This is a genomic window from Paraburkholderia humisilvae (assembly GCF_902859855.1).
GTDB lineage: Bacteria > Pseudomonadota > Gammaproteobacteria > Burkholderiales > Burkholderiaceae > Paraburkholderia > Paraburkholderia humisilvae.
Genome location: NZ_CADIKH010000008.1, coordinates 172,111 through 229,781, shown reverse-complemented (window position 1 = coordinate 229,781; position 57,671 = coordinate 172,111). Strand labels below are relative to the sequence as shown.

At 64.4% G+C, this 57,671-nt stretch carries 46 protein-coding genes (1 of these 46 running past the window's edge); 25 read left to right on the top strand and 21 right to left on the bottom strand.

What is annotated here, in order from left to right:
- Window positions 1-136: 136 nt before the first annotated feature.
- The 3 genes from HV796_RS10705 (at window position 137) to HV796_RS10700 (ending at window position 1,026) form a co-directional block, all read left to right on the top strand.
- On the top strand, window positions 137-334 hold the full coding sequence (locus HV796_RS10705; protein WP_175226433.1) for a hypothetical protein: 198 nt from the start codon (window positions 137-139) through the stop codon (window positions 332-334).
- Between the two features lie 151 nt (window positions 335-485).
- Complete coding sequence (locus HV796_RS43370) at window positions 486-644, top strand: hypothetical protein (protein ID WP_217477881.1); 159 nt, start codon at window positions 486-488, stop codon at window positions 642-644.
- A 70-nt stretch (window positions 645-714) separates the two neighbouring features.
- A complete protein-coding gene (locus HV796_RS10700; RefSeq protein WP_175226432.1) occupies window positions 715-1,026 on the top strand; it encodes a hypothetical protein in 312 nt (103 codons plus the stop codon).
- Between the two features lie 34 nt (window positions 1,027-1,060).
- Here the strand turns inward: HV796_RS10700 and HV796_RS10695 are convergent, their stop codons facing one another.
- The 5 genes from HV796_RS10695 to msbA form a co-directional block, all read right to left on the bottom strand.
- Entirely contained in the window at window positions 1,061-2,353 is a 1,293-nt protein-coding gene (locus HV796_RS10695; protein WP_175226431.1) for a glycosyltransferase, read from the bottom strand.
- Between the two features lie 70 nt (window positions 2,354-2,423).
- Window positions 2,424-3,743 carry an O-antigen ligase family protein gene (locus tag HV796_RS10690; protein WP_175226430.1) on the bottom strand — a complete coding sequence of 440 codons (1,320 nt, stop codon included), beginning with the start codon at window positions 3,741-3,743 and terminating at the stop codon, window positions 2,424-2,426.
- Window positions 3,740-4,870, bottom strand: coding sequence for a glycosyltransferase family 9 protein (locus HV796_RS10685; RefSeq protein WP_175226429.1), 1,131 nt, complete (start codon window positions 4,868-4,870; stop codon window positions 3,740-3,742). The genes HV796_RS10690 and HV796_RS10685 overlap by 4 nt, the downstream gene beginning before the upstream one ends.
- Window positions 4,871-5,290: 420 nt before the next feature.
- Window positions 5,291-6,373 (bottom strand): glycosyltransferase family 4 protein, encoded by a 1,083-nt coding sequence (locus tag HV796_RS10680; protein WP_175226428.1) that lies wholly within the window; start codon window positions 6,371-6,373, stop codon window positions 5,291-5,293.
- 66 nt (window positions 6,374-6,439) lie between these two features.
- Entirely contained in the window at window positions 6,440-8,233 is a 1,794-nt protein-coding gene (gene msbA, locus HV796_RS10675; RefSeq protein ID WP_175226427.1) for a lipid A export permease/ATP-binding protein MsbA, read from the bottom strand.
- 258 nt (window positions 8,234-8,491) lie between these two features.
- Between msbA and HV796_RS10670 the strand changes: the two genes are divergently transcribed.
- Complete coding sequence (locus HV796_RS10670) at window positions 8,492-9,256, top strand: glycosyltransferase family 2 protein (protein ID WP_175226426.1); 765 nt, start codon at window positions 8,492-8,494, stop codon at window positions 9,254-9,256.
- Window positions 9,257-9,370: 114 nt separating this feature from the next.
- Here HV796_RS10670 and dnaE read toward each other — a convergent pair whose 3' ends face one another.
- The gene (gene dnaE / locus HV796_RS10665; protein ID WP_175226470.1) at window positions 9,371-12,961 is read right to left on the bottom strand and encodes a DNA polymerase III subunit alpha; all 3,591 of its coding nucleotides are present in this window, start codon (window positions 12,959-12,961) and stop codon (window positions 9,371-9,373) included.
- A 195-nt stretch (window positions 12,962-13,156) separates the two neighbouring features.
- On the opposite strand from dnaE, the gene HV796_RS10660 reads away from it, so the two are divergent.
- Together HV796_RS10660 and gluQRS are read left to right on the top strand one after the other, a co-directional pair.
- Window positions 13,157-14,020: a sulfurtransferase gene (locus tag HV796_RS10660; RefSeq protein ID WP_175226425.1), complete on the top strand. Its 864-nt coding sequence runs from the start codon at window positions 13,157-13,159 to the stop codon at window positions 14,018-14,020.
- 1 nt (window position 14,021) lies between these two features.
- On the top strand, window positions 14,022-14,954 hold the full coding sequence (gluQRS, locus tag HV796_RS10655) for a tRNA glutamyl-Q(34) synthetase GluQRS (protein ID WP_175226424.1): 933 nt from the start codon (window positions 14,022-14,024) through the stop codon (window positions 14,952-14,954).
- Window positions 14,955-14,976: 22 nt separating this feature from the next.
- On the opposite strand, the gene HV796_RS10650 is transcribed toward gluQRS, so the two are convergent.
- Together HV796_RS10650 and HV796_RS10645 are read right to left on the bottom strand one after the other, a co-directional pair.
- The gene (locus HV796_RS10650; protein ID WP_175226423.1) at window positions 14,977-15,732 is read right to left on the bottom strand and encodes an SDR family NAD(P)-dependent oxidoreductase; all 756 of its coding nucleotides are present in this window, start codon (window positions 15,730-15,732) and stop codon (window positions 14,977-14,979) included.
- Between the two features lie 248 nt (window positions 15,733-15,980).
- Window positions 15,981-17,675 (bottom strand): methyl-accepting chemotaxis protein, encoded by a 1,695-nt coding sequence (locus HV796_RS10645; protein WP_246355792.1) that lies wholly within the window; start codon window positions 17,673-17,675, stop codon window positions 15,981-15,983.
- Window positions 17,676-18,081: 406 nt separating this feature from the next.
- Between HV796_RS10645 and HV796_RS10640 the strand changes: the two genes are divergently transcribed.
- From HV796_RS10640 to HV796_RS10625, 4 genes are all read left to right on the top strand, one after another.
- Complete coding sequence (locus HV796_RS10640) at window positions 18,082-19,314, top strand: MFS transporter (RefSeq protein ID WP_175226421.1); 1,233 nt, start codon at window positions 18,082-18,084, stop codon at window positions 19,312-19,314.
- 226 nt (window positions 19,315-19,540) lie between these two features.
- Window positions 19,541-19,816, top strand: a complete 276-nt coding sequence (locus HV796_RS10635; protein WP_175226420.1) for a helix-turn-helix domain-containing protein — start codon at window positions 19,541-19,543, stop codon at window positions 19,814-19,816.
- Window positions 19,803-21,086 carry a type II toxin-antitoxin system HipA family toxin gene (locus HV796_RS10630; RefSeq protein WP_175226419.1) on the top strand — a complete coding sequence of 428 codons (1,284 nt, stop codon included), beginning with the start codon at window positions 19,803-19,805 and terminating at the stop codon, window positions 21,084-21,086. The genes HV796_RS10635 and HV796_RS10630 overlap by 14 nt, the downstream gene beginning before the upstream one ends.
- 190 nt (window positions 21,087-21,276) lie before the next feature.
- Window positions 21,277-23,181 carry a propionate--CoA ligase gene (locus HV796_RS10625; protein WP_175226418.1) on the top strand — a complete coding sequence of 635 codons (1,905 nt, stop codon included), beginning with the start codon at window positions 21,277-21,279 and terminating at the stop codon, window positions 23,179-23,181.
- A gap of 41 nt (window positions 23,182-23,222) precedes the next feature.
- On the opposite strand, the gene HV796_RS10620 is transcribed toward HV796_RS10625, so the two are convergent.
- Together HV796_RS10620 and HV796_RS10615 are read right to left on the bottom strand one after the other, a co-directional pair.
- Window positions 23,223-23,957: a 5'-methylthioadenosine/adenosylhomocysteine nucleosidase gene (locus tag HV796_RS10620; protein WP_246355800.1), complete on the bottom strand. Its 735-nt coding sequence runs from the start codon at window positions 23,955-23,957 to the stop codon at window positions 23,223-23,225.
- Window positions 23,958-24,046: 89 nt separating this feature from the next.
- Complete coding sequence (locus HV796_RS10615; RefSeq protein ID WP_175226416.1) at window positions 24,047-26,413, bottom strand: UvrD-helicase domain-containing protein; 2,367 nt, start codon at window positions 26,411-26,413, stop codon at window positions 24,047-24,049.
- 317 nt (window positions 26,414-26,730) lie between these two features.
- Here HV796_RS10615 and HV796_RS10610 point away from each other — a divergent pair, with 317 nt between their 5' ends.
- Together HV796_RS10610 and galU are read left to right on the top strand one after the other, a co-directional pair.
- Window positions 26,731-29,598, top strand: coding sequence for a valine--tRNA ligase (locus HV796_RS10610; protein ID WP_175226415.1), 2,868 nt, complete (start codon window positions 26,731-26,733; stop codon window positions 29,596-29,598).
- Between the two features lie 97 nt (window positions 29,599-29,695).
- Complete coding sequence (gene galU / locus HV796_RS10605; protein ID WP_175226414.1) at window positions 29,696-30,577, top strand: UTP--glucose-1-phosphate uridylyltransferase GalU; 882 nt, start codon at window positions 29,696-29,698, stop codon at window positions 30,575-30,577.
- A gap of 206 nt (window positions 30,578-30,783) precedes the next feature.
- Here galU and HV796_RS10600 read toward each other — a convergent pair whose 3' ends face one another.
- A complete protein-coding gene (locus HV796_RS10600; protein WP_175226469.1) occupies window positions 30,784-31,011 on the bottom strand; it encodes a sulfurtransferase TusA family protein in 228 nt (75 codons plus the stop codon).
- Between the two features lie 394 nt (window positions 31,012-31,405).
- On the opposite strand from HV796_RS10600, the gene HV796_RS10595 reads away from it, so the two are divergent.
- The 3 genes from HV796_RS10595 to HV796_RS10585 are packed head-to-tail and all read left to right on the top strand — an operon-like array spanning window position 31,406 to window position 32,760.
- Window positions 31,406-32,014, top strand: a complete 609-nt coding sequence (locus tag HV796_RS10595) for a hypothetical protein (RefSeq protein WP_175226413.1) — start codon at window positions 31,406-31,408, stop codon at window positions 32,012-32,014.
- Between the two features lies 1 nt (window position 32,015).
- Window positions 32,016-32,576 (top strand): hypothetical protein, encoded by a 561-nt coding sequence (locus HV796_RS10590; protein ID WP_175226412.1) that lies wholly within the window; start codon window positions 32,016-32,018, stop codon window positions 32,574-32,576.
- A complete protein-coding gene (locus HV796_RS10585; protein WP_175226411.1) occupies window positions 32,539-32,760 on the top strand; it encodes a hypothetical protein in 222 nt (73 codons plus the stop codon). The genes HV796_RS10590 and HV796_RS10585 overlap by 38 nt, the downstream gene beginning before the upstream one ends.
- 243 nt (window positions 32,761-33,003) lie before the next feature.
- On the opposite strand, the gene HV796_RS10580 is transcribed toward HV796_RS10585, so the two are convergent.
- The 3 genes from HV796_RS10580 to HV796_RS10570 are packed head-to-tail and all read right to left on the bottom strand — an operon-like array spanning window position 33,004 to window position 35,940.
- Window positions 33,004-34,044, bottom strand: a complete 1,041-nt coding sequence (locus HV796_RS10580) for a Gfo/Idh/MocA family oxidoreductase (protein WP_175226468.1) — start codon at window positions 34,042-34,044, stop codon at window positions 33,004-33,006.
- A complete protein-coding gene (gene iolG, locus HV796_RS10575; RefSeq protein WP_175226410.1) occupies window positions 34,044-35,066 on the bottom strand; it encodes an inositol 2-dehydrogenase in 1,023 nt (340 codons plus the stop codon). The genes HV796_RS10580 and iolG overlap by 1 nt, the downstream gene beginning before the upstream one ends.
- Window positions 35,059-35,940, bottom strand: coding sequence for a MurR/RpiR family transcriptional regulator (locus tag HV796_RS10570; RefSeq protein ID WP_175226409.1), 882 nt, complete (start codon window positions 35,938-35,940; stop codon window positions 35,059-35,061). The genes iolG and HV796_RS10570 overlap by 8 nt, the downstream gene beginning before the upstream one ends.
- Window positions 35,941-36,211: 271 nt before the next feature.
- Between HV796_RS10570 and HV796_RS10565 the strand changes: the two genes are divergently transcribed.
- From HV796_RS10565 to HV796_RS10530, 8 genes are all read left to right on the top strand, one after another.
- Window positions 36,212-37,258, top strand: coding sequence for a sugar ABC transporter substrate-binding protein (locus HV796_RS10565; RefSeq protein ID WP_175226408.1), 1,047 nt, complete (start codon window positions 36,212-36,214; stop codon window positions 37,256-37,258).
- A gap of 264 nt (window positions 37,259-37,522) precedes the next feature.
- The gene (locus tag HV796_RS10560; protein ID WP_175226407.1) at window positions 37,523-38,722 is read left to right on the top strand and encodes an ABC transporter permease; all 1,200 of its coding nucleotides are present in this window, start codon (window positions 37,523-37,525) and stop codon (window positions 38,720-38,722) included.
- A gap of 42 nt (window positions 38,723-38,764) precedes the next feature.
- Window positions 38,765-39,604, top strand: coding sequence for an ATP-binding cassette domain-containing protein (locus tag HV796_RS10555; RefSeq protein WP_246355791.1), 840 nt, complete (start codon window positions 38,765-38,767; stop codon window positions 39,602-39,604).
- 71 nt (window positions 39,605-39,675) lie between these two features.
- A complete protein-coding gene (locus HV796_RS10550; protein WP_175226406.1) occupies window positions 39,676-41,700 on the top strand; it encodes a bifunctional 5-dehydro-2-deoxygluconokinase/5-dehydro-2-deoxyphosphogluconate aldolase in 2,025 nt (674 codons plus the stop codon).
- Window positions 41,697-43,685, top strand: a complete 1,989-nt coding sequence (gene iolD, locus HV796_RS10545) for a 3D-(3,5/4)-trihydroxycyclohexane-1,2-dione acylhydrolase (decyclizing) (RefSeq protein ID WP_175226405.1) — start codon at window positions 41,697-41,699, stop codon at window positions 43,683-43,685. The genes HV796_RS10550 and iolD overlap by 4 nt, the downstream gene beginning before the upstream one ends.
- A 10-nt stretch (window positions 43,686-43,695) precedes the next feature.
- Entirely contained in the window at window positions 43,696-44,610 is a 915-nt protein-coding gene (gene iolE / locus HV796_RS10540) for a myo-inosose-2 dehydratase (RefSeq protein ID WP_175226404.1), read from the top strand.
- Window positions 44,607-45,413, top strand: coding sequence for a 5-deoxy-glucuronate isomerase (gene iolB / locus HV796_RS10535; protein ID WP_175226403.1), 807 nt, complete (start codon window positions 44,607-44,609; stop codon window positions 45,411-45,413). Before iolE ends, iolB begins: the two co-directional genes overlap by 4 nt.
- 543 nt (window positions 45,414-45,956) lie before the next feature.
- Window positions 45,957-46,934 (top strand): hypothetical protein, encoded by a 978-nt coding sequence (locus tag HV796_RS10530; protein ID WP_175226402.1) that lies wholly within the window; start codon window positions 45,957-45,959, stop codon window positions 46,932-46,934.
- A gap of 57 nt (window positions 46,935-46,991) precedes the next feature.
- Here the strand turns inward: HV796_RS10530 and HV796_RS10525 are convergent, their stop codons facing one another.
- From HV796_RS10525 to HV796_RS10500, 6 genes are all read right to left on the bottom strand, one after another.
- On the bottom strand, window positions 46,992-47,867 hold the full coding sequence (locus HV796_RS10525) for an NmrA family NAD(P)-binding protein (protein WP_175226401.1): 876 nt from the start codon (window positions 47,865-47,867) through the stop codon (window positions 46,992-46,994).
- Between the two features lie 160 nt (window positions 47,868-48,027).
- The gene (locus HV796_RS10520) at window positions 48,028-48,810 is read right to left on the bottom strand and encodes an inositol monophosphatase family protein (protein ID WP_175226400.1); all 783 of its coding nucleotides are present in this window, start codon (window positions 48,808-48,810) and stop codon (window positions 48,028-48,030) included.
- 158 nt (window positions 48,811-48,968) lie between these two features.
- A complete protein-coding gene (locus HV796_RS10515) occupies window positions 48,969-50,117 on the bottom strand; it encodes an iron-containing alcohol dehydrogenase (protein WP_175226399.1) in 1,149 nt (382 codons plus the stop codon).
- Between the two features lie 146 nt (window positions 50,118-50,263).
- On the bottom strand, window positions 50,264-50,794 hold the full coding sequence (locus HV796_RS10510) for an NUDIX domain-containing protein (RefSeq protein WP_175226398.1): 531 nt from the start codon (window positions 50,792-50,794) through the stop codon (window positions 50,264-50,266).
- Between the two features lie 90 nt (window positions 50,795-50,884).
- Complete coding sequence (locus tag HV796_RS10505) at window positions 50,885-51,919, bottom strand: threonine aldolase family protein (protein WP_175226397.1); 1,035 nt, start codon at window positions 51,917-51,919, stop codon at window positions 50,885-50,887.
- A 266-nt stretch (window positions 51,920-52,185) separates the two neighbouring features.
- Window positions 52,186-53,532: a YbfB/YjiJ family MFS transporter gene (locus HV796_RS10500; protein WP_175226396.1), complete on the bottom strand. Its 1,347-nt coding sequence runs from the start codon at window positions 53,530-53,532 to the stop codon at window positions 52,186-52,188.
- Window positions 53,533-53,685: 153 nt separating this feature from the next.
- On the opposite strand from HV796_RS10500, the gene HV796_RS10495 reads away from it, so the two are divergent.
- Both HV796_RS10495 and HV796_RS10490 read left to right on the top strand, forming a co-directional pair.
- A complete protein-coding gene (locus HV796_RS10495; protein ID WP_175226395.1) occupies window positions 53,686-54,615 on the top strand; it encodes a LysR family transcriptional regulator in 930 nt (309 codons plus the stop codon).
- 89 nt (window positions 54,616-54,704) lie between these two features.
- A complete protein-coding gene (locus tag HV796_RS10490; protein ID WP_175226394.1) occupies window positions 54,705-56,042 on the top strand; it encodes a Fic family protein in 1,338 nt (445 codons plus the stop codon).
- Between the two features lie 70 nt (window positions 56,043-56,112).
- Here HV796_RS10490 and alaS read toward each other — a convergent pair whose 3' ends face one another.
- Window positions 56,113-57,671, bottom strand: partial view of an alanine--tRNA ligase gene (gene alaS / locus HV796_RS10485; RefSeq protein ID WP_175226393.1) — the 3' portion only. 1,078 nt of this gene lie beyond the right edge of the window; 1,559 of the gene's 2,637 nt are visible here — the last part of the coding sequence; the start codon falls outside the window, past its right edge; it ends in the stop codon at window positions 56,113-56,115.

The following is a 57,671-nucleotide window of genomic DNA, read 5'->3' as shown; positions in this document are numbered from 1 at the left end:
TGATGTAGGCCGGCGTGCGGCCGGGATCGCGCGGGCCCATGCGCATCGTTACCGCGTAACCGGGCGAGGCAAGGATTTCACGCATGGCATGGGGTTTGCATTACCGGCTTACCACACACTACGCCGGATCAACACCATGCATGCCGACCGCATCGAAATTGCCAATGATTCCACGACCGAAACGCCGGGTTTTGGCCCGCGTTTCGCGTCGCACACGGCGCCCGTGGGCCGTGCAGAAGCCGCGCCCGAGCCGACGCCCGTTGGCTTTTTCACGCTCGGCATCGCCTGGCTCTTCGGACTCGAAGCGCTGCTCGCGGACGAGCCGCGCCGGTGATCGCACCGACTCGGAAAATTCGTTACGTTCTTGTAGACGTTACAACACGTTACAAAAAAACTACCCGGTCCCGAAAGCCGCCACCGCGCGCGCATACCGTGCGAATCACCTAGACTTTTCAGTATGTGATCGAAACGAAACGGAGGCTGCCATGGCTGAATCAATGGTAAGCGTCGTGATAGCCGTAGCGCTGATCGCTTTCGCGGCCATTCTTCTCACTCATCAGTTCAAGCGCGACGCCCGTCGCGGCAGAACGTCAGCGCACGGCGAGCGCCGCCATGTGTGGGAACGCATGCGGCATCGGCACTAGCCGCGCGTCCGGCGCGATACGCGACAGACATGAACGCGCGCGCACGACTTCAGCAAAAAACGAGGCCACCATGTCCGACGATAACGTCTGCTGGCAATCGGTCGACTACGAAGGGTTCGAGATTCACGTGTCGACGCGGCCAAAGGAACCGGTGCGGCCGGGCGAAGTGAAGCCCGCCCGTTACACCTATATAGGCTACGTGTGTCATCCCGGCGCGAATGCCGCGCTGCCCGGCCATACGGTGCCGTTTCACGCGGACGGCGAAGACGTGTTCGCGACGCCGCCCGACGCGCACGACGAGGCCGTTCAGGTCGGACGCAGCATCATCGACGGCACGCACCCGGATCTCTCGGTGTTGTCGCTGGTGACAAGCGGCGTGTGAACGAACGAACGACGACGCGTCGTCAGGCGCCCGGTCAGCTCGCCGGGTCGATTTTCGCGGAAAGCATCCGCGCAAGCGTCAGCATCCGGCGGTTCGCATGCATCGGCGCAAAGGTGTCCGCTTTCGCCAGCCCGTTGGTAATCAGGCTCTTGCGCAATGCACGGTCAGTCAGAAGGCGCTGCATTTCGTGTGCGAGCGCTTGTGCGTCGCCCGGCGGCGCCAGCAAACCGGCGCGGCCGCCGTCGAGCAGATCGCGCGGGCCGGTCGGACAATCGGAGGACAGCACCGGCGTGCCGATCGCCATCGCTTCGCGCAACACCATCGGCAAGCCTTCGTAGCGGCTGCTCAGCACCAGCATTTCCGCTTGCCGGATATACGGGAACGGATTCGAACGAAACCCCATGAAATGCACGTGCTCGGCAACATCGAGTTCTTTCGCGAGCCGTTCGAGCATGCCGCGATCGGGGCCTTCGCCGATCAGCACGAGATCCGTCGCGACATGTCCACGCTCGCGCAGCAGCGCATACGCACGCAGCAGCGTTGCGTGGTCTTTCTGCCCTTCGTCGAGGCGCGCGACCGACGCGATATACGGCCCGGGCGGCCGGTCGTCGATCGGCGCGCGCGCGTCACGGCGAATCGCATCGACGTCGATCACGTTGGGCAGTTCCATGATCCGCAACGGGCAAGCGCCAAATAGCTGATGGGCTTCGCGCTCCATATCGGGCGTCAGCACCGCGATCGCCGAATACCGACGAAATTGACTGACGCGCCGCTCGACATAGCGCGCGCTCTTCTTGCCCAGGCGTGTCGCGAGACTGAAATGGCTGACGCCGAACCACGGTACGCCACCGTGTCCCGCAAGGTGGCGCAAAGAGAAATCGAAATCGCAGATCACATCGTGTTCGCGCACCAGTTCGCGAAAGCGGCGCGCCGCGAGTGGCCGGATCGCGCCGTATTTGAGCGCCTTGAGCACGAGCTTCTCGGCGGCGCCCATCTTGCGCCGCCGTGCGGTGTTATGCAGCGTATGCATCCATTTGGACGGCGCCAGCACGTGAACCTGCACATCATGAGGAATCGATTTGGCGAGCCAGTATGCGAGATCGTCGGTCGGGTAGCCGACCGATACGCTCGGCGTGAAGAACCGGCGGTCGAGCACATTGAGCCATGACAACAGCGACGTCTCCGTGCCGCCTTTGCCGAAATCGTTGATGTGGAAAAGGATACGCAGCGGTCGCGCGGGCACGTCCGCCGCGATATCGGCGTCATCATCACCCTGCGGCCCGAGCGGTGCGCCGTAACGCGCACCGTGTGTATTGTCGTCGGTCATCTTGTATCCCACCCATCCCCGTGCATGCGGTGCGGCATCCGTGCGGCCGTGCGGCCGTGCGATGAACCGGTCAGCCGATGGCGCGCCATGCCTGCGGTGTGGACGCCCTTGTGTCGCGCTGTCGTTCGCCACTGCCGAGCATCAGGCCTGCGAACGACCAGAACGCGAGCATGGTCGTTTGCCACATGAAATCGTCCGTTATATTTTTTGTAATCATACCAATGACGAGTGCGATACCGGCCGTGCATAGCCACAGGTTGACCCGGCGCAAATGCCAGAAGCGCACGACGAGCGCCGCGAACAGCACGATCTGCAGCGCGAGCCCGATCACGCCGGTTTGCAGCCATGTGTTGAGGAACAGGTTGTGCGCGTGGGTCAGCGCGACCGGTTCGAACTTCAGCAGCGCGTCCGGCATTACGCTGTGGTACGCGAGACCCGGCAGCGGCTTGCCGAAACCGATGCCGAACCACGCATGCGACTCCGCCGCCGACGCATAGAACGCCCACAGCCGCGGCCGCGTATCGCCGGCCATCGTGTCGTCGATGCCGGATAGCGCGTGCGGCAGATAGATCGGGTGGCCGTCGATCTGCATCGCGCTGCGCGGCGCCTGCAACACCGCGTCGCCCATCTTCATGCGTGAACTGAGCTCGAGCGTGCCGAGCCCTGCGACCGCGATGACCGCGATCGAAACAGCAGCCAGCACGAGGTGCCGGCGGTAGACCGGATAGAACGCGACGAGCAACGTCACGGCAGCCGCGGGCCAGAAAAAACGGTTGAGCGTCGCGAGACCGATAAACAGGCACATCGCGATACCGGCCGCGCCCGCCAGCCGCCAGCGCGGCCGCGCCAGCAGCATGCCGGTGAAGAGCGTGAGCGCGAAGATCGCGAGTGTGCTCGTGTGGCCAACGCGAGCGTAGTAGTGCAGCGGAAAGCTATCGGCGGTCGGCGGCTGCAGATGCCCCCAGTTGATCAAGCTTGTCACCACGAGTGCCGCGCAGGCAAACCACGTGATCAACACCAGACGCTCGGGACGTGCGCTCTTCGTGCCGAGCAGCCAGAACGCCCAGAACGCCACGAGCGGATAGAACACTTCGTCGAGCCACGCATGCAGCGTCACGGACGGTGCGAACGACCAGCCGGTCGACGCGAGCGTCCAGATGGCCCACGCGGCGATCGGCACCGCCATCGGCCAGTTCAGGCGCGCCGCTTCACGCGCACTGTGAGCACCACGCGCCCACCAGGCGGACCACGCGGCCGCGAACGTGCCGATCGCGAGCAGTCCAAGCGCGATGTACACGATGGCCGTCATGTGCGCGAACATCACGACGAACAGAAGAACCGGACATGCGATCCAGAGTGCGCGCTCGAGGCGCGCCGCAGCAAAACTCATTGCACCTTCACCAGAACATTGTGTAGCGCGTCGCATACCGCGGCGACGGAAAGCTGGCCCATGCAGTCGGCGTGATCTCCACGCCATGCGACGCAGGTCGTCGAATCGCGATCGCAACGGCGTACCCACTCGACCCTGCGGCGGAAAATGTAAGGCTGGTCGCGGCACGGCATATCGGCGATCGTCACCGCGACAAACGGCGCATTGCGCCAGTATCGGCCTGCGCCGTGAATCGACGCATTGCCGGGACCGAACAGCGCGATAGTCGGCACGCCGATCAGACGGCCGAGATGCGCCACCCCGGTGTCAGGGCAGACGACCGCTTTCGCGCCGGCGAACAGATGCCACAGTTCGCCAAGGCCCAGCCGGCCGGCGAGGTTCGGATGGCGTGGATCAGGGTCGATCGTGCGAATCAGATCAACCTCGCCTGGCCCGCCGCTCCACACCGGCACGTAACCGCGCGCTTCGACGAAGCGCGCGACCTCCAGCCAGCGCGCATCGGGCCAACGCTTGACCGCCGTGCTCGCGCCCGGGTGCAGCACGACGTAAGGCTGCGTCAGCAGATGCGCATCGGGCAACCCACCATGAGCCGGCGCGGGCCAATCGTCAGGATGATAGGCACGGGGCGACGCGCCCGGCACCAGATCCGCCGCCAGATCGGCCCAGGCGGCTGGCGCGGCCGGATACGGCACCCCTTCGTCGACCGGCCAGTTCTTCCATGCGCGCACATCATGCGCATGCGCGATGATCCAGCGGCAACCGGCGGCGAGCGCAAGCCAGCTATGCCGGTTATCGCCCGCCACGATGCCCAGATCGTACGGCCCCGAACGCAGCACGTTGCGCACCGTCGCGAGATCGCGCGGATCGAACGCCAATGCGTTCACGCCAAACGGCCGTCCCGCATACAGCGGCACGATCGCTTTCGGACACGCCAGCACGATATCCGCCTGAGGATACTGCGCGCGCAGTTTCGCAAGCAGCGGTGTAAGCAGCAGCGTATCGCCCAGCAACAGATGATGTGCAATCAGAATCCGTTGCGGATGCAACGGCTTGCGGCGCAGCGGCTTCGCGAGGAGCCGCGGCAGCGCACGAGCGAAAATTCGAATACGTCCAGCTAGTCGACTCATCGGGTCATCGGCGAGTTCAGCCCGCCTGTCATCTTGCTGTGCGCCGTTATCCGGCAAGAAGCCGCATTCCCCTGCTCAACTTCTCCAGCGGTTTCATTCTTAACGATCGCCTCACGCGCCTCGCGACCGGGGTATATCCCAAAAAGTCGGCACACTTTTACAGTGAGCTTCGACGCCCCGGCTTGCCCATCGGCTCTGGAAGCGAAGCGAAATCGCAACATCGAATCGCAACATCGAATCGCAACGTGAATACCGCCGTAATCTGATCGCCGACATTCACCGGACGACAGACTGGAACTCGGACCGAAACTCGAACGGCCGATCATAACATGCGACCTCGCTCGCGAACGACTCGGAGAGCCTCGGGGTTCGTCTGGCCTCGCGCCGCGCAACGGCTTGTGGTAAGCGGCCTGGCGTGGCCTATGGGCGCCCGGCAATGCGCTGCGCTGCGCGCAGCAATGCGTCGACATGACTGGCGACGCGCGCGTCGTACAGCACGGCGCCGCGCGCCAACTCCACAGGTGTCACCGACCTCGATTCAGGCACTTGTGCACGCTGCAGTACGACGCGCGCGAGCGTCGCGCGCAGGTCCGCGACGTCGTCGGCCGCGAACACGTGTTTCGCGTGCGATGCAATTGCCACACAGCAGCCGAGCGTGGCCGGGAAGATGACCGGCGTGCCGCACATCACCGATTCGATGCCAACCAGACCGAACGGCTCGTACTTCGACGCGAGAATCGTATAGTCCGCGGCGCGGTAGCAGTCTTCGATATCTTTCACGTAACCGATATAGCGGACCCGCGCGTGCGTGCTTTCCGGCGGACGCCCGGCGACCGCCAGCACGAGCGATGCGTCGAGTTCTTGCAGCGCGGCTTCGATCAGCGGCAAGCCCTTGCGTTCGTGACTGCTCGATGGAAACAGCAGCACGATCTCATGGTCGGCGAATCCGAACTGGCGACGCAACGCCGCGCGCTCGGCCAGACCGACTGGCGAGAATCGCGCATCGTCGACCGGCGGATAGAGCACTTCGATTTTCGAGTCCGGGACGCGATACAACTCGCGCAGTTCGTCGCGCATTAACTGCGAATGCGCGACGATCAACTGCGCGTTGTCATACTGACGGCCTTCGAGCGCAATCTGACGCACGTCTGAACGCTTGCGCCGCTTGCCCGTCGCGCGCAGAAAGCCCAGGTGCGTGCCGCCGCATATCGCGATCTCCGACGAATCGACGCGGTTGCAGCCGATCAGCACGTCGACCCCCGCCGCGCGCCGCGCCGCGCGTAGCCGGCGCGCGAACCAGCCGTCGCGCAGCTTGCCTGGCAGGAACGACACGTTGATCCGGTGCGCTTCCACCATCGACACTTCCGGCAACGACCGGTCGAAACGGCGCGCGAAGAAAGCCGGCGTGACGCCCGCCGCGGCCAGGCCGCGCACGAGATCCATCGCGTAGCGCTCGAGTCCGCCGCTATGTTTCAACGCGTTACTGGAGATGCCGATTTTCATGTTCGCGCGAGCAGGCTGGGGCACGGACCGGGCACCGTGCGGTTCACCGTTGGGCCGCCGTTCGGATTACGCCGCATTCTGCTGGAACTGGATGCGATGCAGATGCGCGTACAGCCCGTTGTGCAGCAATAGTTCACGGTGCGTGCCGCGCTCGACGATGCACCCTGCTTCCATCACGAGAATCCGGTCCGCGCGCTCGATCGTCGACAGCCGGTGCGCGATCACGAGCGTCGTGCGGCCCTTCATCAGCGTTTCGAGCGCCGCCTGCACATGGCGCTCGGATTCCGAATCGAGTGCCGAGGTCGCTTCGTCGAGGATCAGGATCGGTGCATTCTTGTAGATCGCACGCGCGATCGCGAGACGCTGGCGCTGGCCGCCGGAGAGCATCATCCCGTTATCGCCGGTCAGCGTATCGATGCCGTTGGGCATCGCTTCGACGGTATCCCACAGGTTGGCCGCACGCAGCGCCGACACGACCTTGTCACGTTCGGGCGTCTGCCCATACGCGACGTTATGCGCAATCGTGTCGTTAAAGAGCACGACGTCCTGGCTCACCATCGCGATCTGGCTGCGCAGCGCGTGAATGCCGTATTCGGGCAGCGCGACGCCGTCGACCAGGATCTCGCCGCCGGACGGATCGAAAAAGCGCGGCAGCAGGTTCACGAGGGTCGTCTTGCCGCTGCCCGACGGACCCGCGAGCGCGATCATCTCGCCCGGCGCGACCTTGAATGACACGTGCTCGAGCGTCTGGCGCTGCATCGGCCCGCTCGAGCCGTACGCGAACGACACATCACGGAATTCGATCTCGCCGCTCGCGCGTTCGAGCGGCAGGCCGCCGCCGGCGGCCTCGGGCGGCTCGTCGATCAAGCCGAAAATCAGTTCCGCCGCGGTCATCCCGCGCTGCAGCGGCTGGTTGACGTCCATCAGATGCTTCAGCGGCGAGATGATCAGCAACATCGACGTCACGAAGGCGACGAAGCCGCCGACCGTCGTCTGATCGGCCGTCGATTGCACGACCGCGATCGTCACCACCACCGCGAGCGCGATCGACGCGAGGAATTGCGTGAGCGGCTGCGCGAGGCCGCCGGACACCTGCATCCGCATCGAATAGCCGCGCAGGCGTTTGCTCATTTCGGTGAAACGGTCGATCTCGTATTGTTCGCCGTTGTGCACCTTAACTACCTTGTAACCGCCGACCGTCTCTTCGACGATGTACGACAGTTCATTGGTGAGCAGCTGATGCTCGCGGTTCAGGCGCCGCAGCCGACGATTGATCTTGCCGACCAGCCAGCCGATGGTCGGCAGCAGCACCGCGACGATCAGCGTGAGGCGCCAGTTCAGATAGAACAGATAGCCGAGCAGGAACAGCACCGTCAGCGAGTCGCGCACGAGCGTGACCAGCACGCCGAGCAACACGTTCAGGATCTGGTTCACTTCGAACACGATCGCGTTAATCACCGTGCTCGCCGTCTCGCGCTGAAAGAACGCGACGCTCGTGTGAATCATGCGGTTGAACATCTTGAGCCGCAGGTCGAGCAGCACGCGGTTCGACACATACGCGAGCAGATAGCCGGATGCGTACTGCGACGTACTGCGCACGACCGCAAGGCCGATCACCGCGATCGGCACGAACCACTTCGCGCGCTCGCTGCCGTGCGCGCCGAAACCATGGTCGAGAAGCGGTTTGAGCAATGCCGGGATCGCGGCATCGGTGGCGGCGCTGGCGGCCATCGCGGCGATCGCCCCGACCAGCACCCAGAAGAGCGGCTTCAGGTACGGCCAGAGCCGGCGCCAGACGATCACGGCGGACGACGCCTGACCGGATCCGATCGGTTTGCTTAACGTAGGCTTTGCGCTCAAGACTTCCTCAGAATGGGCGGACCGGTGCGATGCTGCAGATGCGCCGGCCAGCAAAGAAAAACAGCATTGTAAACCGCGCGGGGTCGGCCACTCCGTTCCCGATTTCGCGAGGCTGACAGCGGGTTGTGCATCGCCGTGCTGTGTATACTTGCGCGACGCCGCGGGCAATGGCAGGTTCAACAAGCCGGCCCACCTGGCAAGCCCACTGAGCGGACCCACTGAGCGGACCCACCCGGGCCAACCCCACCCATCACACGCATGAACGAACCCACCCTCGGTGTCGCGATCATCACAAAAAACGCCGCTGCGCGACTCGCCGAATGCCTGCGGTCGGTCGCGTTCGCCGATGATATCGTCGTGATCGATGGCGGCAGCACCGATGCGACCGTTCAGATCGCGCAGGCGCACGGTGCAAGGGTGCTGATCGATACCGACTGGCCTGGCTTCGGCCCGCAAAAGAACCGCGCGCTCGACGCCTTGTCGACCCATTGGGTGCTGTCGATCGATGCCGACGAAATCGTGACGCCGGAGCTCGCGGTGTCGATTGCGACGGCCATCGCGACGCCGCGTGCGGACGTCTACGCACTCGACCGGCTGTCCGCGTTCTGCGGTCACTGGATTCGCCACAGCGGCTGGTATCCGGACTGGATTCCGCGGCTCTTCAAGCGCGACAGTGCGCGTTTTTCCGCCGATCTCGTGCACGAGCGGCTGGTCTTCGACACGCCCGTCGAACGCCTGTCGGGCAAGCTGCTGCACTACTCGTACGAAGACTTCGAGACCGTCCTGCGCAAGCTCGACGCGTATTCGACGGCCGGCGCACGGCAACGCCATGCGGCAGGACAGCGCGGCAGCTTCGGCAAGGCGCTCGCGCGCGGCGCATGGGCGTTTGTGCGGACCTATGTGCTGCGGCGCGGATTTCTCGATGGCCGCGCCGGATTCATGATCGCCGTGTTCAACGCGGCGACGGTGTACTACCGGTTTCTGAAGCTCGCGCATCTCGGTACGCAGCCGCCGCGCAAGTAGTCGGGCGCGTCGTCCCACACACGTTCGCCCGCCACGCGGTAGCGGTACATCGATGCGGTCAGCCTGCGCGCCGGCCTCGCGTCACGCGTCACGCGTCACCCGTGAGCGAGCGCGTCAGTAGACGATTTCGATCGAACTGCCCGCGAATTCGCCGCGCAGCGCGGCCAGCAGTTCGTCGGTCGGTTTCACACGCCACGCGTCGCCGAGACGCACTTCGCCTTCAGCATGTTCGCTGCGATAGACGATCTGCACCGCGAGCCCGTTCGGCGCCGGTGCGGACGCACGCTGCCCGCGGCCACCATCATAACCGCCGCCGCTGCCGCCACGGCCGCCGCCATGACCGCCGCGCCCATTTGCGGCGGCCGGCGGCGCGTCAGCCGCGCGTTGCGCCGCCTCAGCGGCCGCGCTGTACGCTTCGAGCACGCGCCGCAACGCGTGCGCATCCGCGTTGCCATTCATCTGCACCTTCACCGCCTGCGCATAACGGCTGCGCGCGCGGCCGAGATCCATCGGCGTATCGACCGTGAAGCGAATCCCGCCGGTAAACGCATCGTTGCGCGCCTGCCCCTGCACAACCAGCAATTCGTCCTCCTTGAAAAGCTGTTTGTTCGCCTCGAACTGCTCGTTGAAGATCGTCACTTCACACTGGCCGGTGCCGTCGTCGAGCAGCGCGATCAGCATCTTGCCGCGCTGGGTCATCTGGGTGCGCAGCGACGAGATCACACCGGCGACCAGCCGGTCGCGTCCTTCCTTCAGCTCGCCGATCTTCTGCCGCACGAAGCGGCGCACCTCGTCCTTGTACGCGTCGAACAGGTGTCCGGACAGATAGAAGCCCAGCGCGCTCTTTTCTTCCTGCAGCCGCCGCTTGTCGGGCCACGCCGCTTCATCGACCAGTTCATGGCCTTGCGACGGCGCGTCGTCGCCCATGTCAAAGAGGCCCGCCTGCATCGCGTTCGCGCTCGCCTGATCGGCCGCTTCCATCGCGAGCGACACCGACGCGAGCAGCTGCGCGCGATTCGCATGCAGCATATCGAACGCACCCGCGCGAATCAGCGCTTCGATGGTGCGGCGATTCACCATGCGGCGGTCAATGCGCTGGCAGAAATCGAACAGATCGGTGAACGGTCCGTCCTCGCGCGCCCGCAAGATTTCTTCAATCGCGTTCTGGCCGCTGCCCTTGATTGCGCCGAGACCGTAGCGGATCGTCCGTGAGCGCTTGCCATCCGCTTCAGCGACCGGCTCGAAGCGGTACGCGGACTGATTGATATCGGGCGGTAGCACCGCCATTTTGTTCACGATGCAGTCTTCGAACAGGATTTTCACCTTGTCCGTGTCGTCCATCGCGAGCGACATGTTGGCCGCCATGAATTCGGCCGGATGATGCGCCTTCAGCCATGCGGTGTAGTACGCGAGCAGCGCATACGCGGCCGCGTGCGACTTGTTGAAGCCGTAGCCCGCGAACTTCTCCATCAGGTCGAAGATCTCGTCGGACTTCACGCGCGTCAGGCCGTTCTTCGCGGCGCCCTCGGCGAAGATCTCGCGATGCTGCGCCATTTCCTCGGGCTTTTTCTTGCCCATCGCGCGACGCAGCAGGTCGGCGCCGCCCAGCGAATAGCCGCCGATGATCTGCGCCATCTGCATCACCTGCTCCTGGTAGACCATGATCCCGTAGGTCTCTTTCAGAACAGGCTCCACACGCGGATCCGGATACTCAACCGTTTCGCGGCCGTGCTTGCGCGCGCAGAAGCTCGGGATCAGATCCATCGGCCCCGGGCGATACAGCGCAACGAGCGCGATGATGTCCTCGAAGCGGTCCGGCTGCGCATCCTTGAGCATGCCTTGCATGCCGCGGCTTTCCAGCTGGAATACGGCGACGGTGTTCGCCTTCTTCAGAATCGTGAACGACGCCGGGTCGTCAAGCGGCACCTGCGCGAGCGACCAGTTCTCCTTCGACGGATCGAGCCGGCGGATATAACGCTCGGCCCAGTCGAGAATGGTCAGCGTGGTCAGGCCAAGAAAGTCGAACTTGACGAGGCCGACCGCTTCGACGTCGTCCTTGTCGTACTGGCTGACCACACCGCCTTCGTCGCCTTGCGTGTACAGCGGGCAAAAATCGGTGAGCTTGCCGGGTGCGATCAGCACGCCGCCCGCGTGCATGCCGACGTTGCGCGTCAATCCCTCGACGCGCTGCGCGAGTTCGAGCAGCTGATGCACTTCGTCTTCGTTATCGAAGCGCTCCTGCAACAGCGGCTCCTCCTTCATCGCGTCGGCAATCGTCACGTGCTTGCCGGGCTTGAATGGAATCAGCTTCGCGACGCCGTCGGTGAACGTGTAGCCGAGATCGAGTACGCGGCCGATATCGCGCACCGCGGCCTTCGCGGCCATCGTGCCGAACGTGGCGATTTGCGACACCGCATCGGCGCCGTATTTGCCCTTCACATACTGGATGACGCGATCGCGACCTTCCTGGCAAAAGTCGATGTCGAAGTCGGGCATCGACACGCGCTCCGGATTCAGGAAGCGTTCGAACAGCAGGTTGTAGCGCAGCGGATCAAGGTCGGTGATGCCGAGCGCGTACGCGACCAGCGAGCCGGCGCCGGAACCGCGGCCCGGCCCCACCGGCACGCCATTGCTCTTCGCCCAGTTGATAAAGTCCGCGACGATCAGGAAGTAGCCCGGAAAGCCCATCTTGATGATCGTGCCGCATTCGAAATCGAGGCGCTGGTAGTACGTGTCGCGCTGCGCCGCGCGCGCGGCCTCATCCGGATAGAGCTGCTCGAGCCGCTTCTCGAGCCCGTCCTTCGACAACTGCACGAGGTAGTCGTCGAGCGACATGCCGTCCGGCGTCGGAAACAGCGGCAGCTTCGGTTTGCCGAGTTCGAGCGTCAGATTGCAGCGCTTCGCGATCTCGACGGTGTTCGCCAGTGCCGACGTAAGGTCCGCGAACAGCGCGAGCATGTCATCTTGCGTGCGAAAGTGCTGCTCGGTCGTGAAGCGCTTCTGGCGCCGCGGGTTGGCGAGGATGTCGCCTTCCGAAATGCAGACGCGCGCTTCGTGCGCGGTGAAATCGTCCGCCGTCATGTATTGCAGCGGATGCGTCGCGACGACCGGCAGCCTGAGCGCGGCCGCGAGCGCGACCGCCTGCTGCACATAGGCTTCGCCGCCCGGCTGTGCGCAACGCTGCAGCTCGATATAGAAACCGTTCGGGAAGATGCGTGCCCACCGCTCGGCATGCCGCGTCGCCGCATCGTTATTACCGGCCGCGAATGCGATGCCGATATCGCCCTGCTGCGCGCCGGACAGCGCGAGCAACCCTTCGGCGAGCCCCTCTTCGAGCCACTCGGCCTGCACTTCCGCCCGGCCGCGATACTGGTTCGTGAGCCACGCCTTCGTCAGCAATTCGCACAGGTTCAGATAACCGCGCCGGTTCTTGACGAGCAGCAGCAGTCGCGACGGCTTGTCACGATCCGCCGGATTCGTGATCCACACGTCGCAGCCGGCGATGGGTTTGACCCCTTTGCCGCGCGCTTCCTTGTAGAAACGGACGAGACCGAATGCATTGCCGAGGTCGGTGAGTGCAAGCGCGCCCTGACCGTCTTTGGCCGCGGCGGCGACGACGTCGTCGAGGCGCACGATGCCGTCGGCAATCGAGAACTCCGAGTGGACGCGAAGATGAACGAAGCGGGGATCTGACATGGGCGGTATTGTAACTCGCGCCCCCGCGCAATAGGCCGTTCGTTATAGGCCGAATGGCCGGCAAAATGGTCAGCGCGGGATGACCCACGCACACCGGCCAAAGCCTGATCGCGCGGATAACCCGCAGGCCGCCGGTGCGCGCGCGGGATGAGGGATAATACGAGTTTGTCTGCTGCGGCTGTGTTTGCCGATCGCTGAATCACCATGAGCATTCTCAACCTTTCCGCCTACCAGTTCGCGACGCTCGACGCGATCGCGCAATGGCGTCCGCTCGTCAAGGCGCGTTGCGATGCGCTCGGCCTGCGCGGCACCATCCTGCTCGCGCCGGAGGGCATCAATCTGTTTATCGCGGGCGCCCACGACAGCGTGCGTGCGTTTATCGACTACATCCGTCACGATCCGCTCTTCGAAAGCCGGTTCGCGAGTCTGCAGTTCAAGGAAAGCGTATCGGCCACGCAGCCGTTTCGCCGGATGCTCGTGAAACTCAAGCGCGAAATCATCACGATGAAAAAGCCGGCGATCCGTCCGGAGCTCGGCCGCGCGCCGTCGGTCGATGCGCGCACGCTGAAGGGCTGGCTCGATCGCGGCCATGACGACGCCGGGCGACCGGTCGTGATGCTCGATACGCGCAACGCATTCGAGGTCGATGTCGGCACCTTCGCCGATGCGGTGGACTACCGCATCAGCAAGTTCAGCGAGTTTCCTGACGCGATCGAACAGCATCGCGCCGACCTCGAGGGCAAGACGGTCGTGTCGTTCTGCACCGGCGGCATTCGCTGCGAGAAGGCCGCCATCCATATGAAGGACGTCGGCATCGACCACGTCTATCAGCTCGAAGGCGGCATTCTGAAGTACTTCGAGGAAGTCGGCGGCGCGCATTACCACGGCGAGTGTTTCGTATTCGACTACCGCACGGCGCTCGATCCGTCGCTCGCGCCGACTGCCACTGTGCAGTGCTTCGGCTGTCGCGCGGTCATCACGCCAGAAGGCCAGCAGTCGCCGTTCTACGTGCCGGGCAAAACCTGCGCCGCCTGCCATCCGCAGCGCGACGGCGCACGCGCCGCGTGATGTGACCGAGTCCCTCTATCGCGGACGCTTCGCGCCGTCGCCTACGGGTCCGCTGCATTTCGGCTCGCTGGTTAGCGCGCTCGCCAGCTGGCTCGATGCACGCGCGCACCATGGCGGCTGGCTCGCGCGCATCGAAGATATCGACGGGCCGCGGACCGTGCGCGGCGCCGCCGAAGACATCCTCGCGACGCTGGAACGGTTCGGCATGCGCGCGGACGAACCGCCGGTCTGGCAAAGCCGCCGCACCGCGCACTACGAGCGCGCGTTCGCGCAGTTGCAGGCGGTCGGTCTCGCCTATCCGTGCAGTTGCACCCGCAAGGAAATCGCCGATTCGCTGGTGCGCGCCCATGCGCGGCACACGACGCTCGCTTATCCGGGCACCTGCCGCAGCGGTCTGCACGGGAAAGCGCCGCGTGCATGGCGTCTGCGCGTGCCGGATAGCAGCAACGCAAACGCAAGTGCGAGCCCAACAGACAACCCCGCCGTGATCCACTTCGACGACCGCTGGCAAGGCCCGCAAAGCCAGAATCTCGCGACCGAAGTCGGCGACTTCGTGCTGTATCGCGCGGACGGCCAATGGGCGTATCAACTCGCGGTGGTGGTCGACGATGCCGAGGCCGGCATCACGCACATCGTGCGCGGCGCGGATCTGCTCGATTCAACCGCGCGACAGATTTATCTGCAGCGCTGTCTCGGCATGCCAACGCCGTCGTATCTGCATGTACCGGTGGTCGTCAATGAACAGGGCGAGAAGCTCAGCAAGCAGACCGGCGCGCACCCGCTCGACGCAAGCCAGCCGCTTGACGCGCTGCAGGCGGCCGCTCGCCATCTGGGGCTCGATCTGGCTGCTGGTGCGCACCGTTCGCTCGACGCGTTTTATAGGGCGGCGATTCCGGCCTGGGCGACGCGCGTCGAAGCCACGCAAAAACGGTGACACGCAGACGAAACGCGTCCCGTCAGAAGCTCTCCGCGAACGGCCGCAAATCGAGCTCATGCGTCCACGCGGAGCGATGCTGTTGATGCAGATACCAGTACGCATCGGCAATCGCATCGATGTCCAGCAGGCCGTCGGGTCCCTTCCTGTCGACGAGTTCAGGCACGCGCGTCAATATTTTCTCGCCGTGAATCGAGCCGTCGATCACCACGTGAGCGACATGAATACCTTGCGGCTGAAGCTCGCGAGCGAGCGTCTGGCTCACCATCCGCAAACCGGCCTTCGCGGCGGCAAACGCGGCGAACTGCGGCCGGCCCCGCAGCGAGGCGGTCGCTCCGGTAAAGAGAATCGTGCCGCGGCCGCGCGTGAGCATCGAGCGGGCCACTTCGCGACCAAACACAAACCCGCCAAAGCAGCAGACGCGCCACGCGTCCTCGAAGGTTGTGCTGTCGAGCTCGAGCGTCGGCGCCCAGCGCGCGTTGCCGGCGTTGTACACGCCGGCTTCGAGTGAGCCGATGCTGTCGATGCGCGCGAGGATATCGATCAGATCGCGCTCGTTCGTCACGTCGCCGGGTGCGGCCAGTGCCGCGCCACCGGCCGCCTCGATGGCGCGCACGACCTCGGCGAGCCGTTCCGGCGAGCGGCCGGTGACCACCGTGGTCAGTCCCTCCTTCGCGAAGCGCTGCGCGACCGCCGCGCCCGTACCGTGCAATGCGCCGACACCCACGACCCACGCAAGCTTCGTTGCGCGTGCGCTTCCGTTTTCGTTTCCCGCCATGATCCGCTCCGTTCGGCCGACGCTTACCGCGTCGCCACGCCTCGACTGACAACACCCGGCGTGTAAACAGGAACCTGAAGAGCCGCGCCGGGCAACCGTCCTACATCGTAGGCGAAGCGTGCCGGCCGCGCTTGCGTACGCGGCATCACACGACATTACACGGGGAGCGTGCCCGACGTGATGGCGCGCCACGCGAAGCGCGTGCAAAGCGTAAGCGGACACCGTTGCCGGCGCCCGTCAACGCGCCTTCAATGGAGCCTGAACCTGCCGACCATCTCTTTCAGCGAGCGCGCCTGATCGTCGAGCGACTTCGCGGCCGCCGTCGCCTGTTCGACGAGCGCCGCATTCTGCTGCGTGCCCGCATCCATCTGCGACACCGCGAGATTGATTTCTTCGATGCCCGAGCTCTGCTCGGCGGACGCGGCGGAAATCTCGCCCATGATGTCGGTGACGCGTTTAACCGCCTTGACGACTTCGTCCATCGTCTGCCCGGCGCCCTGCGCGAGCTGCGAGCCGTTGCCGGCGCGCTCGACCGACGCGCTGATCAGCGCCTTGATTTCCTTCGCGGCGGATGCGCTGCGCTGCGCGAGGTTACGCACTTCGCCCGCGACCACCGAGAAGCCGCGGCCTTCCTCGCCCGCGCGGGCGGCCTCAACGGCTGCGTTCAACGCGAGGATGTTGGTCTGGAACGCGATCCCTTCAATCACGCCGATGATGTCGCCGATACTTTTCGCGCTGTCATTGATCTCGTTCATCGTCGCGACCACGCGGCCGACCACGTCGCCGCCCTGCTCCGCGATCGCCGATGCGTTGTCCGCGAGCGTGCGCGCCTGCCTCGCGTTGTCGGCGTTCTGCCGCACGGTCGACGTCAGCTGCTCCATGCTGCTCGCGGTGCGCTCGAGCGCCATCGCCTGCTGCTCGGTGCGCTGCGACAGGTCGAGGTTGCCCATCGAGATTTCACTGGACGCGGACGCGATCGCCTCCGCGCTCGCGGCGATGTCGGCGACCGTCGTCGACAGGCCGCTCTGCATGTCGGACAGCGCGGACAGCATGCTCGACGTGTCGCGCTTGCCGAGCGCAATCGTGTTGGACAGGTCGCCGGCGGCGATGCGGCTCGCAATTTCCTTCGCATAGACCGGCTCGCCGCCCAGTTGCCGGGCAAGGCGCCGCACGACCCATTCGCTGATCACAAACACCAGCACGATCAGCGCGAGCGTCGCGGCGGCGATCATCACGAACGACGAGCGGAAGATGAAGGCGGACGCATCGATGGTCGACTTCGCGGCGGCGCCCTGCTGCGCGACGAGTCCGTCGACGAGTTTCTCGAGTTTGCCCGTTTCGACGAGCAGCGACACGTCCTGCGTACCGACCTGCCAGTTCATCTGCGACAGGTCCAGCGGCTGCGCCTGCACGAGCTTGACGAAATCGCGCAGGTGCCCGCTCCACGCGGCCACCGCCGCCGAGAACTTTTTCTGCTGGTCGGCGGCTTCGGACGTGGTCGCGTACTGCTGCAACGTTTTCAGCTCCGTGTTCAGCGCGGCGAGCCCCTTGTCGATATCCGCGCCGAGTTCCTCGCGCTCCTTCGCCGTGGTCGCGGTCAGCAGCATCTTCTGCGCGCGGCTTGCGCGCAGCATCTCGCCGCGCGCCTCCTCTGCCGCGCGGTTCGCAACGTAACCCTGCTCGTAGATCGATTGCGTCGAGCCGTTCAGGCGGCTGATCTGCGTGAGCGAAAACACGCCGATGGCGAGCGTGCCGATCAGCAGCACAGCGAATGCCAGCCGCAGCGTCGCTTTGACGGACAGCCCGGCGCGGCGCGCGGCCGCCGCCGCGGTGCCTGACGCACTCGATGCGTTTTGCGCGCGACGTGTCGATAGTCCCCCTGCTCCGTTGCCTGCCGATGCAGGCATGGCGTCTGGCCGATCCCCCGGCATCACTGTCTTCATAGGTTTTCCCCGTGTCGACCGCCGGAACGGTTCGATCCGGCAGCCTTTCAACTCATTACAGGTCAACGGCAAGAGTGGCGGCGTTCTTTAGATTGGCCGTGCCACCGTCGTACCCGCACGCGGCCTCTTGAGCCGCGCGACCGGAGTTATACACAGACAAAATCGCGCGGTCAGCCGCGCAGCGGTGCAAAGCGACGCTAAATTCCCGTCGCCGGTGCTCGATGGATGTCCGATTCACGATAAAAGTTGGCAGAACAACTGACTCTCGCCACATTACAATCCATCGCATACGATCCTTCGCCTCACCTGCATCCGGTTTCCTGCTCTCTGCATTGCGCGATCGGCGGCCCTGATTGGCAAGCTTCGCGAAAGGCGTTCCACCCACCACCCCAACCCCAGCAATCCAATGGAAACGAGCCTCGACAAACGCCCCCTCGCCAGCGCATCCGCCGCCAGCGTGGTCAGGGTGCCGCACACCGTCTATTCGATCCTCGGCGCGATCAGCTTCTCGCACCTGATGAACGACATGATCCAGTCGTTGATCCTCGCGATCTATCCGATGCTGAAGTCGAACTTCGCATTGTCGTTTGCGCAGATCGGCCTGATCACGTTGACCTATCAGATCACCGCATCGCTGCTGCAACCGCTGATCGGCATCTACACCGACAAGCATCCGAAGCCGTATTCGCTGCCGGTCGGCATGGGCTTCACGCTCGCCGGCCTGCTGCTGATGTCGGTCGCACCGAGCTTCGGTGTGCTGCTGGTCGCGGCGGCGCTGGTCGGCTGTGGCTCGTCGGTCTTTCATCCGGAATCGTCGCGTGTCGCGCGGATGGCGTCCGGCGGCCGTCACGGGCTCGCGCAGTCGCTGTTCCAGGTGGGCGGCAATGCCGGCACGTCACTTGGGCCGCTGCTCGCCGCGCTGATCGTGATTCCGCACGGCCAGCGCAGCATCGCGTGGTTCTCGGTCGCAGCGCTGGTCGGCATCGTCGTGCTCGCCCAGGTGGGCCGCTGGTACAAGCAGCATCCGGCCACGAAGAAAGCGCGCGCAGGTATCGCGCAGTCGACTCTGCCGCGCGGCAAGATCGCACTCGCGATGAGCGTGCTGGTGATGCTGGTGTTCTCGAAATATTTCTATCTGGCAAGCATCAACAGCTACTTCACGTTCTATCTGATCGACAAGTTCCATCTGCCGGTGCAGGCCGCGCAGATCCATCTGTTCGTATTCCTTGCGGCGGTTGCGGCAGGCACGGTGATCGGCGGCCCGATCGGCGACCGTATCGGCCGCAAGTACGTGATCTGGGTGTCGATTCTCGGCGTCGCGCCGTTCACGCTGTTGTTGCCGTACGCGAACCTGTTCTGGACCGGCGTGCTGACGGTGGTGATCGGCATCGTGCTCGCGTCCGCCTTCTCGGCCATTCTGGTCTATGCGCAGGAGTTGATTCCGGGCAAGGTCGGGATGGTCGCGGGGCTCTTTTTCGGCTTCGCATTTGGCCTCGGCGGCGTCGGCGCCGCGGTGCTCGGCCAGCTCGCGGACGCGACCAGCATCGCTTATGTGTACAAGGTCTGCTCGTTCCTGCCGCTGCTCGGCATCCTGACCGTGTTCCTGCCGAATATCGAGGGCCACCACGCGAAGGCGTGAGCGAAACGGCTCTCTGCACCGCCGCAGTTGGGGCGTCGCACGCGCGGCGCCCTTTTTCATTGCGACAACAATGACTGATATAACTTACATTTCAATGCTAAATTGACGGAATGTCGGTTATATCAGTCATTTTCCTGTGTCACACCGATGCCCTCGTGCTTGACGACATGACAGTTATTTCCTACATTTTGTCCATATCCCGCCCATAATGTTAGATATATCTGTCATGGCAACCGTCCGTTCGCGCTTCACTCCGATCCTGCTCGCCGCCGACTTTGGCAAAGCGTTCCGACGTGAGCGCAAGGCCCGTGGCCTGACGCAGCAGCGGGTGGCACAGAACGCGGGGCTCACCCGTTTTACGATCACCCAGTTGGAGTCCGGCCAGAACGTGGGGCTGCATCACATTCTTGCGGCTCTGGCGGTGCTCGAAAAAGGTCTGTCCATCGTTTCGGCCCGACCCGACTTTGACCAGCTTGCGGAGTTGTTCAGTGACGACGAATAGGGTGCGCGATCTGTTAGTAAGCACGCCGCAGGGTAGGGCAGGCACCTTGACAAAGGAGTCGCGTCACATCTTCGGCTATACCACGAAGGACGTTGCCCGGGAAGTCTCGCTCACGATGCCGTTGCGGGCGGAGACGTATGCGGCTACGCCCATGTTGCCGGCATTCTCGATGAACCTGCCGGAAGGATTTCTGCTTGCACGAATCCAGCGGGCGTTCAAGCATGTCACGCTCGATCACATGGCACTGCTCGCGATCACCGGTAACAACCAGATTGGCCGGCTGAGGTACACCGTACCCGGCGCGGCAAGGCGCGGCAAGAAAGCGGAAGTTGGCCTTGCGATGCTGCTCAGAACGGGCAGTCGCACGGGACTGTTCGAGCATCTGGTGGCCACTTATCTGGAGTCCGGCATTTCGGGCTTCCAGCCGAAAGTGATGATTCCGGACGCGGATAAACCCAGCGCTGGCGCGGTTGAGGAGAAGGCCACCGCGACGACCCCAAGCCTGATTCTTAAGGCCGCCGGAGACGACTATCCTCATCTGCCTGTCAACGAGTATCTGTGCATGACCGCCGCGAAGCGAGCGGGCATTCGGGTCCCGAAGTTCTGGCTCTCGGACGACCAGAGTCTTTTCGTGATGGAGCGCTTCGACGTGCACGAAGACCTGCAACTGGGCTTCGAGGACATGGCCGTCCTGATGGGGAAAAATCACACCGATCCGAACTTCAAGTACAGCAGCAGCTACGAGAATATCGCCAAGGCGATCGTCGCCTATTGCGGCCAGCATGCCGACGAAAGCCGCGCGCGCTTCTTTGAGTACCTCGTGCTATCCGTCATGGTGCGCAATGGAGACGCTCACCTGAAGAACTTCGGGCTGCTTTATGAGCATCCGCATGCCGCGCAGCCACCGCGCCTGGCACCGCTATTCGATGTGGTCACGACCACGGTGTACCGCTATGAGAACCAGAGGACAGGGGTCGAGCATACCGATCGGACCATGGCCTTGAAGATGAACAAGTCCGTGTCCTACCCCAGTCGCGAAGCGCTGCTGGAATTCGGCCGCAATGTTTGCCATGTGCAAGACGCGGCGGACGTCATCCAGCGTATTGCGGACGCCATGTCGGCGACGCTGGCCGACGAAGGGGCGGGCATGCCGCAAGACTTCGTGGATACGATGCGCGCGGAATGGGACGCGGGCCGCTTCTCGGTCGAGCCGCCCCGAACTTTCGCCGAGTCATCCGGAATGGCCGCCGCAGCACCACCCTCGCGGTAACCGCACCGCACAGCGCCCTTCTCAGGAAACACCGCTTCATCGCACGCCGTCATGGTGAACCCGCGTTGTCCGCGCGTTCACTGCTGCTCCATACTGTGCGCAACGCCGCTTGGGCACACCGTTTGCAAGCGCCCTATCCGTTCGCCCGAACCCCGTTGATCTTGGGCCGCCAGCCCGAAGGATCGCCGCGATGACCCGCTACCGCGAATTCCACCGCCGTTCGATCGAAGCACCCGATGCGTTCTGGCGCGACGAGGCCGCGCGCATTCACTGGCATACGCCTTTTCACACCGTGCTTGATCGCTCGAACCCGCCGTTTGCACGCTGGTTTGTCGGCGGGCAAACCAATCTGTGCCATAACGCGGTCGATCGCCATCTCGCACAGCGCGCGCAGCAGCAAGCGCTGATCTATGTATCGACGGAAACCGGGATCGAGCGCCGTTATACGTACGCGGAACTGCATGCGGAAGTGAACCGGATGGCCGCGGTGATGCGCTCGCTTGGTGTCGCGCGCGGCGACCGCGTGCTGATCTATCTGCCGATGATTCCCGAAGCGGCGTTCGCGATGCTCGCCTGCGCGCGCCTCGGTGCGATTCACTCGGTGGTGTTCGGCGGGTTCGCGGCGCCGAACCTCGCCGCGCGCATCGACGATGCGAAACCGGTGCTGATCGTCACCGCCGATGCGGGCGCGCGCGGCGGCAAGGTGATCGACTACGCGCCGCTGATCGACGAAGCGCTGGCGCGCGCCGCGCACAAGACACCGCGCGTGCTGATGATCGACCGTCAGCTTGCGCCGGAAAAATTCAGTGCGCCGTATCTGACCGACTACGAGCCGCTGCGCGAGCAGTTCTTCGATGCGCATGTGCCGTGCGAATGGCTCGAATCGAACGAACCGTCGTACGTGCTGTACACGTCGGGCACAACCGGGCGGCCGAAAGGCGTGCAGCGCGACGTCGGCGGCTATGCGGTCGCGCTCGCCGCATCGATGGACTATATCTTCGAAGGCCGGGCCGGCGACACGATGTTCACCGCATCCGACATCGGCTGGGTAGTCGGACACAGCTACATCATTTACGCCCCGCTGATCGCGGGCCTGACCACGGTGATGTTCGAAGGCACGCCGATCCGTCCGGACGGCGGGATCTGGTGGCGCCTCGTCGAGCAATATCAGATCAACCTGATGTTCACCGCGCCAACCGCGCTGCGCGTGCTGAAAAAACAGGACCCGGCGCTGATGAAACGCGCCGACCTGTCAAGCCTGCGCACACTCTTCCTCGCCGGCGAGCCGCTCGACGAGCCGACCGCCGCGTGGGTCGCGGAATCGCTCGGCAAGCCGGTCGTCGACAACTACTGGCAAACGGAAACCGGCTGGCCGATTCTCGCGATCCAGCGCGGTGTCGAAGCGCTGACGCCGAAGCTGGGCTCGCCAGGCGTGCCGGTGTACGGCTACAACCTGACGCTACGCGACGAACTGACCGGCGAGCCGTGCGCGCCCGGCGAAAAAGGCGTGCTGACGCTTGCGTATCCACTGCCGCCCGGCTGTATGTCGACCGTATGGGGCGACGATGCGCGTTTTGTCAGCACATACTGGTCGAGCGTGCCGAACCAGCCGGTCTACTCGACGTTCGACTGGGGCGTACAGGACGACGATGGCTATGTAACGATCCTCGGCCGCACCGACGACGTGATCAACGTCGCCGGCCATCGTCTGGGCACCCGCGAAATCGAAGAGGCGCTATCGGGCCACCAGGCGGTGGCCGAGGTCGCGGTGGTCGGCGTGAACGATGCGCTGAAGGGACAGGTCGCGGTCGCATTCACTGTGCTGCGCGATGCGGACCGCTATGCGCCGGATGCCGCGCGCGCGGCACTCGAAGCCGAGCTTACAGCGATCGTCGACCGGCAGTTGGGATCGATTGCGCGGCCGGCGCGCGTGCACGTCGTCGCGATGCTGCCGAAGACGCGCTCCGGCAAGCTGCTGCGCCGCGCGATCGCGGCGCTCGCTGAAGGGCGCGAGCCGGGGGATTTGCCGACTATCGAAGATCCGGCCGCGCTGCAGCAGATTCGCGACGCGCTCCAGGCGGCGACGCAACGCTAACGCGCGCCGGCGCCACGCGCCTGACGGCACGTCTAGCGCGTCTAACCGCGTGCCTGCAAAAAGCGCCGCAAGATCCCGCTCGAATACGTGCCGGCGATCTCGACGAGAAAGGTCGAGAACGACGCCGGCGCGTGCACATCCGCGGTATCGGAAATGGTGCGCACGATCGCACAAGGCACGCCGTACTCGTAGCACACCTGCGCGATCGCCGCGCCTTCCATTTCGACCGCCAGCGCATCGGGCAGCGCGGCTCGCAACGCGTTGACCGCCGCCGCGCTTGCAATGAACTGATCGCCGCTGATCACGAGACCGCGATGCACCCTCGGCGGTGCGGTACTGAAGCGCGTCGCGAGCGCGCGGCCCTCCCGCTCGACGAAGTCTTCGCACGCAGCGGCGAGTCGCGCGGCGAGCGTCGCATCGGCGGCAAACCGGGAGATGCCGAGCAAGGGCACTTCGAAGCGCGGAAAGAGCGGCGACGCGTCGAGATCGTGCTGCATCAGCGTATGCGCGACCACGATATCGCCGATCTGCACGTCGCGGCCGACACCACCGGCCACCCCCGTGAAAACCACCGCGTCGATATCGAACACATGAATCAGCGCGCTCACGGTCGCGGCGGCGGCGACCTTGCCGATGCGCGCGAGCGTCACCACGCACGGCGCGCCGTGCACCGTGCCGACGTGATAGTCGCGCTGCCCATGGGCGACGGTACGCACGTCACCTTCCGCGCGCATGGCGGCGACCAGATCGCCGAGTTCATCGGGCAGTGCCGCCATCACGCCGAGTGGACGGCGGCGCGTCACCGCTTCGTGTTCAGGTGCGCCGCTCGCGAGCGGGTGTTTCGTTCCCGTATGCTTCACTTCGCTCATTCCACCGCCTGTAGTTTCGCGACCGCGAGCGCCAGCCACTTCTCGCCGTGCCGCTTGAATCTGACCTGTGCCTTGCCGTCGGCGCCGCCGCCTTCGAGCGCGGTGATCGTGCCTTCGCCGAACTTCGTGTGGAACACCTGCTGTCCCACGCGAAAGCCGGTGTCAACCGCGCGCTGCTCGTTCGCAAAGGCCGGCAGCGGGGCCGCCGCCGCCCCCGCTTCATGCCCGTCGTAGCGGCCTTCGCGGCCCGGGCGTCCGAACCAGTCGCGACCCCAGCCGGCATTGTCCGACCGGCCGCCCCAGCGCGCACCAGCCTCAGCCTTCGGCGTGAGCCACTTTAGCGTGTCTTGCGGAAGTTCGTCGAAAAACCGCGAGCGCACGTTATAGCGCGTCTGCCCATGCAGCATCCGGCTCTGCGCGAACGACAGATAAAGCCGCTCCTTCGCACGCGTAATCGCGACATACATCAGGCGCCGCTCTTCCTCGAGCCCGTCCGCTTCCATCGCGCTGTTCTCATGCGGGAACAGACCTTCTTCGAGACCGGTGATAAACACCGCGGTAAACTCGAGCCCCTTCGCCGAATGCACGGTCATCAGTTGCACCGCGTCCTGGCCGGCCTGCGCCTGGTTGTCGCCCGCTTCGAGCGATGCATGCGACAGGAAACCGGCCAGCGGCGTCATCGTGTCGGGATTCTGCGCGAGATCGGCCGGACTCGCAGCGTCGAGCACGACGCTGCCCGGGTCGTCCGATACGACGGTCAATTCCGGCGCCGCCGTCGCGCCCGGGCGCAGCGCAATCGCGCGCGCGGGCGTGTCGAGCCCATAGCCCTCTTCGCTGACGAACGCGCTCGCCGCATTCACCAGTTCCTGCAGGTTCTCGAGACGATCCTGCCCTTCACGCTCGTTCTGATAAAAATCGGCGAGACCGCTGCCGCGCACCACGTATTCGACTGTCTCAGGCAAGCTCATCTGCTGCGTTTGCGCCCGCAGCTTCGCGATCAGGTTCGCGAATGCGCCGAGGCTCGAACCCGCCTTGCCGGTCACATAGGGAATGGCCGCGGCGAGCGAGCAGTTGTAAAGACGCGCCGCGTCGGCAAGCTGTTCGATCGAGCGCGCGCCGATGCCGCGCACCGGGAAATTCACGACGCGCGCGAACGCCGTGTCGTCATTCGGATTGTCGATCAGGCGCAGATACGCGAGCGCGTGCTTCACTTCCTGGCGCTCGAAAAAGCGCAGGCCGCCATACACGCGGTACGGAATGCCGACGTTGACGAGCGTGTGCTCGATCGCGCGCGACTGCGCATTGCTTCGATACAGCACCGCGATCTCGCCGCGCGACAGGCCGGTGTTGATCAGCGCGCGAATCTCTTCGACGATCCAGCTCGCCTCCTGCGTATCGGTCGCCGCTTCGTAGACGCGCACCGGCTCGCCGTGCCCCGCGTCGGTACGCAGGTTTTTGCCGAGGCGGCGCGCGTTGTGCGCGATCAGCTGGTTCGCCGCATCGAGAATATAGCCGTGCGACCGGTAGTTCTGTTCGAGCTTGATCAGATGGCGAACCTGGAACTCCTGTTCGAAGTCGCGCATGTTGCCGACGTTCGCGCCGCGGAATGCGTAGATTGACTGATCGTCGTCGCCGACCGCGAAGATCGCGTTGTGCTCGCCCGCGAGCAGTTTCAGCCACGCGTACTGCAGTTTGTTGGTGTCCTGGAACTCGTCGACGAGGATATGCCGGAAGCGCGCCTGGTAATGCGCGCGCAGCGGCGGATTGTGCGCGAGCAACTCGTAGCAGCGCAGCAGCAGCTCCGGAAAATCGACGACGCCTTCGCGCTGGCATTGCTGCTCGTACGCGTCATACAGTTCGACGAACTTACGGTTGAAGTTGTCGGTCGCGTCGACATCCTTCGGCCGCAACCCCTGTTCCTTCGCGTTGTTGACGAAGTACTGCAGGTTCTTCGCCGGATACTTTTCGTCGTCGATATTGAGGCCTTTCATCAGCCGCTTGAGCGCCGACAACTGGTCTGCCGTGTCGAGAATCTGAAAGGTCTGCGGCAAGCCCGCGTCGCGATAGTGCGCGCGCAGCATCCGGTTGCACAGGCCGTGAAAGGTGCCGATCCACATGCCGCGCGTATCGATCGGCAACAGCGCGGAGAGGCGCGCCATCATCTCGCGCGCCGCCTTGTTCGTAAACGTGACCGCCAGCACGGTCGGCGGCGACGCGTAACCGTGCTGGATCAGCCACGCGATGCGCGTGATCAGCACGCGGGTCTTGCCGCTGCCGGCACCCGCAAGAATGAGCGCCGGTTCGTTCGGCAACGTGACGGCGGCAAGTTGTTCGGGGTTCAGGTTCGCGAGCAGATCGGGCATGTCGGATGGGCAAAACGGCGGAATTCACGCAAAGGCGCCGCGCGAGGCGGGATGCAAAGCATCGGCACGCAAAGGGGCGGCGTCAGCGCATCAAGCGATGGCTGCAAGCCGTCCGCCATTATAAGACCCGCCTGCTGCAAGCGCCCTGCCGGTCCGGCCAGCCGACTGCGCGAGCGCGCCATAATCAGCCGCCAGGCGGCACGGCGCACCCGTCCCATCCCGCGCGAATGCGCCGCGGCGCGCCGCGCCGGGCTGCGCACCCTTTATACTTCAAGGTTTCGGGCATCTTTTCACGCATTTTTCGGCAGACTTCCACAATGAGCGACAGCACGCTTGCCAAGAGCTTCGAGCCCCATACGATCGAGGCCGAATGGGGCCCCAAATGGGAACAACGCGGCTACGCCGCGCCCGCGATGCAGCCGGGCCGCAAAAACTTCTCGATCCAGTTGCCGCCGCCGAACGTCACCGGCACGCTGCATATGGGCCACGCGTTCAACCAGACCATCATGGACGGCCTGACGCGCTATCACCGGATGCTCGGCGAAAACACGCTGTGGGTGCCGGGCACCGATCACGCCGGGATCGCGACGCAGATCGTCGTCGAACGGCAGCTCGATGCGCAAGGTGTGTCGCGCCACGATCTCGGCCGCGAGAAGTTCGTCGAGCGGGTGTGGGCGTGGAAACACGAATCCGGGTCGACCATCACCAACCAGGTGCGGCGCCTCGGCGCGTCGATCGACTGGTCGCGCGAATACTTCACGATGGACGACAACCTGTCGCCCGCGGTGGTCGACGTATTCGTGCGTCTCTATGAGCAGGGGCTGATCTATCGCGGCAAGCGCCTCGTGAACTGGGACCCGGTGTTGCTCACCGCGGTGTCCGACCTCGAAGTGGTCAGCGAAGAGGAAAACGGCCATCTGTGGCATATCCGCTATCCGTTGACAGACGGCTCCGGCCATCTGACGGTCGCAACCACACGCCCGGAAACGATGCTCGGCGACGTCGCGGTGATGGTGCACCCGGAAGACGAGCGCTATGCCCATCTGATCGGCAAAACCGTAACGCTGCCGCTCGCCGGGCGCGACATTCCGGTGATCGCGGACGATTATGTCGACCGCGCATTCGGCACCGGCGTCGTGAAAGTGACGCCCGCGCATGACTTCAACGACTATCAGGTCGGCCAGCGCCACAAGCTGCCGCAAATCGAGATTCTCACGCTCGACGCGAAGATCAACGGCAATGCGCCCGAGGCGTATCGCGGGCTCGACCGGTTCGAGGCGCGCGAGCGTGTGGTCGAAGACCTCACCAGGCTCGGCCTGCTCGACTCGGTGAAGGCGCACAAGCTGATGGTGCCGCGCGGCGACCGCACCAGCGTCGTGATCGAACCGATGCTGACCGACCAGTGGTTTGTCGCGATGAGCAAGCCCGCGCCCGAGGGCACGTTCACTCCTGGCAAGTCGATCGCCGAAACCGCGCTCGACGTGGTGCGCAACGGCCAGATCACTTTTGTGCCGGAGAACTGGACGACCACCTACTACCAGTGGCTCGAAAACATCCAGGACTGGTGTATCTCGCGGCAATTGTGGTGGGGCCACCAGATCCCCGCGTGGTACGGCGAGAACGGCGAAGTGTTCGTCGCGCACAGCGAGGAAGGCGCGCGCGACAAGGCCGCGGAGCGCGGCTACACCGGCCCGCTCACGCGTGACCAGGATGTGCTCGACACCTGGTTCTCGTCGGCGCTCGTGCCGTTTTCATCGCTCGGCTGGCCGCGCGAAACGCCTGAGCTGACAGCGTTCCTGCCGTCGTCGGTACTCGTCACCGGCTTCGACATCATCTTCTTCTGGGTCGCGCGGATGGTCATGATGACCACCCACTTCACCGGCAAGGTGCCGTTCAACACCGTCTACGTGCACGGCCTCGTGCGCGATCACGAAGGCCAGAAGATGTCGAAGAGCAAGGGCAATACGCTCGATCCGCTCGATATCGTCGATGGCATCGAACTCGAGGCGCTCGTCGCGAAACGCCTCACCGGCCTGATGAACCCGAAGAACGCCGCGAGCATCGAGAAGAAAACTCGCAAGGAATTCCCGGGCGGCATCCCCGCCTTCGGCACCGATGCGCTGCGCTTCACGATGGCGTCGATGGCGACGCTCGGCCGCAACGTGAACTTCGACCTCGCGCGCTGCGAAGGCTATCGCAACTTCTGCAACAAGCTGTGGAACGCCACGCGCTTCGTGCTGATGAACTGCGAAGGCCACGACTGCGGTTTCAGCAAGCCGGGCGCATGCCAGCCCGGCGATTGCGGCCCCGGCGGCTACACCGACTTCTCGCAGGCGGATCGCTGGATCGTGTCGCTGCTGCAGCGGGTCGAGGCGGACGTGGCTAAGGGTTTTGCCGACTATCGTTTCGACAATGTGGCAAATGCCCTATATAAGTTCGTGTGGGATGAATACTGTGACTGGTACCTGGAGCTCGCGAAGGTGCAGTTGCAGTCCGGCACGCCCGAACAGCAGCGCGCGACGCGCCGCACGCTGCTGCGCGTGCTCGAGGCGGTGCTGCGCCTGTTGCACCCGATCGTGCCGTTCATCACCGAGGCGTTGTGGCAAAAGGTGGCGCCGCTGACCGACGCGTACCCGGCCGGTGTCGCCGCAGGCGAAGCGTCGATCATGGTGCAGCCATATCCGGTCGCCGAGCCGAAGAAGATCGACGAATCGGCCGAGCAGTGGGCCGCCGACCTGAAGGCCGCGATCGATGCGTGCCGCAACCTGCGCGGCGAGATGAACCTGTCGCCGGCGACCAGGGTGCCGCTGCTCGCAACCGGCAACGCCGCGCGGCTGACGACGTTCGCGCCCTATGCACAGGCGCTCGCGCGCCTGTCCGAGGTGCGGATCATCGCCGATGAAGCACAACTGGACAAGGAAGCACATGGCGCGCCGATTGCTATCGTAGGAGGTGACAAACTGGTCCTGAAAGTGGAGATCGATGTCGCCGCCGAACGGGAACGTCTGTCAAAAGAGATTGCGAGATTGAACGCGGAAGTGTCGAAATGTAACGCCAAGCTTCAAAACGAGAGTTTCGTCGCGAAAGCGCCGCCCGTCGTGGTTGAGCAGGAGCAGAAAAGGCTGGCAGAATACCAGACCGCTATCGGCAAGCTAACGGCGCAGCTCACGCGCCTGCCGGCCTGACAGATGCCGCGCCACAAGCGCCGCGTCGACGGGTGATCCGCATCGCGGCACGATAGGCCGGCAAACCAGCCGGCCAATCCATTACCAGGGGTATCGCATGCTAAAAGTTACAAAAGCAGTTTTTCCGGTAGCAGGTCTTGGCACACGGTTCCTCCCCGCGACCAAAGCCAGCCCGAAGGAAATGCTGCCGATCGTCGACAAGCCGCTGATCCAGTACGCAGTGGAAGAAGCGATGGCCGCCGGCATCACCGAGATGATCTTCGTGACCGGCCGCAGCAAGCGCGCGATCGAAGATCACTTCGACAAATCCTATGAGATCGAAGCGGAACTCGAGGCGCGCGGCAAGACCAAGCTGCTCGAACTCGTGCGCAGCATCAAGCCGAGCCATGTCGACTGCTTCTACGTGCGCCAGCCGGAAGCGCTTGGCCTGGGGCATGCGGTGCTGTGCGCGGAAAAGCTGGTCGGCGACAACCCGTTCGCCGTGATTCTCGCGGACGATTTGCTGTACGGCACGCCGCCGGTGATGCAGCAGATGATCGAAGTCTTCGACCACTATCACAGCTCGGTGATCGGCGTCGAAGAAATTCCGCGCGACGAGACGAAGTCGTACGGCATTGTCGACGGCAAGGAATGGGAAGACGCGATCATCAAGATGTCGGGCATCGTCGAAAAGCCGGCGCCGGACGTCGCGCCGTCGAATCTCGGCGTGGTCGGCCGCTATGTGCTGAAGCCGCGCATCTTCGAACATATCCGGGCGCTGAAGCCGGGCGCGGGCGGCGAGCTGCAGCTCACCGACGCGATCCAGTCGCTGCTCAACGACGAGCAGGTACTCGCGTACAAGTATCACGGCACGCGTTTCGACTGCGGCAGCAAGCTCGGTTATCTGAAAGCGACCGTCGAATTCGCGCTGCGTCATCCAGAAGTGGCGGCTGATTTCGAGCAGTATTTGCGGACGCGTTCGCCGGTGCTTGAGGGCTAACTCGCCGTTCCGCGCGGGCCGGCTGCGCGGCATACGCCGCCAACGCAAGCGGGGCCGCGCGTTGGCGCCCAGATCGAGGCCCGCTCATGACAAAAGGCGCTGTGTCTGCCGCGATGTTCTCATCGCATACGCAGACACAGCGCCTTTTTTTGCCTGCAGCAAGCGAGATTCGATCGCCGCGCGTGAGACGGCGCGTGGCGCAACGCTTAGCGTCGCCGGATCAGAAAGATAAACGTCTTGTCCTGCGACGTGCTTTCGACGATGCCATTGCCGGTCTGCTTCGCGAACGCGGCGAAATCACGCTGCGAGCCGGGATCGGTTGCGAGCACCTTCAGGATCTGGCCGCTTTCCATATCGGCCAGCGCCTTCTTCGCGCGCAGGATGGGTAGCGGGCAGTTCAGTCCGCGCGCATCGACTTCCTTGTGAATCTGAATTTCCATCGACGAGGACCTTCGGGGTAAGGCGGCCTGGCGACGCCAGGCAGAGGGTCAAATTCTACAGCACGCGCCCGTTGCGCGCCTTGCGTCGCCTCGTCGCCCCGGCCCGCTCTTTAGTGACGACCTCATTCTTCTCAAATTTCACGACCAGATCGCACCGCCCTATCAGACAGTCTTAGGGTGGATGTCAAATTGTGTCCACAACGATCTATTCCGATTGCCCGGCCCTTATCATCTGCTTCAACTAATCAGGCGATGTTTAGCTTGATTTGATTGACAGTGGAGCGAGACCTTTGAGCCCGGCAACGACCAGCACGAGTAGTCAAACGAAACCCAACAAAGAGTTCATTCGTCCGCTTCACCGGCACACGTAGTTGCGCCACCGCCTGCGTTGAAGTGGTGCTATCCCTTCCCGCGCAAGGGCGGCGGCGAAGTCACCGACCCGCAGGTCTTCTATCACGCGCTCGGGCAGATGACCGATGGCTTCTTTCCGCTTGGCGTGAACGGCTTTCCGCACGGCGGCGTGCATTTTGGCGCGATGTCCGCGGCGTGCGTCGATCAGTCGTTCGCGCCTTCGACCGAAGCGGTCAATGGCAGTGCATTGCTGCTCAGGCTCGAGCAGGCGGTGGCCCGTTTGCCTGCGCCGGGCGGCAACAGGCCGGCGCGTGGCGAGGACGGTCGTGAAGTGGTGACCGCCGTGAAGCTGCAGCGGGCGATGGACGTGCCGGGGCTCGCGAGCGAGCTCGCGCATGTGGTCCTGCGCTACGAAAGCGAATGGGGCGGCAACATGGCGCGCTGGGAGGCGATCACGCCGCTGATGCGCAATGCGCGCGTGAACTGGGAGTGTGAGCTCGAGCGGGTCGGCAAGCTGCAGTGGTGGGACCAGGTGAAGGGCAAGGTTGAAGGGTTTCCGGATAGTCCGGTTGTGCATCACATTCATCCGGTTGCGCTGGTGGGGAATTTTCGAACCGCGTGCGTCCCCCCTGAACAAGGCAATTGAGATGGCACTCCTCATTACAGGTTCTTTTGAAGGATCAAACAGCCAGACGTTGAAATATGACGCCGTTGCGGACAATTTTGACAAGATGGGAATGTCATTCGGAGTCGTACAGTGGAATTTCGGCGCAGGGACATTGGCTCCCGTATTATTGGACATGCTCAATGCCGATGAGGCGACATTCAAAGATTTTTTTGAAAACGTTGACGATTACGCTTCCTTGACATCGGCTTTAATGAAAGATGTGGAATTGCAGACGTACTGTGCTTTATATGACCTATGCGTACAACAGCAAACGTTGAACTCGGCCCACATCTTCATTGAGAAACGTTTGACTAAGGAAAAGCCGACTACGCAGAAGCAACTGATGATCATCGTAGTGGAAGAGCGTGCAAAAACCGCCTTGCCTCAGTATCAGGCCGATTGTTTGAGCAGGCGTATGGGCGTTCTACAGCAGCAAGAATTTGTCGTACCGCATATACCGCATCCCGTGACGCGTACCAACACCAATTTTTCGGCATTGCGAAATGCAGCAAGAAGAAGTATTTTTTGTCGTATTACATAAGCGGCCCGACGAAAAGACCACGCCGTATTGTTACGAAGTTGTTTATGTTTATGGAAAAGGGAGCGAAATTGCCCTTGCCGGGGATGATGGTGCAATTGCGAGGAACGACAGGAATTACTGGATTTCGAACATTCCTCGCCGGCAGCAATCCTTATTGATTTCCATCGGGCGCGTTATCAATTGAATGGGTACGTGCGCCACAAGAATGCACGCCCCTTGTGGAATTTATGTGCAGCTCTGCACGATAGTTTCCGCGCATCCTCAGAAAATGGGCAAGCGATAGCGTGCTCTGGAAATGGACAGGAGTCTGACACACACGACGACGCGTCTACACCATGCAGTTCGACAAAACGACAAGCGGCGAGCTCGTACCCGACCGCGCCCCAACATGCGCAGGGAAAACGCGTGATCGACATGGCAACTGTCCTTAAAGCATGACCGCCTGCCCGGTCTCAAGCGAACGCCGCAACGCATTACCGATGCGCGTCGCCTCAAGCGCGTCGGCCAGCGTCGCACCGCTTTGCTCGCCGCTCTGTACCGCCGCGACGAACGCCTGCGCCTCGTACAGAAACGCATCTTCGAAGCGATCGAAGAAGGTCGGCGTGCACTCGTTGCGCACGCCGTGCGCGTCCGCGATTTCAACGCGATTCAGCCGTGGATTGCGGCCGATCGCGAGCGCCCCAGCCGTACCGATCACCTCACTACCGGTGTCGTTGCCGTGCGCCATCGTGCGCGACGCGTAGAACATCGCGAGCCGCCCATCGTCGAATTCACAGATCGCCACGCCATTGTCGACGTCGCCGAACGCGCGCAAGCCGTCATGCAGCGCGACCGTGCCTGCCGCATAGACGCGCTTCGCGCTTGGCTTGCCCAGCAGCCAGCGCGCGACGTCGATGTCGTGCACCGTGCAATCGAGGAAGATGCCGCCGGAAGACGGCGCAAAGCGCACGAAGAAGCCGTCCGGATCGTTCTGGTCGCAGGTCTGCGAGCGCACCATGAAAGGCCGGCCGATCAGGCCCGCCTGAATCTTGTCGTACGCATCGCGGTAGCTCGGATCGAAGCGGCGCATAAAACCGATCGTCGCCTGCAGATGCGGCAGGCGTTGCGCTTCACCGAGCACGCGTTCGCACTCCGCAAGATCGAGCGACAGCGGCTTCTCGCAGAACACGTGCTTGCCGGCCCGCAACGCATCGACGATCTGCTGCGCATGCAACGCGGATGGTGTAACGAGCCACACCGCGTCGACGTCGCGATCGTCGAGCAGCGCCGCGTAGTCGCGATACTCGCGCGGCGCGGGCAACGCGCCGCGCGCCCACGTCAGTTCTTCGTCGAGTGGGCTGCACACAGCGGTAAGCGCCGCCCCGCGCACGCGATACGCGAGATTCTGCGCATGCCGCTTGCCGAGCCGGCCGAGACCAACCACGCCGATGCGCAACGGTGCGCGCTGCGCTGAATCGGGCGCCGCCATCATGCCGCCCCGTCAAGCTTGACTGCGCGCCCTGCGCGCCATGAACGCGTGGCCGCTTCAGCGAGTTCGAGCGCCTTCAACCCATCAGCGACCGTCGTGCGCACCGGCTTGCCTTGTGTCACCGCTGCGAAGAAATGCGCAATCTCAAGCGCATACGCGGCACGATAGCGTTCGAGAAAAAATGCTTCGGGCACGTCGCTCGAGACCGCCGTCTTCGAATACGCGACCACTTCGGTCGGCCGCACGTTGCCCGCTTGCAGCATCCCGTCACTGCCCAGCACTTCGAAACGTTGGTCGTAACCGTATGCGGCCCGCCGCGCGGTATTGATCTGGCACAAACGCCCACGCTTCGTGCGAATCGTCACCGCGGTCGAATCGATATCGCCCGCATCGGCGATCGCCGGGTCCGACAGACAGCTGCCGGTCGCATGCAGCGTGTCCGCTTCATCGTCGAGAATCCAGCGGAAAATGTCGAAGTCGTGAATCAGCATGTCCTTGAAGATGCCGCCCGAGTGCTTGATGTACTCAACCGGCGGCGCACCCGGATCGCGGCTCGTCACGACCAGCATTTCCGGTGTGCCGATCTCGCCGGCATCGATGCGCGCCTTCACCGCGGCAAAGGTCGGATCGAAGCGCCGCTGAAAGCCGATCATGCAGACCACGCCCGCCTTCGCGACCGCATCGGCGCACGCCCGCGCGCGCTCGAGCGTCAGATCGACGGGTTTCTCGCAGAACACGTGCTTCCTCTGCGCGGCGGACTTCAGGATCAGGTCCGCATGCGTATCGGTGCTCGAACAGATCACCGTCGCGCCAACCGACGCATCGCCGATCGCGCCGTCGATGTCCGCGACCTGCGCGCCGTGCTGGGCGGCAAGCGCCGCGGCCGCATCGCGGTTCACATCGACCACATACTTGAGCCGCACGCCCGGCTGCCGCGCGAGATTCGCCGCGTGAATCCTGCCGATCCGACCCGCGCCGAATACCGCGACGTCGATCGTCTTACCGCCCGCACCATCAGTCATCGTATCCTCCAGTGTCTTTCGATTCTTCAACGTTCAATTCAAGCTTGTACGCAAGCGCGATAAAGAGCGCCTGGCACAGGCAGATCGTGCTGGTCAGCGAACGGAACGCGAACGCGCTGCCCTCTTTCACATACAGTTGCGTGCTCGCGTAGCGTGCGAGCGGCGACAGCTGGCTGTCGCTGATCAACAGCGTTTTCGCCTGATGGTGATGCGCGACGCGCAGGCAGTACTGCGTCTCCTTGCCGTACGGCGCAAAACTGATCGCGATCACGACGTCGCCCTTCTTCACGCTGCGAATCTGCTCGCGGTACATGCCGCCGAAACCGGATACCAGATGCACGCGCTTGGGCGTGTGCTGCAGCGCATAGACGATGTAACTCGCCACCGGAAACGAGCGCCGCACGCCCACCACGTAGATGTTTTCCGCCTGCTGCATCATCTTGACGGCCACGTCGAACTGCGCGTCGTCGAGCGTCGCGTCGAGCTCGTCGAGCCCCCCGCGGCACGCGGCGATAAATTCGCGTGCAACCGTGCCGCCGGATACACGCCCCGGCTTTTCGTCGATCAGCTTGCGGATACGTTGCTGATAACTCGGCGACGACGCGCCCTGCCCCGTATACGCCTGACGAAACACCGCCTGCAGATCGGAAAACCCGGAGAAACCGAAACGCTGCGCAAAGCGCACGACCGCGGACGGATGCACGCCGCAACTCGTCGCGATATCGCTGGTGCGATCGACCATCACGCTGCCGCGATGCTGCTCGATATACGTCGCAACGCTTTTCAACTGGCGCGGCAACGACTCGTAGTTGTCCGCGATGCGCTGCATCAATTCATCGACGCTCGGCAGTTCTTCTGTGTTCTCTTCAGCCATGGGCCTTCCTTCCTTGCTCTGTTGCGTCGCAAAAGCCGCGCCGCGCGTGCTTCTCGCACGGTCCGCCGAGGCCGGCCAGACGATGCCGATTATAGGCAGCGCCTCCGGCAAATGGAATGTATTTTCCAATTTTATTTTCTTTGAAATTTTCATTGCATCGTCATCGAAGTTGACCTAATCTTGGTCGTGAGCGATGGCGTGCCTTTGTCCGTGCAGGTTGGCGCGCCCTACGCTCCCTTCAAAAACGAACAGACCGAGAAAGGTGGAGACAATGAAACTTTGCAAAGGCAAGGGTTCAATCACAGCGCTCTTTGCGGCGCTTTCGCTATCGCTGGGCTTCGCGGCATCGGCACCCGCACGGGCGGCCGACGCGCATTTCGTGCTGATCAGTCACGCACCCGATTCCGACTCGTGGTGGAACACAATCAAGAACGCGATCAAGCAGGCCGACGAGGACTTCAACGTCGAAACCGACTATCGCAATCCGCCGAACGGCGATATCGCCGATATGTCGCGGCTGATCGAGCAGGCCGCCGCGCGCAACTACGACGGCGTGATCACCACGATCGCCGACTACGACGTGCTGAAGAGCTCGATCGGCAAAGTGACCGCGAAGAAGATCCCGCTTGTCACGATCAACTCGGGCACCGAAGAGCAGAGCCAGAAACTCGGCGCGATCATGCACGTCGGCCAGCCCGAATATGTCGCGGGCAAGGCTGCCGGTGAAAAGGCGAAGGCCGCCGGCGTGAAGTCGTTCCTGTGCGTGAATCACATCGCGACCAACGCGGTGTCGTTCGACCGCTGCCGCGGCTTTGCGGAAGCCATCGGGGTCGACTACAAGACGTCGACGATCGACTCGGGGCAGGACCCGACGGAAATCCAGTCAAAAGTAAGCGCGTATCTGCGCAACCACCCGAACACCGGCGCGATCCTGACGCTCGGCCCGGTCCCGGCCGCGGCGACGCTCAAGGCGGTTCAGCAGATGGGCCTCGCTGGCAAGATCTACTTCTGCACGTTCGATTTCTCGGATGACATCGCCAAGGCGATCCAGGCCGGCACGATCCAGTTCGCGATCGACCAGCAGCCGTATCTGCAAGGCTATATCCCGGTCGCAGTACTCGCGATCGCGAAGAAGGAGCACACGACGGATCCGGTGAAAATCCGCCAGATCCTGCAGGCCAATCCGAAGTTCAAGGAGCGTCTCGAGACCTACGGCCTCGAACCGTCCTATGGCCCGCGCGACATCCGCTCGGGTCCGGGCTTCATCACGAAGGCAAATCTTGACAAGGTTGTCAAGTACGCGGGCCAGTACCGCTGAAATCACCGCGGTATAGGTATTGAGTTCACGTATTAATTAGCCAGTCGTACGCGGCACCGGACGCGCAACACGCTTTGCGATCACGCGCGGCACCGGCGGACCTCATTCCGCCCGTCGCCACCGCACCAGTACCCCGTTTCGGGCCGCGTCACTCATCGGTTTTCGCTCACGGCGTTGTGACGTGAAGCATGAAAGCCGGGCATCTCGCAATGGCATCAGACAGGAGGACGCGCTCAGCGCCACTCCCGTCGCAAAGGAGACATCATGGGCGTCGCCGGCAAACACTTTCCCTCGCATGCAGCAGACGCGTCGAACAGCAACGACGCGGCGCCTGCCGCGCCAACCGGGGCGCCGACCGGGGCGCCAGGCGTGACCGCGCATTCCGACGAACGCGTCCGCAAGGAATCCTGGTATGGCCATCTGCTGAACCGGCCGGAATTCGCCGCGATTTCCGGCACGGTGCTCGTGTTTCTGGTCTTCGCGATCGCCGCGGGCCACTCCGGGATGTTCAATCTCGACGGCGTGATGAACTGGTCGCAGGTCTCCGCGTACCTCGGCATTCTCGCGGTCGGCGCGTGCCTGCTAATGATTGCCGGCGAGTTCGACCTGTCGATCGGCTCGATGATCGGCTTCGCCGGGATGATGGTCGCGATTCCGTCGGTCTACTTTCACTGGCCGATCTGGGCGGCGATCCTCTTCGCGTTCGTCGGCTCGATGCTGCTCGGCGCATTGAACGGCTATCTCGTGATGCGCACGCGGCTGCCGTCGTTTATCGTCACGCTCGCATTCCTGTTTATTCTGCGCGGCCTGACGCTCGCGCTGTCGATCATGGTCGCGGACCGCACGATCATCTCCGGTGTCGGCGACCTCGCGCAGGCCGACCCCGTCACCAATTTCCTGTTCCATGGCGTCGCGCTGCATGGCCTGTTCACGGCGCTCGCGCATATGGGTATTGGCACGCTGCTCGATAACGGCAAGCCGCTGGTGCCGGGCATTCCGAAAGTGCTGCTGTGGTGGTTCGCGCTCGCGGCGATCTGCGCGTTCGTGCTGGCCAAGACGCGCTACGGCAACTGGATTCTCGCGGTCGGCGGCGATGCGAACGCGGCCAAGAACGTCGGCGTACCGGTCAAGCGCGTGAAAATCTCGCTCTTCGTGCTGACCGCGTTCTGTGCGTGCCTGTTCGCGGTGCTGCAGGTGGCCGATATCGGCTCGGCCGCGGCGGACCGGGGCTTGCAGAAGGAATTCGAAGCGATTATCGCCGCGGTGATCGGCGGCACGCTGCTCACCGGCGGCTATGGATCGGTGGTCGGCGCTTGCTTCGGCGCACTGATTTTCGGCGTCGTGCAGATCGGCATCACCTATACCGACGTCAGCTCCGACTGGTTCCGCGTCTTCCTCGGCGTAATGCTGCTGCTCGCGGTGCTGTTCAACCACTATGTGCGCCGCCGCGTATCGCAAGGGTAATCCGGCAAGCGTCATCGATACGTGCATCCAGGAGACACGAACATGTCCGACGTCATCAACCCCAGCGCCAACGCCAGCCCGAACTCGGCGGCAAGCGGCGGCGACTATATCCTCGCGCTCGAAAACGTCAGCAAGTTTTTCGGCAAGGTCATCGCGCTATCCGGCGTCACGCTGCGCCTGAAGCGCGGCGAAGTGCACTGCCTGCTCGGCGACAACGGCGCCGGCAAATCGACGCTGATCAAAACGCTCGCGGGCGTACACGCGCCCTCGGCCGGCCAGTATCGGGTCGACGGCGCGCCGGTGCATTTCGAGTCGCCGAAAGATGCGCTCGATCTCGGTATCGCCACCGTTTATCAGGACCTCGCGCTGGTGCCGCTGTTGTCCGTCGCGCGTAATTTCTTTATGGGCCGCGAGCCGCAGAAGAAGCTGTTCGGCCTTGTCAACGTGATGGACCTCGACACCAGTGCGCAAATGGCGCGCGACAAGCTCGCGGAAATGGGCATCAACGTCCGCGATGCGCATCAACCGATCGGCACGATGTCAGGCGGCGAGCGTCAGTGTCTGGCGATCGCGCGCGCGATTCATTTCGGCGCGCGCGTGCTGATTCTCGACGAACCGACCGCCGCGCTCGGCGTGAAGCAGAGCTTCAACGTGCTCAAGCTGATTCACAAGGCCCGCGCAAAAGGGATCTCAGTGATCTTTATCACGCACAACGTGCATCACGCGTATCCGATCGGCGATTCGTTCACGCTGCTTAACCGCGGCAAATCGCTCGGTACGTATACCAAGGACACGATCAGCAAGGATCAGGTGCTCGACATGATGGCGGGCGGCGCGGAAATGCAGAAGATGATCGCCGAACTTGATGGCGCGACCATCTGAGCGGCCCACGCCGCGCTGTCCGCCGCCTTTGCCGCTTAACGACCCGACGCCCCGACATTCAGGATAATTTTATGGCTCTTACCTCACCTCCCGCGGCGGGCGCGACCAGCCGCTTTGCCGCCGGCCGCAGCCGCGACATCATCTGCCTTGGCCGCCTCGCGGTCGATCTGTACGCGCAGCAGGTCGGCGCGCGTCTCGAAGACGTGTCGAGCTTCGCGAAATATCTCGGCGGTTCGTCGGCGAACATCGCGTTTGGCTGCGCGCGCCTCGGGCTCGCATCGGCGATGCTCGCGCGCGTCGGCGACGACCACATGGGGCGTTTTCTGACCGAGACACTCGCGCACGAAGGCTGCGACGTCAGCCATGTGCGCACGGACCACGAACGGCTGACCGCGCTCGTGCTGCTCGGCCTCAAGGATCGCGATACGTTCCCGTTGATCTTCTACCGCGAAAACTGCGCGGACATGGCGGTCGACCCAGCCGACTTCGACGAAGCCTTTATCGCGTCGTCGAAGGCGCTGCTGATCACCGGCACCCATCTGTCGACTGAACAGGTCAACCGCACGAGCCGGCGCGCGCTCGACTACGCGCGCCGCAACCATGTGCGCACCGTGCTCGATATCGATTACCGGCCGGTGCTGTGGGGCCTGACCGGCAAGGCCGACGGCGAGACGCGCTTTATCGCGAACGACAGCGTCAGCGCGCATCTGCAGGGCATCCTGCCGCTGTTCGATCTCGTGATCGGCACCGAGGAAGAATTCTGCATCGCGGGCGGCCACACTCGTCTGATCGACGCGCTACGCACGGTGCGTTCGGTCACGCCGGCGACGCTGATCGTCAAACGCGGGCCGCTCGGCTGCCAGATCATCGACGGCGCGGTGCCCGCGACGCTCGACGAGGCGCCGGTGCACGGCGGCGTACAGGTCGAGGTACTGAACGTGCTCGGCGCGGGCGACGCGTTCGCGTCGGGCTTTCTGTCGGGCTGGCTGCGCGATCAGCCGCTGGACGCGTGCGCGCGCGCCGCGAATGCCAGCGGCGCGCTGGTCGTGTCGCGCCACGGCTGCGCGCCAGCGATGCCGACGCCGACCGAGCTCGAGTATTTCCTCGCGGAAGCGAAAGCCGATCCGCAACGGATGCGGCGCCCGGACCGCGACGCGAAGCTCGCGCGGCTGCATCGCGTGACGCCTGCGCGCCAGCGCTGGGACGAAGTGCTCGGCTTCGCGTTCGATCATCGCAACCAGTTTTTCGAACTCGTGCAGCAAACCGGCGCCAGCGAAGCGCGCATCGCCACGCTGAAAGGGCTGTTTGTCGACGCGGTCGCGCGAACCGAAGCGGCGCTCGGCCTGCAAGGCCGCATCGGCGTGCTGATCGACGACCGCTACGGTCAGGACGCGCTGAACGCGGCCACCGGCCGCGGCTGGTGGATCGGGCGCCCGGTCGAGCTGCCCGGCTCGATGCCGCTCGTGTTCGATCACGGCCGCTCGATCGGCACCACGCTCACGAGCTGGCCGCGCGAGCACGTGGTGAAGTGCCTCGTTCACTACCACCCCGACGAACCGGTCGAACAGCGGCTCGAGCAGGAGGCGCAACTGCGCGCGCTGTACGACGCGGCGCAGGCGAGCGGCCATGAGCTGCTGCTCGAAGTGATCCCACCGAAACGCGCGGAACTGTCCGCCGACGCCGACGTCGTGTTTCGCGCATTGAAGCGCCTCTACAACATCGGCATCTATCCGGAATGGTGGAAGCTCGCGCCGCTCGACGCCGCACAATGGAAAGCCGTCGACGCGCTGATCGCCGAGCGCGATCCGTATTGCCGCGGCGTCGTGCTGCTCGGTCTGTCGGCGCCGGTCGAACAGTTGACCGATGGTTTTCGCGCGGCGGCCGCGTCCGCGACCTGCCGCGGCTTCACGGTCGGTCGCACGATCTTCCATGAACCGAGCCATGCGTGGCTCGCGGGCGAAATAACCGACGATGAACTGATCGCCCGCGTGCGACACACCTTTGAAACCTTGATCGCGTCGTGGCGTGCGGCGCGCGGCGGCGACGCCGCCCGCGCCGCCGGCCCGCGCACGGTCCATCAGGAGCAGGCGGCATGAACCAGCGTGGGTTGCATCATGAGACGGCCGTGGCGCACAGCGCGGCCGCGCAGGCTGCGCCGAACGGCACGGTTCGTTTGACCGCGGCGCAGGCGCTGGTCCGGTATCTGGCCGCGCAGCGCGTGGTCGCCGAGGACGGCAAAAGCACCGAGCCGCTCTTTGGCGGCGTATTCGCGATCTTCGGGCATGGCAACGTGGCAGGCCTCGGCGAAGCGCTGTATCAGTACCGCAACGAATTGCCAACGCTGCGCGCGCATAACGAGCAGGCGATGGCGCACAGCGCGATCGCGTATGCGAAGGCCCATTTCCGCCGCCGGATGATGGCGGTCACCACGTCGATCGGGCCGGGCGCGACCAACCTCGTGACCGCCGCCGCGCTCGCGCATGTGAACCGTCTGCCGGTGCTGCTGCTGCCCGGCGACATCTTCGTGTCGCGCGCGCCCGACCCGGTGCTGCAGCAGGTCGAGGATTTCCACGACGGCGGCCTGTCCGCCAACGACGCGTTCAAACCGGTATCGCGCTATTTCGACCGGATCGTGCATCCGGCGCAATTGCTGAGCGCGCTGCCGCGCGCACTGCGTGTGCTGACCGACGCCGCGCTATGCGGCCCGGTCACGCTCGCGCTGCCGCAGGACGTGCAGGCCACCGCGTACGACTATCCGGCCGACTTCTTTGAGCCACGCGTCGTGCAGTTTCATGCGCCGGCGCCGGTCGATCATGAAATCGCCGCGGCACTGACGCGGCTGCGCCACGCGAGGCGGCCGCTGATCGCAGCGGGCGGCGGCGTGCTCTACGCACGCGCGGCCGAAGCCCTACGCGCGTTCGCCACGCAGCACGGTATTCCGGTTGCCGAAACGCAGGCCGGCAAGGGCTCGCTCGCATGGGGCGACCCGCTGAACCTGGGCGCGCTTGGCGTAACGGGCTCGCCCGGTGCGAACGCGCTCGCACACGAAGCGGATTGCGTGCTCGCGGTCGGCACACGCTTGCAGGACTTCACCACCGGCTCGAATACGCTCTTTACGCAGGCGGAGGTGATCGGCATCAACGCGAATGCGTTCGACGGGCTCAAGCATCGCGGGCTCGTGGTTCAGGCGGATGCGGGACGCGCCCTCGCCGCTTTGTCCGCGCAGTTGACCGACTGGCGCGCGGACGCCGCGTGGACTCAACGTGCGCACACGCTCGCCGACGAATGGCGCGCCACCGTCGATCAACTGACGCACGCACCGCAGCGCGACAATGTGCTGCCCTACGACGCGGACGTGATCGGCGCGGTGCAGCGCTCGAGCGCGCAATCGGCCACGCACGACATCGTCGTCTGCGCGGCGGGCACGCTGCCCGCCGAACTGCACAAGCTGTGGCGCGCGGGCCGCCCCGGCGCGTATCACGTCGAATACGGCTACTCGTGCATGGGCTACGAAATCGCCGGCGGCCTCGGCGCAAAGCTCGCGCGGCCCGAGCGTGAAGTGATCGTGATGGTCGGCGACGGCAGCTATCTGATGCTCAACAGCGAGATCGCCACGTCCGTGATGCTCGGCGCGAAGCTGATCATCGTCGTGCTCGACAATCGCGGCTATGGCTGTATCAACCGTCTGCAGCAGGCGTGCGGCGGCGCGCCGTTCAACAATCTGTTCGACGACTGCGTGCAGCACGGGCCCGGCGCGCCGGCGATCGATTTCGCCGCGCATGCGCGCTCGCTCGGGGCACTCGCGGAACACGCGGCGCATATCGGCGAACTCGACGCCGCGCTGCAGCGCGCACGCGCCGCGGATCGCACCTACGTGATCAGCATCGACACCGACCCCGCGCGCACCACCGACGACGGCGGCTGGTGGTGGGAAGTCGCGGTGCCCGAAGTCTCGCCGCGCGCGGGCGTGCGCGATGCGCGCGCGCAATACGACGCGCAACGCGCCGCGCGCGGCGCATCTCACGATCAGGCGCGTGCCGGCTCCGACGACCCCGCAGGCGGCCCGTCCGCCAACGAATGAGGACTTTCGCATGTCAACCTTCGAAGTACGAATCGGCATCAACCCGTTGTCATGGATGAACGACGATCTGCCGTCGCTAGGCGGCGAAACCCCGCTTGAGGTCGCGCTGACCGAAGGCCGCGAAATCGGTTATCAGGGGTTTGAGCTCGGCAACAAGTTTCCGCGCGAACCGCAGGCGTTGAAGACCCTGCTCGCGCAGTACGATCTCGCACTCGTGTCCGGCTGGTACTCCGGGCGGCTCGCGCAGCGCAGCGTCGCCGAGGAAATCGAAGCGGTCGGGCCGCATCTGGAACTGCTCGCGAAGAACGGCGCGAACGTGATGGTGTACGGCGAAGTCGCCGATTCGATCCAGGGGTCAGCGGCGCCGCTCTATCAGCGCCCGCGCTTTTTCACCGACGCGCAGTGGGACACTTACGCGAAACGGGTCGACGCATTCGCGCAGTACACATTGAACCATGGCGTGCGGCTTGCGTATCACCATCATATGGGCGCCTACGTCGAGACGCCCGCCGACGTCGACCGGCTGATGGCGCAAACCGGCGATGCGGTCGGCCTGCTGTTTGACGCGGGCCATATCACGTTCGCAGGCGGCGATCCGCTCGAGGTGCTCGACAAACATATCGGGCGCGTGTGCCACGTGCATTGCAAGGACGTGCGCCCCGCGGTAATGAAGCTTGCGCGCAACCGCAACTGGAGTTTCCTTGATGCGGTGCTCAACGGCGCATTCACCGTGCCCGGCGATGGCGCGGTCGATTTCGCGGGCATCATCACGCGCCTGAAGCAGCACGGTTATCGCGGCTGGCTGGTGGTCGAGGCCGAGCAGGACCCGGCTGTCGCACCGTCGTACGCGTACGCGGCGAAAGGCTACCGGACGCTGCGCACACTCGTCGATGCACCGTTGCTCGCGGCACAGGAGGTAGCATGAGCTTGCTCGTGAAGGCCCAGCGCGAAGGCCAGACCATCGCGCGCGTCACGCCGGACACGGCCGGCTGGCGCTATGTCGGCTTCGCTGCATACCGGCTCGACACGAATGAAGTCGTGCATGTGCTCGAAGTCCAGCGCGAGGTATGCATCGTCGTGCTCGCAGGCGCGGTCGATATCGAAACCGATGTGGCGCGCTGGAGCAGTCTCGGCTCGCGCGACAGCGTATTCGAAGACAACGCGCCGGTGGCGGTGTATCTGCCGCCGGGCGTGCGCGCCACGGTGCGCGCCAATCGCCGCGCGGAAGTAGGCGTCGCAAGCGCGCCCGCCACCGGCAAGCACGCGGCGCGGCTGATCGAACCCGCAACCATGAAGCGCTCGACGCGCGGCAAAGGGCTCAACACGCGCTACGTCTGCGACATCCTTCCGCAGACCGAGCCGGCCGAAGCGCTGCTGGTCGTCGAAGTGCGCACGCCGGGCGGACATTCGTCGAGCTACCCTCCGCACAAGCACGACACCGACAACGTGCCGCACGAGAGCTCGCTCGAGGAAACGTATTACCACCGGCTCAACCCGCCGCAGGGTTTTGCATTCCAGCGCGTCTACACCGATGAACGTGATCTTGACGAATCGATGGCCGTCGAAGACCACGACGTCGTGATGGTGCCGCGCGGGTATCACCCGGTGATCGTGCCGTATGGCTATGACTCGTACTATCTGAACGTGATGGCCGGCACACAGCGCGTGTGGCATTTCAAAAACGATCCGGCGCATGAGTGGATCGTCGAGCGCGACGCGCGCGCGTAAGCGTACGCGCCGGTACACGGGTCGGAAACGCCAGCCCGGTCAGCGCCGATATCGTAATACCACCTCGCGGAAGAAGGGTCTGCTGTGATAGAGGGGCGGGTTCGCCAATGCGGACCGCCTTTCCTTCATGCACAACATGCCCATGACACCATCCGCGCTGAACCCCACTCTCGCCGCTCGCGCCACGGCAGACACCGACACCGAGCCGCCTTACCCGCGCGCCGCGTCACAACCACGCGAGCCCGATGAAAAGCTACCTGCCAACCCCCGGCGCAGGCCTCATCCACAACACAGACAACGACAATCAGGCCCGCTGTCGACCGGCACGCGACTCCCTAACCGGCGCACGCCCCAGTCGGCCGATCCCGCCCAAGCGCCGGTCGCGGTGAATCCTCTACAAGCATCGCCCGATGAGCGATCCGCGACAAATAGCGAGTTGACGTCGCTACTCGCGCGCCATGACAAGACGCGAACGGAGACGATGCCAACGCCACGCTCGATGCGGTGAACGCGCAACTGCGCGCACGGCTTGCGGAAGTTTCCATGGCGGGGTATCCGGATGACGTGCGCCGCTTCGAACAGGACAAACAACGCGATCTCGGCATGCTCGCGCAACTGCCGTCCGATGACGCGGCTGCGTACCGCGATGGCATCAACGTCAACGCCGACAATGTCGGATCGACGTCGAATGCATGGCTGAGGGGTTTGTACGAACACGATGAGGAAGCACTGCACGATGAGATCAACTCAGCGCATCTTGAAGCCGAGACCGACCCTCGCGCGCAGGTGCAAGCCGTGTTCAATGCGCCATTCGGCAGCGAAAAGCTGCTCGCCGCCGATGAACAGCAGAACCTCGCCGAGCTTCGCGCGCTGCGCTCTCAATTCGGCGCCGCACGCACGATAGCGGAGCGCGACAAGATCTTCTCGAACGCGTGCCGGATCAAACAGACCCTGCAGGACAGAATCACCGGCCTCGCGCTCGATGAGATCGCGACGCAGAAAAAGGCCGAAGCGGCCAATGAAAACGACGTGATGCAGGCATTCGAAGACGCTAAAGGGTTGACCGGCCCCGGCGCGACGACCGGCGCGCGGCTCGCGTATTTCGCCAATCGGATCTGCGCGGATCCCGGCCACGCGCGCGCGTTCACCGAGTTTCGCAGCCTCACGCCCGAGCGGCTGCAGCAACTCAAGGTAGACGATCCGCAACGGTATCGGCAGCTAACGGCGCTCGCACCTGAACGGCTCGCTCAACTGACGCAGTGGGAAAACGATCTCGCCGCGCAGGACAGCGAAGCCGCCGGACGCTTGCCGGAAGTCGCGCTGGACCCACCGAAAAACTTCTCGGACGTGCGCTTCTACACACCGGCGCCGGGGCCCGACTACGACAGGAATCTACGCAAGCTCTACGCCGACGCCCGTGACAGCATCGTCGCCGCGGAACAGCGCATCAGCATCTCGCACGAACGGCCGTCGTCGCCGGTCCGGCGAAACTACATCAAGCAACACCAGCCGGCAGAGTGACAACGTCGGCGTGACACGCGGGCCGATCCGGCCCGCGTGTATCGGTGCCGCCGTCGCTCAGTTCGCGTGTGCGCCCGCGTCCACCAGCCGACGCAACACCGCCTCCAGTTCGACCTCGCCTTTCAGCACGTGCGCCGGGTCCTGCTCGAAATCGATCCAGCCCTCGTTGAAGCCGTCGAGCATCTGCATGCGCGGCAGCGGGTACTTCATCCCTTGCGACCTGAACAGATCGTTCCACGTCACACGCGGGACGATCTGCGCGCGCACCTCGCGGCCGAGCACCGCGCCGAACGCAGCGGCGATATCGTGTGGCGACACGCGACGCGGCCCTTCCAGCTCGACCACGCGTTTGCCGCTCCATTCCTGTTGCAGCAGCATGGCCGCGACGCGTCCGATGTCCGCCGTTGCGACCATCGGCACCGCCTTATCGAGCGGCTGCAGAAAACTCGGGACGATGCCGTCGTCGCGCGCCGAGGCGACGTCCCACGCGGCGTTCTCCATAAACCAGGCCGGGCGCAGGAACGTGACCGGCATCGACAGATCGCCAAGCGCCTCTTCCATCAGCGTACGCTGGGTCAACAGATTCGGCCGTTGCGCGTGCGCGCCGACGGTCGACAGGCAGACGACTTTCGCGGGCCGCGCTATCTCGAGTGCGGCCTTCACCGCGTTGATCACGGCGCGCGCTTCGTGAAAGCCTGGCGCCGGATCGAACTCCGACGGCGGCAGAACAAAGACGCCTTGCGCACCGTCGAATGCGGCGGCAAGCGCGGATGCGTCGCCCATATCGGCCTGTACGATCGTGCAGCCTTGTGCGGCCCACGCACCGCCCTTGTCGACATTGCGCACGATCGCGCGTACAGGTTGACCTTCCGCCAGCAGCGCACGCGCGAGCGCGCCGCCGACCTGGCCCGTGATACCGGTGATTGCATACATGACAGCCTTCCTTGGATTTCGGTTAAGAGTACGTTGCAGTGAACGTTGACCGTATCTTAGGAAGCAGGCCGCGCCGGCGAAACCGACGCGCTGTCATTTGATTAGTGACGCCGGATCACCAGTACAAGGAAGGCGTGGCAGCCGGCGAAGGACGAAGGGCTCAGAGGTCCATTGCGCGTTCGATGTGCTCGCGCAGCGCCGGCGTGCAAACCATCACGCGATTACCGTGCTGCAGGCATTCCGGCGTGAGGAAATCGTTCGCCCAGCCGCCCGCCTCCTCGACCAGCAGCACCGCGGCCGCCGCATCCCACGCGTTGATGTGCAGTTCGCAATACGCATCCTGCCGACCCATCGCGACATTCGCGATGCCGAGCGCGCCGGAGCCGCGCCGCTTCACGCCCGCGCCGAGCGCATGCAGACGCGCATGCACGGTCGCGTAGCCGTCGAACGGCACGCGCGACGACCAGCCCAGCTCGACGACAGCCTGACGGATATCGGCGATCGTGCTGACCTTGATGGGCGCGCCGTTCAACGTCGCACCGGCGCCGCGCTGCGCCGCGAACAGTTCGTCGTGCATCGGGTCGTACAGCACGCCAATCTCGGTGCGGCCATCGCGCACGAACGCAATCGACACGCAAAAATAAGGCACGCCGCGCGCGAAATCCGCGGTGCCATCGATCGGATCGACGATCCACACATCGCGGCCGAGCGACCCGCCGCCCTCCTCGCCGAAGAAGTCGTCGTCGGGGAACGATTCGGCAACGCGCGCCGCGATCAGGCGTTCGACTTCCGCATCCGTCTCGGTCAGATAGTCCTGCGGACCCTTGAACTTCAGCGTCAAGGCTTCGCCGCGCTGCTCGAATCTCAGGCGGATCAGTCGGCCGGCTTCGCGCGCAATCGCGCATGCGGCCAGATAGCGATGAGTCAACTGCATGTCGGTCATACGTTCCTCACATCGGACAAGCGCGGCAAGGTGCACCGCGGGGGTAACTGGGCTGGCGCGTTCGCGTTGCGCGTTTATTCAACGCGTTTTTCCATGCGTTTATTCCACGCGTCTGTTCCGCTTATACGCCGGCAGCGGACAACACACCAGACCGCGCATCAAAGCGATTCGGTCAGCATCCACCGATAGTCGGCGGCGCTCGCTTCGCGCGGGTTGGTCTTGTGGCAATGGTCGGCGAGCGCGCCCGCGACGACCTTGTCGAATACGCTCGCGTCGACGCCGATCTGCGCGAGACCGGTCGGCAAGCGAAGACGCGCGGTCATGTCGTGCACCGCCTGCGCGAGGTCCGCATGGTCCCGCAAACCCATCACGCGGCGCATGCGCGCGTACCGGCGGTTCGCGATCACGCTGTCCGCGCTTTCGTTAAAGCGCAGCACCGCCGGCAGCACGACCGCGTTCAGTGTGCCGTGGTGCAGCGACGTGCGTCCGCCAATCGGCACGCCACCCAGCGGATGCGACAGCGAATGCACGCAGCCGAGCCCCTTCTGAAACGCCATCGCCCCTTGCATCGACGCGCTCATCATCTGCAGTCGCGCGTCGCGGTCGCTGCCGTCCGCAGTCGCACGCTCGATATGCGCCCAGGCGCGCTCAAGCCCATCGAGCGCAATGCCGTCCGCCGGTGGATTGAAGGCCGGCGACAGAAACGTCTCGATGCAATGCGCGATCGCGTCCATGCCGGTCGCCGCCGTTAACGCGGGCGGCAAGCCAAGCGTGAGACCCGGGTCGCAGATCGCCGCCTTCGGCAGCAGATGCCATGAGTGAAATCCGAGCTTGCGGCCATCGTTCAGAATGACGATCGCGCCACGCGCGACCTCGCTGCCCGTGCCGGCGGTGGTAGGCACGGCTATCAGCGGCGCGCTTGCCGCAGTGATCCGGTTGCTGCCGCCCTCGATCGTCGCGTACTGCGTCAACGGGCCCGGGTGCGCGACCGCGATCGCGACGCCCTTCGCGAGGTCGATCGACGAGCCGCCGCCGACCGCGAGCAGGCCGTCGCAGCCCGCTTCGCGATAACGCGCGGCCGCCGCGAGCACCATCGCTTCGGTCGGATTGGACGGCGTGTCGTCGAACACCGACGCGTCGTCGAACCTCGCCGCATCGAGCACGCGTGTCACGAGCCCCGCCGCGACAACGCCCTTATCGGACACGACGAGCGGCCGCTTGATACCGGCACGCGCGCATTCGGCCGGCAATTGCGCGAGCGCGTCGTAGCCGAGATGAATGTGGGTCAGATAGTAGATGTAGGCCATGGCGGTTGCGCTCCTCGATGTTCGTTCTGATATTCGGCAGAATCCTGCCGGGTTCTGAAGACATCCTGCTGATACGCGAACGGATATGCTGCCGCGGCACATGCGCAATCAGGCTCGCTTGGTGAGCGCGGCGGCCGGCCTCCAGTCTACCGCCCTGGGCGCTCGACAAACTCGAACGGCAAGTCGCGCCGGCGCATCCATTCGCCGAGTGCCTGGCCGGTGCCCGCACGCCACGGCCGCAGCTTCGCAGGCTCGACGAGCCGGTACTCGAGCAATTCTGGAGATAGCGAAATGGTGCCGTGCGCGCGCACGTGATACGCGATGATCAGCTCGTTCTTGCGCATGAATTCGTACACGCCGACCAGATCGATTGTATCGGCCACGAGCGACGTCTCCTCCTTCACTTCGCGCGCGATGCCTTGCTCCGGCGTCTCGCCGTTTTCGAGGAAACCGGTGATCAGCGCAAACATCCCCTCCGGCCACGCGGCGTTGCGGGCGAGCAGTATCCGGCCTTCGTATTCGACGATCGCGGCGACCACCGGCAGCGGATTATTCCAGTGCACATAGCCGCAGCCATTGGCCGGACAGCTCTGGCGAATGCGGCCGCCTTCATGAGCGGGATCGGCGCGCTCGGTGAGCGGCGTGGCACAGCGGGGGCAGAAACGGTAGTCGGACATGTTGACGCACAGTGGGGTTCGGTTTGCGTGACGTAGCGGATAACGCGACGTGATGCGGCGGCGTGATGCGACGTGATGCCCGTTGCGCCGTTACGCCGCGCCGCACAGTTGCCGCACGTCGGCGGCGAAGCGCTCGACCGTCTCCGGCTGAGTATCCCACGCGCACATCAGCCGGCAGCCGCCCGCGCCGATGAACTCGTAGAACTTCCAGCCGCGCGTGCGCATCGCTCTCGCGACCTCGGCGGGCAGCTGCGCAAACACCGCGTTCGATTGCGACGGAAACATGATGCTCACGCCCGCGATATCGGCAAGCCGGGCCTCCATCAAGCGGGCCATTGCATTCGCGTGGCGCGCATTGCGCAGCCACACGTCGTGATCGAGCAGGCCGAGCCACGGCGCCGAGATAAAGCGCATTTTCGACGCGAGTTGGCCCGCCTGCTTCAACCGATAGGCGAAATCCTCGGCGAGCGCGCGATCGAAGAACACCACCGCCTCGCCGACCGGCAGGCCGTTTTTCGTCCCGCCGAAGCACAGCACGTCGACACCGGCACGCCACGTGATTTCGGACGGGTGCACGTCGAGCGCAGCGACCGCATTCGCAAAGCGCGCGCCGTCCATATGCACCTTCAGATGCCGGCGCTTCGCGATGGCCGCGATCGCGCGTACCTCGTCGACGCTGTACACCGTGCCGACTTCCGTCGCTTGCGTGAGCGTGACGACCTTCGGCTTCGGATAGTGAATGTCCGCGCGGCGCGTGACCACCGCTTCGATCGCATCGGGCGTGAGCTTGCCGTTCGCGCCGGGCGCGGTCAGCAGCTTCGAGCCGTTCGAGAAGAATTCGGGGCCGCCGCATTCATCGGTTTCGATATGCGCCAGTTCGTGGCAGATCACCGAGTGATACGACTGGCACAACGACGCGAGCGCAAGCGAGTTCGCCGCGGTGCCGTTGAACACGAAGAACACTTCACAGTCGGTCTGGAACAGGTCGCGTAGCCGGTCGCAAACGCGCTGTGTCCAGGAATCGTCGCCGTAAGCGGGCTCGTGGCCGCTGCCGTTGGCGGCGATCAGCGCTTCGAGCGCTTCGGGGCAGATGCCGGCATAGTTGTCCGACGCGAAATGTTGCATGGCTGCGGTGCGCGCGGTGCGTGCCGCGCGATCGTAAGTGGGAAAGCCGACATTTTAGTGCGCGGGCGGCGGATCTGTTTGGTCGACGCGGCAGACGGGGGACGCAAGGGACGCGCGACGGCTACCCTGACCTCACCGGCGGATTGCGCGAAGTGGCGGGTGCGGCGAGGCACGTTCCTCTGCAAGCAACCGCGTTATCGGCACGTGGTGAACGCAGCGGCAAGATGAGCCGCAGCGCGGGCGCACGCTACTGACGCACGAGCGCGCTATCTGCGCGTTGCCGAAGCCACCGCGGCCAGACCGATCGCGCCGGCGATCAGCGCTCCGGCCGCGAGCCACAGCGCTGGCGTGAACGAGCCGGTCCGTGCGGCGATCGGCGCGGCGATCAGTGGCCCGACGATCTGCCCGAGGCCATATGCGGCGGTCGCATAGCCCATCAGACCGGCCGCGTCGTCGCCGTGGAGGCGCCGTGCCTCGCGCATCGCGAATAGTGTGATCGCGGTGAACGGCAAACCGATCAGCACACTGCCCAACGCGAAGCCAATCGCGCTTGGCCAGACGATACCCGCCCCTATGCCCAGTGCCTGCAGCAGATAACAGCCGGCCAGCAGTGTCCGGTTATCCCAGTGCGTGGGCAGACGCGCGCCGGTCAGCGCCCCCGCCATCAGCGCGACGCCGAACATCGGCCAGAACAGATCGGGCCACGCGGAACCCGGCAGAGCGGCACGCGCGATCACCGGCAGGAATGTCGCGGTGATGATGTAACCAAAACCAGGGATGCCATACAGCACCACGAGCCACGCCGCGTCGGCGCGGTGCGCGCGGCGTTCGATCGCGGCGGCGACACTCGTCGCGCGACCGGTCGCGCGCGGCGGGGAAGTGAGGGTCGCGTCGCGCGTGGTGAAACGTGGCGCGGCAGCGTGTGAGGCCGACTGCGCGACGCGCCCGGTGGCGCGCTCGTCGTTCCGTTCGCCGGATGCGGCAGCCGCCGGTTTGGGCACGTCGGTCGAATGTTCGATGCGTCCGGCGGGATCGAAGTCGCGCCACACGGCAGCGGTCAACGCGGCCGACACGACGCCGAAACCGACCCAGCCGAGCGGCGCACCATACGTCCCGGCGGCGCTCACACACAATCCGGTCGCCACGATGCCCAGACCCGGTCCGGTGTAGATCAGCCCGCCCCACGCGCTCTCGCCCAGTTCAGCCAGTCGGCGCAGCCCCCATTGCGACGCGAACACGAAGGTCCACGCGCTCGCGATACCGGCGACGAAGCGCACGGCAGCCCAAACCCAGACGCCGTCAGTCATCCCCATCGCCAGCACCAGCAGCGCGGTCGCGCACAACCCGCGGCGCACGACGCGCACCGCATCGACGCGTAGCGCGGCACAACTGAGCGCACCGATGAAATAGCCAGCGTAGTTCGCCGACGCAAGCCAGCCACCCTGCCGGATATCGAGCGCGCCGCTTTTGAGCATCAGCGGCAACAGCGGCGTGAACGCGAAGCGGCCAACGCCGAGCGCCACCGCCAGCGCGACCATGCACGCGAGCGCCACGCGGCGGGCCGCGGCAGGTTCAGCGCGTATATCAATTGCGGCGCGGGTAAGGTCGTTCATCAGGCGAGGCAGGGTCGGAACAACGATTGCATCAAGACGCATCAGCGGAAACCGATAGGTCCGATGTTAGGCTGCCTTTGCTATTCTAAAAAATGAATTATATTGAATGGAATCATCGCCCGGAGAGAACATCGGGTGTTACCGGAGAGATGCATGGACCTCGCCGCACTGACTATTTTTCGCGCCGTGGTACGCGAGAACGGCGTCACGCGGGCTGCCGCGAAATTGAACCGGGTGCAGTCGAACGTAACGACGCGCATCAAGCAGCTCGAAGAACAGCTGGGCACCGACCTGTTTATCCGCGACGGCCGCCGGCTCGTGCTGACGCCCGCCGGCGAAACACTGCTCCCGTACGCGGAACGTCTGCTCGCGCTGGCCGACGAAGCGCGCCACGCGGTGCGGGAAAACCGTCCGAGCGGACGGCTGCGACTGGGCACGATGGAAAGCGTCGCCGCCACGCGCATGCCGGAACTGCTCGCGCGGTATCACCGGACCTGGCCCGATGTATCGCTCGAGCTGGAAACCGGTACGACGGGACGGCTGATCGAACGCGTGCGCGAATTCGAAGTGGATGCCGCGCTGGTCGCCACGCCGCTCGACGTCGCCGCGTGTCTGGGCGAACAGTTCGACTCAGTGCCGGTGTTTCGCGAGGATCTGGTGATGCTGACGCCGCGCGATCATCCGCCGGTCCGGCATGCGCGCGACATCGCACTGTCGACGCTGATTGCGTTCGAGCGGGGCTGCGCGTATCGCAGCTATATCGAGAAGTGGTATCACGAACACGGCATGCAGCCCGCGCGCGTGCTCGAGCTGGGCTCGTATCACGCGCTCATCGCCTGCGTCGCGGCAGGCGCCGGCGTGGCCGTCGCACCGCGCTCCGTGCTGGAACTGCGGCCGGAAGCGGACAACATCACGGTTCACTCGCTCGGCGAACTCGGTTCGATCGAAACGCTGCTGGTCTGGCGGCGCGGACATTTCTCGTCGGCGCTCAACGCACTGCGGGAGATGCTGCTCGAACAAAGCAATCTGAATGAGGCTGGGGCGGCGGCCGAAAACCAGAACGGGGCATTGGAGGCGGTGTAGCGCGGCGGTCGCAGTCGCGGCTGCGCGTAATCTTATCATTTTTGATAAAATTACGATAAGATTATCAAAATCTTATCGCGAAACCGCCGATGCCGAGCAATCTTCTCACTGATATCCTGGCGTACGCCGAACAGGCACCCACCCCAGTCTCTCCTGCCGATATTACCGAGCAGGTCGGGAAGCCCCGACCGACGGTCAACCGGGCACTGGCGAAACTCGTCGCAGAGGGCCGCCTGGTGATGTCCGGCGCCGGCCGGTCGACCCGGTATCACCTTCCGGCCGATAGCGCTTCGACGCCTGAGACTGCCCGTGCGGGCATCGCATCGCCGCCCTGGAGCATGCCGAGCCGCGCGCTCATCGCTGCGCTGTCCACGCCGATTGGCAAGCGCCCGCCCGTCACCTACCCGCGCGCCTTTGTGGATCGGTACGAGCCCAACATCTCCAGCCTGGTGCCGCCCGCCCTCGCAGTTGCCTTGCATAGCGCGGGCCGCCTGCAGGGACAACAACCCGCAGGCACCTACTTGCGCAAAGTCCTTGAGCAGTTGCTCATTGATTTGTCCTGGCACTCTTCCCGGCTGGAAGGCAACCGCAAGAGCCTGCTGGATACGCGCGAGCTCTTTGAACGGGGTCGCTCCGCGAACGACGACCTCGACGCGACGATGCTCCTGAACCACAAGGAAGCCATCGAATTCCTCGCCGACGCAGTGCCGACGGAAGGGATGACCGTGCCCGTCGTGCGGAATCTGCAAAGCGTGCTGATGCAAGGTCTGCTGGACGACGAAGAGGACCTCGGCGCGATCCGGCAGAAGATCGTTCACATCCAGGATTCGGTCTACCTTCCCGCCCAAGTGCCATCCCTGCTGGAAGAAATGCTCGAACTCATCGTGGAGAAAGCGCGCAGGACACAGAACCCGGTGGAAGCGGCTTTCTTCCTGTGGGTCAATCTGGCCTATCTGCAACCCTTCGTCGACGGGAACAAACGCACGAGCCGCCTCGCCGCGAATATGCCGCTTCTGCTCGCAAACTGCGCGCCGCTATCGTTTCTCGATGTCGCACAAGCCGACTATGCGCAGGCCATGTTGGGGGTCTACGAACAGACGAACGTCGCCATGGCAGTGGATCTGTTCGAGTGGACTTATCGACGGTCAATCCTGAAATATCGGGTCATCGAAGAAGCGATGGGCGTGCAGGATCCGCTGCGGGCACGCCTGCGGGAACAGCTCAACGATGGCATCCAGCAGATCGTCTATCACGGCAACACGCTGGCCTCCGCGATCGATCGCCTAAGCCTCGCGCCGGATGACCTGGAGCCCTTCAAGGCGATGCTTGAAAAGGAACTCAAAATTCTGGCCATCCATAACTGCGCGCGCTACCGCTTGCCGATAAAAAAGACGCAGGAATGGATTGACGCGGGGCGGCCGTACTAGCAACGAAAAACCCCAAAAGCCGACAGTCAGCTTTTGGGGTTCGTGTTGATTCGGTTCCTTCAGAACCGCATCACAGCTGTGCTTCGACCCAGCCTTTGACGCCGGCTAACGCCGCCGGCAAGTTCGCGGGCTCGGTGCCGCCGGCCTGCGCCATGTCCGGGCGGCCGCCGCCCTTGCCGCCGACCTGCTGCGCAACGAAGTTGACGAGTTCGCCGGCCTTCACCTTCTTGCTCGCATCCGACGTCACGCCGGCAATCAGGCTGACCTTGCCGCCCTCGACCGACGCGAGCACGATCGCCGCGCTTTTCAGTTTGTCCTTCAGCTTGTCGACCGTTTCGCGCAGCGTCTTCACGTCCGCACCTTCGAGCGTGGCCGCGAGTACATGCACGCCGGCAACTTCGATCGCCTGGCCAGCCAGTTCGTCGCCCTGACTCGACGCCAGTTTCGACTTCAGCGCGCCCAGTTCCTTCTCGAGCGACTTCAGTTGGTCCTGCACCTGCGCGATGCGCTGCGTGAGTTCCGACGGCTGAGCCTTCAGCGCCGCCGCCGCCGCGTTGATGCGAGCATCGAGTTGCTGCACGTAACGCACCGCGTTATCGCCGGTAATCGCCTCGACGCGGCGGATACCCGCCGCGACGCCCCCTTCCATCACGATCTTGAAGAGGCCGATGTCACCGGTGCGGTGCACGTGCGTGCCGCCGCACAGCTCTCGCGAGAAGCCGAGATCGAGCACGCGCACTTCGTCGCCATATTTTTCGCCGAACAGCGCCATCGCGCCGCCCTTCACCGCCTCATCGAACGGCATCACGCGCACGATGCCCGGCGCGTTCGCGAGCACCTCCGCGTTGACGATCGCTTCGACGCGACGAATTTCGTCGTCGGTCATCGGCGCGTTGTGCGCGAAGTCGAAACGGGTCTTGTCCGCGTCGACGAGCGAGCCCTTCTGCTGCACGTGGGTGCCGAGCACTTCGCGCAGCGCCTTATGCATCAGGTGGGTGGCCGAGTGATTGCGCGCGGTGCGGGCGCGGCGCACCGCATCGATCTGCGCCTTCACGACATCGCCGACCTTCAGCGTGCCCTGCTCGAGCTCGCCGTGATGGCCGATCACGTCCGCCTGCACCTTCTGCGTATCGGTGACCGCGAAGCGCACGCTCGCGTTCGCGAGCACGCCCTGATCGCCGATCTGGCCACCCGATTCCGCATAGAACGGCGTGTGATCGAGCACGACCACCGCCTGCTGGCCCTTCGCGACTTCATTGACCGGCGCGCCGTCCACATAGAGCGCGGTGATCTTCGCGTCGTCGAACACGATTTCTTCGTAACCGTGGAACGTGGTCTTCGCGCCCGAATACTCGAGCCCCTGCGCCATCTTGAACTTGCCGGCCGCGCGCGCCTGTTCGCGCTGACGCGCCATCGCTTCGTCGAACGCGGATTCGTCAACCGTGACGCCGCGTTCGCGGCACACGTCCGCGGTCAGATCGAGCGGGAAGCCGTATGTGTCGTGCAGCTTGAATGCGAGTTCGCCGTCGAGCGTCTTGCCCCCGGTCTTGCCCGCTGACGCATCGAGGTCGGCCAACGCACTTTCGAGGATCGACATGCCGTGCTCGATCGTCTCGAAGAAGCGCTCTT

Excerpts from the sequence above, each read along its gene's own strand:
- HV796_RS10620 (WP_246355800.1), bottom strand. The coding sequence starts at position 23,957 with ATGGCGGCACTGCCCGATGAACTCGGCGATCTGGTCGCCGCCATGCGC.
- HV796_RS10615 (WP_175226416.1), bottom strand. The coding sequence starts at position 26,413 with ATGCCCGATCTGCTCGCGAACCTGAACCCCGAACAACTTGCCGCCGTC.
- HV796_RS10685 (WP_175226429.1), bottom strand. The coding sequence starts at position 4,870 with ATGAGTCGACTAGCTGGACGTATTCGAATTTTCGCTCGTGCGCTGCCG.
- HV796_RS10505 (WP_175226397.1), bottom strand. The coding sequence starts at position 51,919 with ATGCAACATTTCGCGTCGGACAACTATGCCGGCATCTGCCCCGAAGCG.
- HV796_RS10650 (WP_175226423.1), bottom strand. The coding sequence starts at position 15,732 with ATGGCGGGAAACGAAAACGGAAGCGCACGCGCAACGAAGCTTGCGTGG.
- HV796_RS10610 (WP_175226415.1), top strand. The coding sequence starts at position 26,731 with ATGAGCGACAGCACGCTTGCCAAGAGCTTCGAGCCCCATACGATCGAG.
- HV796_RS10690 (WP_175226430.1), bottom strand. The coding sequence starts at position 3,743 with ATGAGTTTTGCTGCGGCGCGCCTCGAGCGCGCACTCTGGATCGCATGT.
- iolG (WP_175226410.1), bottom strand. The coding sequence starts at position 35,066 with ATGACTGATGGTGCGGGCGGTAAGACGATCGACGTCGCGGTATTCGGC.
- HV796_RS10585 (WP_175226411.1), top strand. The coding sequence starts at position 32,539 with ATGCAGCAAGAAGAAGTATTTTTTGTCGTATTACATAAGCGGCCCGAC.
- HV796_RS43370 (WP_217477881.1), top strand. The coding sequence starts at position 486 with ATGGCTGAATCAATGGTAAGCGTCGTGATAGCCGTAGCGCTGATCGCT.
- HV796_RS10670 (WP_175226426.1), top strand. The coding sequence starts at position 8,492 with ATGAACGAACCCACCCTCGGTGTCGCGATCATCACAAAAAACGCCGCT.
- HV796_RS10500 (WP_175226396.1), bottom strand. The coding sequence starts at position 53,532 with ATGAACGACCTTACCCGCGCCGCAATTGATATACGCGCTGAACCTGCC.
- HV796_RS10510 (WP_175226398.1), bottom strand. The coding sequence starts at position 50,794 with ATGTCCGACTACCGTTTCTGCCCCCGCTGTGCCACGCCGCTCACCGAG.
- HV796_RS10495 (WP_175226395.1), top strand. The coding sequence starts at position 53,686 with ATGGACCTCGCCGCACTGACTATTTTTCGCGCCGTGGTACGCGAGAAC.
- iolE (WP_175226404.1), top strand. The coding sequence starts at position 43,696 with ATGTCAACCTTCGAAGTACGAATCGGCATCAACCCGTTGTCATGGATG.
- HV796_RS10695 (WP_175226431.1), bottom strand. The coding sequence starts at position 2,353 with ATGACCGACGACAATACACACGGTGCGCGTTACGGCGCACCGCTCGGG.
- HV796_RS10525 (WP_175226401.1), bottom strand. The coding sequence starts at position 47,867 with ATGTATGCAATCACCGGTATCACGGGCCAGGTCGGCGGCGCGCTCGCG.
- HV796_RS10590 (WP_175226412.1), top strand. The coding sequence starts at position 32,016 with ATGGCACTCCTCATTACAGGTTCTTTTGAAGGATCAAACAGCCAGACG.
- iolD (WP_175226405.1), top strand. The coding sequence starts at position 41,697 with ATGAACCAGCGTGGGTTGCATCATGAGACGGCCGTGGCGCACAGCGCG.
- HV796_RS10635 (WP_175226420.1), top strand. The coding sequence starts at position 19,541 with ATGGCAACCGTCCGTTCGCGCTTCACTCCGATCCTGCTCGCCGCCGAC.
- HV796_RS10580 (WP_175226468.1), bottom strand. The coding sequence starts at position 34,044 with ATGGCGGCGCCCGATTCAGCGCAGCGCGCACCGTTGCGCATCGGCGTG.
- HV796_RS10640 (WP_175226421.1), top strand. The coding sequence starts at position 18,082 with ATGGAAACGAGCCTCGACAAACGCCCCCTCGCCAGCGCATCCGCCGCC.
- HV796_RS10530 (WP_175226402.1), top strand. The coding sequence starts at position 45,957 with ATGGCGGGGTATCCGGATGACGTGCGCCGCTTCGAACAGGACAAACAA.
- HV796_RS10555 (WP_246355791.1), top strand. The coding sequence starts at position 38,765 with ATGTCCGACGTCATCAACCCCAGCGCCAACGCCAGCCCGAACTCGGCG.
- galU (WP_175226414.1), top strand. The coding sequence starts at position 29,696 with ATGCTAAAAGTTACAAAAGCAGTTTTTCCGGTAGCAGGTCTTGGCACA.
- HV796_RS10520 (WP_175226400.1), bottom strand. The coding sequence starts at position 48,810 with ATGACCGACATGCAGTTGACTCATCGCTATCTGGCCGCATGCGCGATT.
- HV796_RS10680 (WP_175226428.1), bottom strand. The coding sequence starts at position 6,373 with ATGAAAATCGGCATCTCCAGTAACGCGTTGAAACATAGCGGCGGACTC.
- HV796_RS10625 (WP_175226418.1), top strand. The coding sequence starts at position 21,277 with ATGACCCGCTACCGCGAATTCCACCGCCGTTCGATCGAAGCACCCGAT.
- HV796_RS10490 (WP_175226394.1), top strand. The coding sequence starts at position 54,705 with ATGCCGAGCAATCTTCTCACTGATATCCTGGCGTACGCCGAACAGGCA.
- HV796_RS10560 (WP_175226407.1), top strand. The coding sequence starts at position 37,523 with ATGGGCGTCGCCGGCAAACACTTTCCCTCGCATGCAGCAGACGCGTCG.
- iolB (WP_175226403.1), top strand. The coding sequence starts at position 44,607 with ATGAGCTTGCTCGTGAAGGCCCAGCGCGAAGGCCAGACCATCGCGCGC.
- HV796_RS10645 (WP_246355792.1), bottom strand. The coding sequence starts at position 17,675 with ATGAAGACAGTGATGCCGGGGGATCGGCCAGACGCCATGCCTGCATCG.
- HV796_RS10705 (WP_175226433.1), top strand. The coding sequence starts at position 137 with ATGCATGCCGACCGCATCGAAATTGCCAATGATTCCACGACCGAAACG.
- HV796_RS10565 (WP_175226408.1), top strand. The coding sequence starts at position 36,212 with ATGAAACTTTGCAAAGGCAAGGGTTCAATCACAGCGCTCTTTGCGGCG.
- HV796_RS10570 (WP_175226409.1), bottom strand. The coding sequence starts at position 35,940 with ATGGCTGAAGAGAACACAGAAGAACTGCCGAGCGTCGATGAATTGATG.
- HV796_RS10550 (WP_175226406.1), top strand. The coding sequence starts at position 39,676 with ATGGCTCTTACCTCACCTCCCGCGGCGGGCGCGACCAGCCGCTTTGCC.
- HV796_RS10700 (WP_175226432.1), top strand. The coding sequence starts at position 715 with ATGTCCGACGATAACGTCTGCTGGCAATCGGTCGACTACGAAGGGTTC.
- HV796_RS10660 (WP_175226425.1), top strand. The coding sequence starts at position 13,157 with ATGAGCATTCTCAACCTTTCCGCCTACCAGTTCGCGACGCTCGACGCG.
- HV796_RS10515 (WP_175226399.1), bottom strand. The coding sequence starts at position 50,117 with ATGGCCTACATCTACTATCTGACCCACATTCATCTCGGCTACGACGCG.